This is a genomic window from Burkholderia sp. LS-044 (genome assembly GCF_004803625.1).
Taxonomy (GTDB): Bacteria; Pseudomonadota; Gammaproteobacteria; order Burkholderiales; family Burkholderiaceae; genus Burkholderia; species Burkholderia cepacia.
Map to the genome: position 1 here is coordinate 567,021 of NZ_SSWO01000003.1, position 46,779 is coordinate 613,799.

At 66.6% G+C, this 46,779-nt stretch carries 42 protein-coding genes (1 of these 42 cut by a window edge); 30 read left to right on the plus strand and 12 right to left on the minus strand.

The window, feature by feature from the left end:
• Together E9536_RS11075 and E9536_RS11080 are read right to left on the minus strand one after the other, a co-directional pair.
• On the minus strand, window positions 1-2,015 hold the 5' portion of the coding sequence (locus E9536_RS11075) for an efflux RND transporter permease subunit (RefSeq protein WP_136469854.1). 1,165 nt of this gene lie to the left of the window's left edge; only the first 2,015 of its 3,180 coding nucleotides appear in the window; the start codon lies at window positions 2,013-2,015; its stop codon lies off the left edge, out of view.
• Window positions 2,012-3,121 (minus strand): efflux RND transporter periplasmic adaptor subunit, encoded by a 1,110-nt coding sequence (locus E9536_RS11080; protein ID WP_027787312.1) that lies wholly within the window; start codon window positions 3,119-3,121, stop codon window positions 2,012-2,014. The genes E9536_RS11075 and E9536_RS11080 overlap by 4 nt, the downstream gene beginning before the upstream one ends.
• A 185-nt stretch (window positions 3,122-3,306) precedes the next feature.
• Here E9536_RS11080 and E9536_RS11085 point away from each other — a divergent pair, with 185 nt between their 5' ends.
• The gene (locus E9536_RS11085) at window positions 3,307-3,927 is read left to right on the plus strand and encodes a TetR family transcriptional regulator (protein ID WP_027787313.1); all 621 of its coding nucleotides are present in this window, start codon (window positions 3,307-3,309) and stop codon (window positions 3,925-3,927) included.
• Window positions 3,928-4,023: 96 nt separating this feature from the next.
• On the opposite strand, the gene E9536_RS11090 is transcribed toward E9536_RS11085, so the two are convergent.
• Entirely contained in the window at window positions 4,024-5,757 is a 1,734-nt protein-coding gene (locus E9536_RS11090) for a ClcB-like voltage-gated chloride channel protein (RefSeq protein WP_196486452.1), read from the minus strand.
• Between the two features lie 103 nt (window positions 5,758-5,860).
• Window positions 5,861-6,928, minus strand: coding sequence for a YeiH family protein (locus E9536_RS11100; RefSeq protein WP_060314074.1), 1,068 nt, complete (start codon window positions 6,926-6,928; stop codon window positions 5,861-5,863).
• A 112-nt stretch (window positions 6,929-7,040) separates the two neighbouring features.
• Between E9536_RS11100 and E9536_RS11105 the strand changes: the two genes are divergently transcribed.
• The 8 genes from E9536_RS11105 to E9536_RS11140 all read left to right on the plus strand — a co-directional run bounded on the left by E9536_RS11105 (window position 7,041) and on the right by E9536_RS11140 (window position 15,130).
• Window positions 7,041-7,934, plus strand: coding sequence for a LysR family transcriptional regulator (locus tag E9536_RS11105; RefSeq protein WP_027787316.1), 894 nt, complete (start codon window positions 7,041-7,043; stop codon window positions 7,932-7,934).
• A gap of 172 nt (window positions 7,935-8,106) precedes the next feature.
• A complete protein-coding gene (locus E9536_RS11110) occupies window positions 8,107-8,871 on the plus strand; it encodes a xylose isomerase (RefSeq protein ID WP_027787317.1) in 765 nt (254 codons plus the stop codon).
• Window positions 8,872-8,899: 28 nt separating this feature from the next.
• Window positions 8,900-9,892 (plus strand): sugar kinase, encoded by a 993-nt coding sequence (locus E9536_RS11115; RefSeq protein ID WP_027787318.1) that lies wholly within the window; start codon window positions 8,900-8,902, stop codon window positions 9,890-9,892.
• Between the two features lie 298 nt (window positions 9,893-10,190).
• Window positions 10,191-11,471: an MFS transporter gene (locus E9536_RS11120; protein ID WP_021160915.1), complete on the plus strand. Its 1,281-nt coding sequence runs from the start codon at window positions 10,191-10,193 to the stop codon at window positions 11,469-11,471.
• 5 nt (window positions 11,472-11,476) lie between these two features.
• Window positions 11,477-12,442: an NAD(P)-dependent oxidoreductase gene (locus tag E9536_RS11125; protein ID WP_136469855.1), complete on the plus strand. Its 966-nt coding sequence runs from the start codon at window positions 11,477-11,479 to the stop codon at window positions 12,440-12,442.
• Window positions 12,443-12,867: 425 nt separating this feature from the next.
• Window positions 12,868-13,911, plus strand: a complete 1,044-nt coding sequence (locus E9536_RS11130; protein WP_027787319.1) for a LacI family DNA-binding transcriptional regulator — start codon at window positions 12,868-12,870, stop codon at window positions 13,909-13,911.
• A 54-nt stretch (window positions 13,912-13,965) separates the two neighbouring features.
• The gene (locus E9536_RS11135; protein WP_060196308.1) at window positions 13,966-14,754 is read left to right on the plus strand and encodes a YhfC family glutamic-type intramembrane protease; all 789 of its coding nucleotides are present in this window, start codon (window positions 13,966-13,968) and stop codon (window positions 14,752-14,754) included.
• Between the two features lie 13 nt (window positions 14,755-14,767).
• On the plus strand, window positions 14,768-15,130 hold the full coding sequence (locus E9536_RS11140) for a DUF3022 domain-containing protein (protein WP_050015466.1): 363 nt from the start codon (window positions 14,768-14,770) through the stop codon (window positions 15,128-15,130).
• Window positions 15,131-15,163: 33 nt separating this feature from the next.
• Here the strand turns inward: E9536_RS11140 and E9536_RS11145 are convergent, their stop codons facing one another.
• The gene (locus E9536_RS11145; protein ID WP_136469856.1) at window positions 15,164-15,595 is read right to left on the minus strand and encodes a PGDYG domain-containing protein; all 432 of its coding nucleotides are present in this window, start codon (window positions 15,593-15,595) and stop codon (window positions 15,164-15,166) included.
• Window positions 15,596-15,728: 133 nt separating this feature from the next.
• On the minus strand, window positions 15,729-16,280 hold the full coding sequence (locus E9536_RS11150) for a Spy/CpxP family protein refolding chaperone (protein WP_059696675.1): 552 nt from the start codon (window positions 16,278-16,280) through the stop codon (window positions 15,729-15,731).
• A gap of 255 nt (window positions 16,281-16,535) precedes the next feature.
• Between E9536_RS11150 and E9536_RS11155 the strand changes: the two genes are divergently transcribed.
• Entirely contained in the window at window positions 16,536-17,000 is a 465-nt protein-coding gene (locus tag E9536_RS11155; protein WP_006481526.1) for an Lrp/AsnC family transcriptional regulator, read from the plus strand.
• On the opposite strand, the gene E9536_RS11160 is transcribed toward E9536_RS11155, so the two are convergent.
• Window positions 16,957-17,484 carry a hypothetical protein gene (locus E9536_RS11160; protein WP_247873433.1) on the minus strand — a complete coding sequence of 176 codons (528 nt, stop codon included), beginning with the start codon at window positions 17,482-17,484 and terminating at the stop codon, window positions 16,957-16,959. The genes E9536_RS11155 and E9536_RS11160 overlap by 44 nt on opposite strands.
• 249 nt (window positions 17,485-17,733) lie before the next feature.
• Between E9536_RS11160 and E9536_RS11165 the strand changes: the two genes are divergently transcribed.
• Window positions 17,734-18,834, plus strand: a complete 1,101-nt coding sequence (locus E9536_RS11165) for a saccharopine dehydrogenase C-terminal domain-containing protein (protein WP_011352168.1) — start codon at window positions 17,734-17,736, stop codon at window positions 18,832-18,834.
• 94 nt (window positions 18,835-18,928) lie between these two features.
• Here the strand turns inward: E9536_RS11165 and E9536_RS11170 are convergent, their stop codons facing one another.
• Both E9536_RS11170 and cydX read right to left on the minus strand, forming a co-directional pair.
• Window positions 18,929-19,546, minus strand: a complete 618-nt coding sequence (locus E9536_RS11170; RefSeq protein ID WP_027787323.1) for an ATP-binding protein — start codon at window positions 19,544-19,546, stop codon at window positions 18,929-18,931.
• Window positions 19,543-19,689 carry a cytochrome bd-I oxidase subunit CydX gene (gene cydX / locus E9536_RS11175; protein ID WP_027787324.1) on the minus strand — a complete coding sequence of 49 codons (147 nt, stop codon included), beginning with the start codon at window positions 19,687-19,689 and terminating at the stop codon, window positions 19,543-19,545. The genes E9536_RS11170 and cydX overlap by 4 nt, the downstream gene beginning before the upstream one ends.
• 155 nt (window positions 19,690-19,844) lie before the next feature.
• On the opposite strand from cydX, the gene corA reads away from it, so the two are divergent.
• Window positions 19,845-20,822 carry a magnesium/cobalt transporter CorA gene (gene corA / locus E9536_RS11180; protein ID WP_027787325.1) on the plus strand — a complete coding sequence of 326 codons (978 nt, stop codon included), beginning with the start codon at window positions 19,845-19,847 and terminating at the stop codon, window positions 20,820-20,822.
• A 13-nt stretch (window positions 20,823-20,835) separates the two neighbouring features.
• Here corA and E9536_RS11185 read toward each other — a convergent pair whose 3' ends face one another.
• Window positions 20,836-21,123, minus strand: coding sequence for a YciI-like protein (locus E9536_RS11185; RefSeq protein WP_021160928.1), 288 nt, complete (start codon window positions 21,121-21,123; stop codon window positions 20,836-20,838).
• 321 nt (window positions 21,124-21,444) lie between these two features.
• Window positions 21,445-21,933: an adenosine-specific kinase gene (locus tag E9536_RS11190; protein ID WP_091923283.1), complete on the minus strand. Its 489-nt coding sequence runs from the start codon at window positions 21,931-21,933 to the stop codon at window positions 21,445-21,447.
• Between the two features lie 138 nt (window positions 21,934-22,071).
• On the opposite strand from E9536_RS11190, the gene E9536_RS11195 reads away from it, so the two are divergent.
• Window positions 22,072-23,070 (plus strand): cysteine synthase A, encoded by a 999-nt coding sequence (locus E9536_RS11195; RefSeq protein WP_136469857.1) that lies wholly within the window; start codon window positions 22,072-22,074, stop codon window positions 23,068-23,070.
• A 100-nt stretch (window positions 23,071-23,170) separates the two neighbouring features.
• Window positions 23,171-23,656 carry a YbaK/EbsC family protein gene (locus E9536_RS11200; RefSeq protein WP_136469858.1) on the plus strand — a complete coding sequence of 162 codons (486 nt, stop codon included), beginning with the start codon at window positions 23,171-23,173 and terminating at the stop codon, window positions 23,654-23,656.
• A gap of 472 nt (window positions 23,657-24,128) precedes the next feature.
• Here E9536_RS11200 and E9536_RS11205 read toward each other — a convergent pair whose 3' ends face one another.
• Window positions 24,129-24,368: a hypothetical protein gene (locus tag E9536_RS11205; protein ID WP_124536505.1), complete on the minus strand. Its 240-nt coding sequence runs from the start codon at window positions 24,366-24,368 to the stop codon at window positions 24,129-24,131.
• A gap of 122 nt (window positions 24,369-24,490) precedes the next feature.
• On the opposite strand from E9536_RS11205, the gene E9536_RS11210 reads away from it, so the two are divergent.
• The 16 genes from E9536_RS11210 to E9536_RS11285 all read left to right on the plus strand — a co-directional run bounded on the left by E9536_RS11210 (window position 24,491) and on the right by E9536_RS11285 (window position 46,370).
• Window positions 24,491-25,189, plus strand: a complete 699-nt coding sequence (locus E9536_RS11210) for an energy transducer TonB (protein WP_136469871.1) — start codon at window positions 24,491-24,493, stop codon at window positions 25,187-25,189.
• An 86-nt stretch (window positions 25,190-25,275) separates the two neighbouring features.
• A complete protein-coding gene (locus tag E9536_RS11215; protein ID WP_136469859.1) occupies window positions 25,276-26,193 on the plus strand; it encodes a MotA/TolQ/ExbB proton channel family protein in 918 nt (305 codons plus the stop codon).
• A gap of 20 nt (window positions 26,194-26,213) precedes the next feature.
• Window positions 26,214-26,636: a biopolymer transporter ExbD gene (locus E9536_RS11220; protein ID WP_136469860.1), complete on the plus strand. Its 423-nt coding sequence runs from the start codon at window positions 26,214-26,216 to the stop codon at window positions 26,634-26,636.
• Between the two features lie 323 nt (window positions 26,637-26,959).
• On the plus strand, window positions 26,960-27,391 hold the full coding sequence (locus E9536_RS11225; protein ID WP_048022780.1) for a biopolymer transporter ExbD: 432 nt from the start codon (window positions 26,960-26,962) through the stop codon (window positions 27,389-27,391).
• A gap of 16 nt (window positions 27,392-27,407) precedes the next feature.
• A complete protein-coding gene (locus tag E9536_RS11230) occupies window positions 27,408-28,598 on the plus strand; it encodes a tetratricopeptide repeat protein (protein ID WP_136469861.1) in 1,191 nt (396 codons plus the stop codon).
• A 316-nt stretch (window positions 28,599-28,914) separates the two neighbouring features.
• A complete protein-coding gene (locus E9536_RS11235) occupies window positions 28,915-29,490 on the plus strand; it encodes a cupin domain-containing protein (RefSeq protein ID WP_027787334.1) in 576 nt (191 codons plus the stop codon).
• Window positions 29,491-29,806: 316 nt separating this feature from the next.
• Window positions 29,807-32,605: a TonB-dependent receptor gene (locus tag E9536_RS11240; RefSeq protein ID WP_060084925.1), complete on the plus strand. Its 2,799-nt coding sequence runs from the start codon at window positions 29,807-29,809 to the stop codon at window positions 32,603-32,605.
• A 317-nt stretch (window positions 32,606-32,922) separates the two neighbouring features.
• On the plus strand, window positions 32,923-34,776 hold the full coding sequence (locus E9536_RS11245; protein ID WP_136469872.1) for an extracellular solute-binding protein: 1,854 nt from the start codon (window positions 32,923-32,925) through the stop codon (window positions 34,774-34,776).
• A gap of 13 nt (window positions 34,777-34,789) precedes the next feature.
• Window positions 34,790-35,842, plus strand: a complete 1,053-nt coding sequence (locus tag E9536_RS11250; RefSeq protein WP_136469862.1) for an ABC transporter permease subunit — start codon at window positions 34,790-34,792, stop codon at window positions 35,840-35,842.
• A complete protein-coding gene (locus E9536_RS11255; protein ID WP_027787338.1) occupies window positions 35,796-36,908 on the plus strand; it encodes an ABC transporter permease in 1,113 nt (370 codons plus the stop codon). Before E9536_RS11250 ends, E9536_RS11255 begins: the two co-directional genes overlap by 47 nt.
• Window positions 36,908-38,551: a dipeptide ABC transporter ATP-binding protein gene (locus tag E9536_RS11260; protein ID WP_059682489.1), complete on the plus strand. Its 1,644-nt coding sequence runs from the start codon at window positions 36,908-36,910 to the stop codon at window positions 38,549-38,551. Before E9536_RS11255 ends, E9536_RS11260 begins: the two co-directional genes overlap by 1 nt.
• Window positions 38,544-39,995 carry a TldD/PmbA family protein gene (locus E9536_RS11265; protein WP_124544936.1) on the plus strand — a complete coding sequence of 484 codons (1,452 nt, stop codon included), beginning with the start codon at window positions 38,544-38,546 and terminating at the stop codon, window positions 39,993-39,995. The genes E9536_RS11260 and E9536_RS11265 overlap by 8 nt, the downstream gene beginning before the upstream one ends.
• A complete protein-coding gene (locus tag E9536_RS11270; protein ID WP_060357928.1) occupies window positions 39,995-41,356 on the plus strand; it encodes a metallopeptidase TldD-related protein in 1,362 nt (453 codons plus the stop codon). Before E9536_RS11265 ends, E9536_RS11270 begins: the two co-directional genes overlap by 1 nt.
• A gap of 21 nt (window positions 41,357-41,377) precedes the next feature.
• On the plus strand, window positions 41,378-44,503 hold the full coding sequence (locus tag E9536_RS11275) for a multidrug efflux RND transporter permease subunit (RefSeq protein WP_136469863.1): 3,126 nt from the start codon (window positions 41,378-41,380) through the stop codon (window positions 44,501-44,503).
• Between the two features lie 174 nt (window positions 44,504-44,677).
• Window positions 44,678-46,039 carry a virulence factor gene (locus E9536_RS11280; RefSeq protein ID WP_136469864.1) on the plus strand — a complete coding sequence of 454 codons (1,362 nt, stop codon included), beginning with the start codon at window positions 44,678-44,680 and terminating at the stop codon, window positions 46,037-46,039.
• A 124-nt stretch (window positions 46,040-46,163) separates the two neighbouring features.
• Window positions 46,164-46,370, plus strand: coding sequence for a hypothetical protein (locus E9536_RS11285; protein ID WP_136469865.1), 207 nt, complete (start codon window positions 46,164-46,166; stop codon window positions 46,368-46,370).
• Window positions 46,371-46,779 lie beyond the last annotated feature (409 nt).

A 46,779-nucleotide genomic window follows, 5' to 3' on the forward strand; every position in this document is an offset into this window, starting at 1 on the left:
ACGGCCGGGAACTGCTCGCGCAGCGTGGTTTCGAGCCAGGTCGCGAGCTTCTCGCGATCCTTCACCGATTTCGCGGTGATCACGAACTGCGCGAAGTTCGGCAACTGAAGCTGCTGGTCGAGCGGCAGGTAGAAGCGCGGTGCGCCGCTGCCGACGAAGCTCACCGAATGATCGATCTCGGGGCGCTTGTCGATCACTTTCTCGAGGCGCTCGGTCTCGCGCAGCGTCGCCGCGAACGACGCACCTTCGGGCAGCCGCAGGTCGACGAGCAGCTCGGGGCGATCGGAACTCGGGAAGAACTGCTGCGGCACGAGCGAAAAGCCCATCATTGCCACGACGAACAGGGCGCCCGTGATCAGCAGCACGACGAAGCGCCGCTCGATGCACCAGTCGATCCAGCCGCGCAGGCGGCGGTAGAAGCGCGTGTCGTAGATGTCGTGCTCGTGATCGTCGGGCAGGTGCGCCTCGTGCGCGTGCCGCTTGCGCTCGGGCAGCATGTGGTAGCCGAGCAGCGGAATCAGCACGACGGCCGCGAACCACGACGCGATCAGCGCGATGGCCGACACCTCGAAGATCGAGCGCGTGTATTCGCCGGTGCTCGATTTCGCGAGCGCGATCGGCAGGAAGCCCGACACGGTGACGAGCGTGCCGGTCAGCATCGGGAACGCGGTGCTCGTATAGGCGAACGCGGCGGCGCGTGCGCGGGTGTAGCCCTGTTCGAGCTTCACGGCCATCATCTCGACCGCGATGATCGCGTCGTCGACGAGCAGCCCGAGCGCGAGCACGAGCGTGCCGAGCGACACCTTGTGCAGCCCGATGTCGAACAGGTACATGAAGAGGGCGGTGACCGCGAGCACGACCGGAATCGAGATCACGACCACCATCCCGGTGCGCAGGCCGAGCGACACGAGGCTCACGACCAGCACGATCGCGACGGCTTCGGCGACGGCTTCGAGGAAATCGTCGACCGAATGCGCGACCGCGTGCGGCATGCTCGACACCTCGACCAGCTTGAGGCCGGCCGGCAGTTGCGCCTGCAGGTCCTTCGATTCGGCGTCGAGCGCCTTGCCGAGCCGGATCACGTCGCCGCCCGGCTGCATCGTCACGCCGATGCCGAGCACGGCCTTGCCGGCCGCGCCTGAGCCGGCCGCACCTGAGCCGCCCACTCGCATCTGCGTGACGACCGGGTCGTCGTAGCCGCGCTTCACGGTCGCGAGATCGCCGAGCCGGAACGTGCGGCCGTTGATGCGGATCAGCGTATCGGCGATCGCATCGACGTTGTTGAACTGGCCGCTCGGGCGCACGAACACGCGATCGTCGGCGGTCGTCAGCACGCCGGCCGACGAGATGTCGTTCTGCGCGTTGATGGCCTGGCCGAGCTGCTGCGGCGAGATGCCGAGGCGCGTGAGCTGCGCGTTGTTCACCTCGATGAAGATCCGCTGGTCGGGGTCGCCGAAATAGTCGACCTTGCCGACGCCCGGCACGCGCAGCAGCACGGTGCGCAACTGATCGGCGTAGTCGTGCAGTTGCGCGGGCGTGAAGCCGTCGCCCTCGAGCGTCCAGATGTTGGTGTAGACGTCGCCGAATTCGTCGTTGAAGAACGGGCCCTGCACGCCGGGCGGCAGCGTATAGCCGATGTCGCCGACCTTCTTGCGGATCTGGTACCAGGTCTCGGGCACGTCCTTCACGGGCGCCGAATCCTTCATCGTGAAGAAGATCAGCGATTCGCCGGGGCGCGAATAGCTGCGCAGGAAGTCGATGGCCGGCGTTTCCTGCAGCTTGCGGCCGATCCGGTCGGTCACCTGTTCCTGCACCTGCCGCGCGGTCGCGCCGGGCCAGAACGTGCGGATCACCATCACGCGGAACGTGAACGGCGGGTCTTCGGACTGCGCGAGCCGCGTGTACGCGAGGATGCCCGCGAGCGTCGCGAGCGCGATCAGGTAGACGACCAGCGCCTGGTGGCGCAGCGCCCACGCGGAGAGATTGAAGCGGCCTTCTTCGTACGAAACGCTCACGATGCGAAGTCCTCCGGATGCAGCGGCGCGATCGCGCGTACCTTCTCGCCCGCGCTGACCGTGTGCACGCCCTGCAACACGACGCGCTCGCCGGGCTGCAGCCCGTGCGACACCGTCACCGTGCGCTCGTTGAAGCGCGCGACGTCGACGCGGCGCAGTTCGAGCGTGTCGTCCTTCGTGCGCACGACCCACACGGCCGGCTGTGCGCCGTCGTGGAACAACGCGGTCGCGGGCAGCGTGATCGACGGCGCGTCGCCGGCGGCCGGTGCGCCGTCGAACGCGACGCTGGCCGTCATCCCGAGCCGGATCGCCGGATCGGGCGCGGCGAGCGTGAGCTTCACGCGATACGTGCGGCTTTGCGGATCGGCGGCCGGCGCGATTTCGCGCACCTTCGCCGCGAACTGGCGACCGGGCAGCGACGGCAGCGTGACGCTGGCCGCGTGGCCGGGCGTGAGCGATGCAAGCGCGGCTTCGGGCACGTCGCTGACGACGTCGACGTCGCCGGACCACGCGAGCTGGTAGACGGGCTGGCCGGCCGACACGTTCTGGCCGGTGTCGGCCTGTTCGGCGGTGATGTAGCCCGCGTGATCGGCGACGAGCGTCGCGTAGCGAAGCTGGTTCCGGGCGAGCGCGAGCTGCTGCTGCGCCTGGTCGCGCTGCGCGAGCGCCGACGTGTAGCTGTTCTCGGTCTGTTCGAGCTGGGCGGTCGCGATCAGGTTTTCGCGCGCCTGTGCGCGGTCGCGGTCGAGCTGCTGCTTCGCGAACGCGAGGCTGTGCGTCGCGGCGTCGAGTTGCGCCTGTGCGCTCGCGGCGTTCTTCTCGACGTCGGACGGATCGAGCAGCGCGACGACCTGGCCGACCTTGACCGTATCGCCGAGGCGCACCTTGCGCTCGATGATCTTGCCGGCGATGCGGAACGACAGAGGGGTGGCATAACGCGGCTGGATCTCGCCGGGGAGCGTGCGGGCGACCGCGGCGTCGTCGGCATGGGCGGGCAGTGCGACGACGGGGCGCGGGGCGGGCGGCGCGGATTCTTTTGGATGACAGGCGGCGAGGACGAGCGCGGTGCCGATCAGCAGCACGGCGCGGGAACCGGAGCGATTCACGAAACCCCCAAGTGAGGTGAGAGCGAGAGCGGAACGAAGCCGGCAAGCGCGGCGCGCGCTTGCCCCGAGCGGCGCCGACAGAGGCGCGCGGACAGCATTTTCAGAAACTGTGGCGAATTCTAATACACACCTGTATCTGAGTGCAAAGATGAATTTGAAAGGGAATCGATGCTAGACTGCGCGCCATGAAACCACAGCGCTTAACCCGCGAGCAGAGCAGGGATCAGACGCGCGAACGTCTGCTGAATGCCGCGCATCGCATTTTTCTGAAGAAAGGTTTTGTGGCCGCGAGCGTCGAGGACATCGCGGCCGCGGCCGGCTATACGCGCGGCGCGTTCTACTCGAATTTCCGCAGCAAGTCGGAACTCCTGCTGGAGTTGCTGGAGCGCAACCATGCGCAGGTGCAGGCCGATTTCCAGGCGATCTTCGACGAGGGCGGGTCGCGCGAACAGATGGAATCGATGACGCTCGCGCATTACCGCACGCTGTTCGCCGACGACGAATTCTCGTTGCTGTGGGGCGAGGCGAAGCTGCAGGCCGCGCGCGACGCGAAGTTCCGCGTGCGCTTCAACCAGTTCCTGCACGCCAAGCGCGTGCAGATGGCCGAATTCATCCGGCGCTTCTCCGAGCGCTCCGGCACGCCGCTGCTGTTGCCGGCGGAGACGCTCGCGTTCGGGCTGATGTGCCTGTGCGACGGCGTGCAGTCGTATTACGCGGCCGATCCGCAGCACGTGCCGGCCGAGGTGGCCGAGTCGGTGCTCGCGGGATTCTTCGCGCGTGTCGTGCTCGGGCGTGCGCCGGACTGACGCGGCAGCGGATTCGTCGTGCCGCGTGCGATGCGCGGCAAAGGCGGGGTGCGATGAAGCATGCGGCATGCGCCGCGCCTCATCGCGTCGTGCGAATCAGCGCTCGCCGGTCATCCGCCGGTACGCATCGAGCAGCGACGTCTTGTAGACGACGCCCGCGAGCGTCGGCTCGGCTTCGCTTTCGATCACCGGCAGGCGTTCGCCCTGGAACGCCATGAAGCGTTCGAGCGCGGTGGCGAGCGGCATGTCGGGCGTCAGGAGCGGAAACGGCGTGTGCGCGTAATGCGCGGCCGTCTTGTCGGTCGTGTCGCGCTTGTCGAGCAGGTCCGACGTGATGTCCTTCAGCGCGACCGCGCCGCGAAAGCGCCCGGCATCATCGGTGACGTACAGGTACTTCACCGGATATTCGAGAAACACGCGCGTCATGTCGGCGACGCTCGCCGTGAGCGGCACGACCGTCTGCGCGGGCTGGATCAGCTCGCGCATCTGCGTGGTGCGCAGGCGCAGCTTCTCCTGCGCGTCCTGGTAATGGTGCTGCGTGATTTCGTACATCGACGTCGTGCCGGTCGCGCGCGCGACGAAATACGCGAATACGCACGACACCAGCAGCGGCAACACGACCTGATAGCTCAGCGTCATCTCGAAGATCATCAGGATCGCCATCAGCGGCGCCTGCGTGGCGCCCGCCATGAACGCGCCCATCCCGACGATCGCGTACGCGAAGTACGCCGACGTATGGCCGGGCCACAGCGCTTCCATCGCGAGCCCGAACAGCGAACCGAACACCGCGCCGACGAACAGCGTCGGCGTGAACACGCCGCCGATCGCACCCGAGCCGACCGTGGCGGAGGTTGCGATGACCTTGAACACGAGCACCGCGACCAGCGCCTGCCAGGTCCACGGCGAATGCAGGATCTGGTTGACGACGCTATAGCCGTTGCCCCATACGTCCGGCGTCCAAACCGAGATCACGCCGACGACGAGGCCGCCGAGCGCGAGCCGCACCGGCAGCGGCACCGGCAGCCGTTTGAAATGGTGCTTCGACGCGTCGAGCAGGTGCAGGAACTGCGGCGCGAGCACGCCGCACAGCGCGCCGAGCACGACGAACAGCAGCACCTCGGGGCCGGTGACGGCCGGAAACACCGGCATCTCGTACGGCGGCCGGTAGCCGGCGAATTCGCGCATCACGATGTTCGCGACGACCGACGCGACGACCATCGGGCCGAAGCTCTCCATCGCGATCGTGCCGAGCACGATTTCCGACACGAAGAATGCGCCGGCGATCGGCGCGTTGTAGGCGGACGTGATGCCGGCGGCCGCCCCGCAGGCGACCAGCAGGCGCAGGCGCGGCGGGTCGAAGTGCACGAAGCGGCCGACGAGCGACGCGGCGAGCGCCGCGAGCTGCACCATCGGGCCTTCGCGGCCGATCGAGCCGCCGCTGCCGATCGTCAGCAGCGACGACACGCTGCGCCACAGGCTCTGGCGTACCGGCACGACCCCGTTGCCGAGCGCGACCGATTCCATGTAGTCGGTATTGCCCGCCTTCTTGTCGCCGCGCGTCGCGAGCAGCAGCACGCAGCCGGCGAGGAAGCCGCCAGCGGCCGGCATCCAGAATCGCACGTACCACGGCAGGCGCTTCGCCATCTGCACGAAGCTGCCGCTTTGTCCGGAGATCAGGTGCTGCATCAGGTCGATGCCTTCGCGGAACGCCATCGTCGCAAAGGCGCCGCCGACGCCGACGATGGCCGACCAGATCAGCATCGTATGGGCGTCCGACAGGCGGAACAGCGTTTGGGCGCGAGTGCGCAGCTTCAGCAGGAACGAGAGCACGGCTGAAAGAGGGCGATGGAAAACGACGCGAAGCATAGCACTGCGCCGCGCCCGCGGGACCTTCCCGGCGGGCGCGGCGCGCGACGTGTCACGGGCGGGCAACTCAGCCAAGCCAGTGCTGCACGGCCCAGGTGATCCCGTAGCCGCCGGCGATCAGCCACACGTACAGGATCAGGCCGGTCATCAGCGCGCGCGGGCCGGCCGCGCGGATCTGCGCCACGCGGGTTTCGATGCCGAGCGCGGTCATGGCCATCGTCAGCGCGAAGGTGTCGAGCACGTTCAGCGTGTGCGTGACGTCCGTCGGCAGCACGTTCAGCGAGTTGACGATCACGAAGCCGAGGAACCCGAGCGCGAACCAGGGCACGGCCACCTTGCGCTTGCCTTGCGCGCCGCCGGCGGTGGCGCGGGCCGAGCGGGCGAGCCACCAGCCGAGCACCAGCAGCACCGGCACCAGCAGCATCACGCGCGTCATCTTGACGATCGTCGCGATGTGCGCGACCTGCGGGCTGATGTCGCTCGCCGCGCCGACCACCTGCGCGACCTCGTGGATCGTGCCGCCGAAGAACAGGCCCAGGCCGGCCGGGTCGAGGTTCAGCAGACCGGCGTGATAGGCGATCGGGTACAGGAACATCGACAGCGTGCCGAACAGCACGACGCTGCCCACGGCCATCGCGCTCTGGTGCGGCTTCGACTGCAGCGTCGACTCGAACGCGAGCACGGCGGCCGCGCCGCAGATCGCGCTGCCGGCGGCGGTCAGCAGCGCGGAATCACGGTCGAGCTTCATCAGCTTCATGCCGGCCCAGGTGCCGATCGCGAGCGTGCTGACGACGACGAGGACCGACACCGTGAGGCCCGGCAGCCCGACCTGCGCGATTTCCTGGAGGCTCACGCGCAACCCGAAGAACGCGACCGCGATGCGCAGCAGCTTGCGCGCGGAGAAATTGACGCCGGCCGCCCAGCTCGCCGGCATGCCGTCGCGCAGCGCGTTGCCGTACAGCGCACCGGCGACGATGCCGACGATCAGCGGCGACAGGCCGAGCCCCGCGATCGCGGGAAGCTGGGACAGGCTCGTGACGGCGGCGGCGAACAGCGCGACGAACAGCACGCCGTTCAACTGGCCGCGCATCGACGGCGCGGCGGGGCTGAGATGGGGAGTCGGGGCAGTGGACATGGAAGCACCGTGATGGAGCGTGTTGCGATGCTGTAATCCTAATTTCGTTATATCGATATGAAAAATTGTGATTTGTGACGTAAACTATCCGGAAAGCCGATAATTTATCCCCATGACCCCGGATCAACTGATAACGTTCGCCGCCGTCGCCGAACACCTGAACATCAGCCACGCCGCCGTGGCGCTGCATCTGTCGCAGCCGGCCGTGTCGGGCCAGTTGCGGCTGCTGCAGGACGAATTCGGCGAGCCGCTGTACCAGCGCGAAGGCCGCGGCATCCGCCTGACCCCGATCGGCGAACAGCTCGCGCAGTACGCGAAAGCGCAGCGCGACACGTTCGCGCAGGCGCGCGCGTTTCGCGACGCGGTACGCGGCCTGGAAGCCGGCACGCTGCGCATCGGCGCGAGCACGACACCCGCGAGCTACCTGTTGCCTTACCTGATCGCGGCGTTCCAGCCGCGCGCCCCGCGCGTGGCGATCCACACGATGAGCGGCAACACGGCCGACGTGGTCGCGGCGCTGCCGTCGCTCGACATCGCGATGATCGAAGGGCCGCCCGGCGAGGCGCTGCCGCCGGGCACTGCGGTGCACGCGTGGCGCGAGGACGAGATCGTGGCGATCGTGCCGACCGGGCATCCGCTGGCCGCGCCCGAATACGCGCCGGGCGTCACGCTCGACGCGCTGGCGGCCCATCCGCTCGTCCTGCGGGAGGCGGGCTCCGCCGTGCGGCAACTCGTCGAGCGCGCGTTTGCGCAAGGCGCGGCGCCGATGCGGGTCGCATTCGAGATCGCGGGTGTCGAGGCCGTGAAGGAAGCCGTGCGTGCCGGGATGGGCGTCGGGTTCGTGTCCGCGATGTCGCTGCGTCACGACGATGCCGCGCTCGTCCTGCGCTCGCTCGCGCCCGCGCCGCTCACGCGTCATTTCTCCATCCTCGTGCCGCACGGCGGCGCGCCGTCGCGGGTCGCCGCACAATTCCTCGAAATGAGCCTCGCGCACGATATCGCCTGAACCTCGCCGGAACGGCCGAAGCCGGCCCGGGCATGCGTGATGCGTGCCGTCGGGCGCGCGTTCGCGCCATGCCCCAACTTAGGGATTTCCTCTATGGCGTGGGTTCGAGGCGAAGCGCACCATCCGTCTCAAGCAAATGGAACCGGTTCCATTCCGGAGAAAAGAGGGCAGAATGACAGACATCGTGATCGTGGCGAGCGCATTCGGGATGGACCGCGTGCGTCAGGAGGGCCACAGCGCATTCGTCGCGACCGCGGCGGCATCGGGTGCGACGGGTTTCGAGGTGCGGCGCGAACTGTTCGCCTCGGAAGCGGACGCCGCGCCCGGCGCGCTCGCCGCGCTGGGTGCGCTACTGGCCGGCCACGGGCTGTGGTCGGTCTATTCGACGCCGGCCAACCTGTACACGGAAACGGGCGCGCTCGATGCGGACGCATTGCGCGGCGCGCTTGCGGAAGCCGACGCGCTCGGCGCGCGCTTCGTGAAATTCCAGCTCGGCGGCTTCGCCGGCGACGCGCACGCGGCCGACATCGTCGCGCTGTCGCGCGGCGCGAAGGCCCGCGTGGTGGTCGAGAACGGCCAGCTTCCGGTCGGCGGCGCGCTCGCGCAGTTCCGCGGGCTGTTCGATGCGCTGGCCGCCGCGGGCATGCCCGATGCGCTCGGGATGACGTTCGACATCGGCAACTGGCAGTGGCCGGGCGAAGCGCCGCTTGATTGCGCACAAGTGCTCGCGTCCCATGTGGAATACATTCACTGCAAGGCCGTCGAGGGCGAGGGCGCGCGCCGTTTCGCCGCCGCGCCGGCGCCGAACGACCCGCTCGTGACCGGCGTGCTCGCGGCGCTGCCGCAGCAGGCGCCGCGCGGCATCGAGTTTCCGTTCGACGCGGCCGACCTGGCGGGCGATGCATGCCGGCGAGTCGCGTGGCTCGCAACCGCGTGACGGCGGAAGGATCCTGGAGAGTTCATTCATGAAAGCAGCACTCGATGTCGTGACCTACGGCGAAGCGATGGCGATGTTCGTCGCGACCGAGCCCGGTCATCTCGCGCATGCGACGCAATTCGCGAAGCGGATCGCGGGCGCCGACCTGAACGTCGCGATCGGCCTGTCGCGGCTCGGCTTCCGGGTCGGCTGGATGAGCCGCGTCGGCCGCGATTCGTTCGGCGGCTACGTGCTCGACACGCTGGCGCGCGAGGGCATCGACGCATCGTGCGTGACCGTCGATCCGCGCTACCCGACCGGCTTTCAGCTCAAGTCGCGCAACGACGACGGCAGCGACCCGACCGTCGAGTATTTCCGCAAGGGTTCGGCCGCGAGCCACCTGTCGTGTGACGACTACGTGGCCGACTACGTGCTCGGCGCGCGCCACCTGCACCTGACGGGCGTCGCGCCGGCGATCTCCGCGACGTCGTGCGAGCTCGCGTTCAAGCTGGCGCGCGAAATGCGCGCGGCCGGCAAGACGATCTCGTTCGACCCGAACCTGCGCCCGACGCTGTGGCCGTCCGCCGACGTGATGGCGAAGACGCTGAACGCGCTCGCGTCGCTCGCCGACTGGGTGCTGCCGGGCATCGCCGAAGGGCGGCAACTGACCGGGCACGACACGCCGGCCGATATCGCGGGCTTCTATCTCGCGCAAGGTGCGCGCGGGGTGGTGATCAAGCTCGGTGCCGAAGGGGCGTATTACCGGACGGCTGACGGCCGTGACGGAACGGTGGCGGGCGAGCGTGTGCGGAACGTCGTCGACACGGTCGGCGCCGGTGACGGCTTCGCGGTCGGCGTGGTCAGCGCGCTGCTGGAAGGGAAGACGATCGAGCAGGCCGTGGCGCGCGGCAACCGCATCGGCGCGCTCGCGATCCAGGTGATCGGCGACTCGGAAGGGCTGCCGACCCGTGCCGCGCTCGATCGATTCGAAAACGTCACCAATCACGCCGATCGCTTAGAGGAAACCTTCACCGCGCAATGAGAGGCCGGACACGGCACAATCCGCGGACTCATTTAGTCGTGCATGTATGGGATCGGAGTAGGTGCTGATGCGCGAACTCTGGTCGACCGCGAAGCATGGGATCGGAGTAAGCGCTGAAGCGCGAACTCCGGTCGACCGCGAAGCATGGGATCGGAGTAAGCGCTGAAGCACTAACTCTGATCGACCGCGAAGCATGGGATCAGAGTAAGTGCTAAAGCACTAACTCTGGTCGACCGCGAAGCATGGGATCGGAGTAAGCGCTAAAGCGCTAACTCCGATCGACACAGGAGACATTCTGATGGCCAATACACTCGCTGCCCGCCGCTGGTGGACGATCATGCCGATCGTCTTCATCACCTACAGCCTCGCCTACCTCGACCGCGCGAACTACGGGTTCGCCGCCGCAGCCGGCATCAACCAGGACCTCGGGATCAGCAAGGGCCTGTCGTCGCTGATCGGCGCGCTGTTCTTCCTCGGCTACTTCTTCTTCCAGATCCCCGGCGCAATCTATGCGGAACGCCGCAGCGTGAAGAAGCTCGTGTTCGTCAGCCTCATCCTGTGGGGCGCCTGCGCGGCACTCACGGGCGTGGTCAGCAACATCCCGTCGCTGATGGCGATCCGCTTCGTACTCGGCGTCGTCGAGGCGGCCGTGATGCCCGCGATGCTGATCTACATCAGCAACTGGTTCACGAAAAACGAACGCTCGCGCGCGAACACGTTCCTGATCCTCGGCAACCCGGTCACCGTGCTGTGGATGTCGATCGTCTCGGGCTATCTCGTGCACGAATTCGGCTGGCGCCACATGTTCATCGCCGAAGGCGTGCCGGCCGTCCTCTGGGCCGTGTGCTGGTGGTTCCTCGTGCAGGACAAGCCGGCCGATTCGCCGTGGCTCAACGCACAGGAAAAACGCGACCTCGACGCCGCGCTCGCGGCCGAGCAGGCGGCGATCAAGCCCGTGCGCAACTATGGCGAGGCATTCCGCTCGCCGGCCGTGATCAAGCTGTGCGCACAGTATTTCTGCTGGAGCATCGGCGTGTACGGCTTCGTGCTGTGGCTGCCGTCGATCGTCAAGAACGGCTCCGACCTCGGGATGGTCGCGACCGGCTGGCTGTCCGCGCTGCCGTATCTCGCCGCGACGATCGCGATGCTCGCCGCGTCGTGGGCGTCCGACAAGGTCGGTTCGCGCCGTGGCTTCGTGTGGCCGTTCCTGCTGATCGGCGCGGCCGCGTTCGCCGCATCGTACGCACTCGGCTCGTCGCATTTCTGGATCTCGTATGCGCTGCTGGTCGTGGCCGGTGCCGCCATGTACGCGCCGTACGGCCCGTTCTTCGCGATCGTCCCGGAACTGCTGCCGAAGAACGTCGCCGGCGGCGCGATGGCGCTGATCAACAGCATGGGCGCGCTCGGCTCGTTCGTCGGCTCGTACTTCGTCGGCTACCTGAACGGTGCGACCGGCTCGCCCGTCGCGTCGTACGCGTTCATGAGCGCCGCGCTCGTCGCCGCGGTGATCCTCACGCTGTCCGTCAAACCCCAGGCGCCCGATACGCATCCGCTCGCGGCGCCGCTGCAAGGAAAATGAATCAGATGAAGCCCCGTATCGTCGCGTACAAGCCGCTGCCCGATGACGTCCTCGCATACCTGCGCGAGCATGCGGACGTCGTGCAGGCCGACGGCGCCGCAGCCCTCGCCGATGCGCTCGGCGACGCGGACGGCGCGATCGGCGCGAGCCTGAAGGTCACGCCGGACATGCTCGACCGCGCACCGCGGCTGAAGGCGTGGTCGACGATTTCGGTCGGCTACGACAACTTCGACGTCGCGGATCTCACGCGGCGCGGGATCGTGCTCGCGCATACGCCGGACGTGCTGACCGAATCGACCGCCGATACGGTGTTCTCGCTGATCCTCGCGTCCGCGCGACGCGTGGTCGAGCTGGCCGAGTGGGTGAAGGCAGGCCACTGGCATCGCAGCATCGGCCCCGACCTGTACGGCACCGACGTGCAGGGCAAGACGCTCGGCATCGTCGGGCTCGGGCGGATCGGCGGCGCGGTCGCGCGCCGCGCGGCGCTCGGCTTCCGGATGCAGGTGCTGTACGCGAACCGGTCCGCGCATGCGGAAGCCGAAACGCAGTACGGCGCACGGCGCGTGACGCTCAACGAACTGCTCGCGCAAGCGGATTTCGTGTGCCTGCAAGTGCCGCTGTCGCCCGAAACGCACCACCTGATCGGCGCGGCCGAATTCGCGAAGATGAAACGCGGCGCGATCCTGATCAATGCATCGCGCGGGCCGGTGGTCGACGAAGCCGCGCTGATCGATGCGCTGCGCGCGGGTACGATCCGCGGCGCGGGGCTCGACGTGTTCGAGAAGGAACCGCTGGCCGCGGATTCGCCGCTGCTGCAGATGAAGAATGTCGTCGCGCTGCCGCATATCGGCTCGGCGACGCACGAGACGCGCCACGCGATGGCGCGCTGCGCCGCGGAAAACCTGGTCGGCGCGCTGGCCGGCACGCTGCGCACGAATCTCGTCAATCCGGATGCGCTCGCACGCGCCTGAGCCGCGGCGGGTAACGGGCCGACCGCGAGCAGGTGCCCGCCCGGCGGCCGGGCGGCTTCGTTAGAGTCGATGGTCTTGGTGCCGGAGGGCTGGCTGCGTTATGATCCCCGCGCGTCGTATCGACGGCACGGCAGCGCTGCCGGCGGCGTCTCGCGACGGGTATCCGCGCCAGGTCCGGTGCGGCCGACTGCTTGTGCACGTGACCGGGGCGGGTGCCGACGCGCCGGCGCCGATCGACTGCGAAGCATGGGATCCGCGCAAGCGGTGAAGGGCGGACGCTGATCGACCGCGAAGCATGGGATCCGCGTAAGCGCTGAAGCGCTAACGCGGATCGACAGGAGATTCCACCGGGTGGCTTACGTTTCCAACAACAAAGATCCGTCTGCTCACGACGCGGCGCGGATCGAACGTCGCGAGGCACGACAGTGACCGATTCGCAACCAACCACAACGCGTCCGGCGACGATCAGCGATGTCGCGCGCGAAGCCGGCACCGGCAAAACCAGCGTGTCGCGCTACCTGAACGGCGAGACGCACGTGCTGTCCACCGATCTGCGCCAGCGGATCGAAGCGGCAATCGCGCGGCTCAACTACCGGCCGAACCAGATGGCGCGCGGGCTCAAGCGCGGCCGCAACCGGCTGCTCGGCATGCTCGCTGCCGACCTGACCAATCCCTATACCGTCGAAGTGCTGCAGGGCGTCGAGGCTGCCTGCCAGGCGCTCGGCTACATGCCGCTGATCTGTCACGCGGCGAACGAAGTCGAGATGGAGCGCCGCTTCCTGCAGCTGCTCACGACCTACCGCGTCGAAGGGCTGATCGTCAACGCGCTCGGCGCCGATGAGGACGTGCTGCGCCCGCTGCGCGGGGCCGGCATCCCGGCCGTGCTCGTCGACCGGACCGTCGAGGGCTTCGAGGCCGACCTGATCGGCCTCGACAACGCCGACGCGATCGAGACGGCACTCGCGCACCTGATCGAACACGGTTTCGACGCAATCCATTTCGTCGTGCAGCCGTTCGAGCGCGTCAGCTCGCGGCGCCTGCGCGAGGCCGCATTCCGCGCGGCACTCGGCGCGCGCGGGCTGACGGTGCCGTCGACGGTCGTGCTCGACCTGAACGAGCCCGATGCGACCGCGGCGGCGTTCGCCGACATCGATGCCCGCATCGACGACGCGGCACGGCGCGGCGTGCGCGCGGCGCTGTTCGCCGCGAACGCGCCGGTCGCGCTCGCGATCGCGCGCCACCTGCGCGCGCGTTTCGGCGCCGCATGGCAGCAGAAGGCGGCGCTGCTGTCGATCGACGATCCGGAATGGGCCGAGCTGATCGGTATCACGACGATCCGGCAGCCGACCTACGAAATCGGCTACAAGGCCGTCGAATTCGTGCACGAGCGGATCGACGGCGCAGCGGGCGACGTACGCGTCTCGCTGTTGCCCGGCGAGCTGGTTGTGCGCGCGTCGACCGCAAGCTGAGTATCATTCGGGGCACGCAGCGCGTCAGGTGCGCTGCCCCGAACAAGGAAATACATGACTGTCGCCCCCGTCACGCTGGCGGTGCTGATCGCCGCCACGCTGATCATCGCGCTCCTGCCGCTCGTCCTCTTCCGTATCCTGCGCAAGCCGCTTGCGCTGAACCGCCGCGACACGATCGTCGGCGTGGCCGTCTTCACGCTGTTCGCGATGATCCTCGAACGCGCATTCCACGGGCTCGTGCTGAGCCAGACGCCGCCCGACGGCTGGCTCACGCAGCCGCTCGCGTTCGTCGCGTACAGCGCGCTTGCGACCGCCGTGTTCGAGGAAGTCGGTCGTTATCTCGGGATGCGTTTCCTGAACCGCCGCTACGGCGCGTCGGCCGGCGACAGCCGTGGAATCGGCTACGGGATCGGCCACGGCGGCGCCGAAGCGTGGTTCGTCGGCGTACTCGTGTGGGGCCAGTGGTCGTATCTCGCGTGGCTCGCGAGCCGCGGCCAGCTCGAGACCCAGCTCGCCGACCTGCCGGGCGATACCGTCGTGCGGCTGCACGTGATGCTCGCGACGCTGTCGGCACAGTCGATCCTGCTGTTGCTGCTCGAGCGCTGCGCGGCGTTCGTGCTGCAGCTTGCGCTGTCGGTGCTGGTCTGGCGCGGCGTGCGCGCCGGCCGCGCGGGCGTGTTGCCGCTCGCGATCGTGCTGCATGCGCTGGCAGCCGCGCCGGCGCTGCTGTACCAGGTGCGTGTGCTGCCGGCCGGCTGGGTCGAGGCCGCGTATTTCGTGCTGGCCGCGCTTCTGGTCGTCGTGCTGGTGAAGGCGTGCCGGCCGCCGCAATCGGCAGCCTGACGGGAGAGACGGGATGGACGACTATCTGATCGAATGCCAGAGCGCGGAATTCGACGCGCTCGCACGCGTGATCTGCGATCTCTTTCCGGAGCAGACGCGGTTCGCCGAAAGCAGCGACGCGCGCGGGCGGTTCCTGTCCGTGCACTGGCTCGCGATGCGTTTCGGCGCGACGCCGAAGCGGATGACGCTCGATATCCGCATCGTGCCGGCGGCACTCGCGCGCTATCTGGCGCTCAAGCCGATGCAGCGCGCGCGCAGCCATGCGGTGCTGCATGCGTATACGGAAGCGATGCTCGGGTCGCTCGAGGAGCGCCACGCGGCCGGCGAGGCCGTCGAGCGCGACGCCGAACTCGAACTCGACGAAGACTTTGCGTGATCGTTCGCGCCGGCGCGATGCCGGCACGCCGCGTCACGCGTCGCGGTAGACCTGCGCGAAGCGCTGCGCCTGCACGACACCGTAGTCGCCGGGCGCGTATTGCATCACCCAGTCGCCGGCGACGCCGCGCAGCGTGTCGCCGTTTTCCGAGCGGGCGATCGTGAACGGCTCGTCCATCCGGCGGGCGAGCAGGACGGCCGGCCGGTTCCGGTAGGCGCCCGGTGCGCCGTGTGCGAGTGCCGGATCGGCGGGCAGGTATTTGGCGTCGAAGCGCGCGCGCGACACGACCCAGCGGTCGCCGGTCGAGCCCGTGATCAGCGCGTCGCCCGCCACATAGCGGTTCGGGCCTTCGAGGCTCATCAGTTCGCCGTCGGCGTCCGCGAAGGAAACGGCGACGGTTTCGTCCTTGACGACGCGACGGGCCTGCGGATCGGTACGCAGGTCGATGTGCTTGAGTTCGAGCATGGCGGGGAAGTGCGGGAAAAGCCGGGAGCTTATCCCGAATCCGGCGCGCCGTGTGACGCGCCGGTCGCCTGTAGCGGTGCCGTTCGGCCCGGACGGGCCGTGTGCGGTGCCGGCGGAGCCGGCAGGGCGGGCGTCAGGGCTGCGCGGGTGCGCTGGCAGCCGGCGCGGCTGCCGCCTTGCCTTCCTTGCCCTTTGTCTTGCCCTTGCCACGATGCTCGCCGCCGTGGTGCAGCCAGCTGCGGAACGTCGTGTCGGCCAGTGCCTTCTGGTCGGCCGGGAAACTCTCGTAGAGCGGTGCGAAGGCGTCGGCGAGCTTCTTCGCGCCGTCCGCGTTCGCCTGCGACAGTTCCGCATACTGCTTCATGTCGTCGAGTGCGGAGACGTCGTGCCTGGCCATCCGTTCACGATAGAGGCGGCCCATCGTGTCGCCGTTGCCGCGCATCGTGTCGGCGAACGTCTTCCACTGCGGCTCCTGCGCCGACGTGATCTTCAGCTGGTCGTGCAGGTACTTGATGCGCTGCTCGACGCGGGCTTCATGGCGCGCCTCGCGCTGCTCGGCGGTCGGGGCCGAAGCCGCGGCTGCAGTTGTCGTGGCCTGAGCGGGCGCTTGCGGCTGCGCCGGGGTTTGCGCGAACGCGCTGGCTGCAACGGCGAGCGTAGCGAGGGTGAGCGAGATTTTCTTCATGGTTGGCTCTCCGGGGTGGTGTCTGGCGAGCGGGCGCGGCGGCAATTGCCGCAAGCGCGCATCTCGCATCGCCAGCTATTAGTAGCACGTTGAGTGCGGCGCAGCAGTGAATGCGACACTTGCTTACATCCGATACGAATCGAAATTGAAAGGTTCGAATCGGTTCCGGGCGATGCGGTTTGGGCAGGCCGGCGTTCGGCGCTATCATCGCGTCACCTTCCACTTTGCCGGCACGTCGTGCCCCGGCCCAGCCTCATGCGTCCACCCCGCCTCGACCAACTCGACGATCTCGACCGGCAACTCGTCGCGCTGCTGCAGGCCGATGCGCGGGCCAGCGTCGCGGATCTCGCGCGCCAGCTCGACGTCGCGCGCACGACGGTCGTCGCACGCATCGCGCGGCTCGAACGTACCAACGTGATCGCCGGCTACAGCGTCCGGCTCGGGCAGGACGTGCTCGACGCGAGCATTTACGCGTATGTCGGCATCATCCTCACGCCGAAGTTCGGCAAGGACGTGTTGCGCAAACTCGACCGGATGCCCGAAGTGCAGCTGCTGTGCGCGGTGAGCGGCGAGTACGACTACGTCGCATGGCTGCGCGCCGATTCGCCCGAACGGCTCAACGACCTGCTCGACCAGATCGGCACGCTCGAAGGCGTCGAGCGCACGACGACGTCGATCATCCTGTCGCGCAAGATCGATCGCGGGACGATCGGCGGCTGACGTTCAGGCGCGGTGTTCGTTGCACCGCGCTTGTTGCGCTGCCGTATCGGCCCGACATAGAGCCGCTCGCATCGCGGCGTGACGATTGTGTCGATCGACAGCGTGGGTTCAATGCGATGTCGCACGATGAAGATCGCCGCGAGCGCGCCGCGTTGATCGTCGCGCTCGCGTGGAGGCTGACGTTCACTTCGACGATGAGCAGGTCGGCGATCCGCGTACCGACGACGTTGACCAGCACCACCGTTGGCTGGCAGATCCGCGGCACCTCGCAGTGCGTACGCAACTGCATCCACAACGCCATCGCGAGCCGCGACGCCATCGCGATGCGCGTGACGATCCGGCCGGGCCCCACGTTGACCGCGAGATAGTCCGCGCCGGTTTCGCCGACCGTGGTCGACATGATCTTGACGATCCGGAGCGACAGCGCGACGTCGGGCACCTTGGTCAGCCAGTGCGGCGTGCGTTCGGCGGGCAGGGATTGCATGCGATGCCACCTCGGCAATCGTGTAGTCGGCATGCAGTCCGGCTCGCGAGACTTTGGCCAGTCACGGCAGGCCAGTAACGGGTGAAAAAACCTCGTTTCGACGTTTCGACGAAATGTGTCGTCGTAACGTCGAAATTATCGGTCGTTTCGCATCATTCTTCGTCTTGGAACTGATTTTGCGCGTCCCTAAACTGTGTTCATGGCTCGACGCCGTCCACTACATCACACCCATCATCAGGAGATAAGCGCATGAAAATCGCCATCGTCGGCGCAGGTCTGATCGGCCACACCATTGCTCACATGCTGCGTGAAACGGGCGACTACGAAGTCGTCGCGTTCGACCGCGATGCGGATGCGCTCGCGAAGCTGTCGCGCGAAGGCATCGCGACGCAACGGGTCGATTCGGCCGACGCAAACGCGATTCGCGAAGCAGTGAAGGGTTTCGATGCGCTCGTCAATGCGCTGCCTTATTACCTCGCGGTCAACGTTGCCGCCGCCGCGAAGGCAGCCGGCGTCCACTACTTCGACCTGACCGAAGACGTGCGCGCGACCCACGCGATCCGCGAGCTGGCCGAAGGCTCCGACCGTGCGTTCATGCCGCAGTGCGGCCTCGCCCCGGGCTTCATCGGTCTCGCCGCGCATGAACTGGTGAACGGCTTCAGCGAAGTGCGCGACGTGAAGATGCGCGTCGGCGCGTTGCCCGAGTATCCGACCAACGCGCTGAAGTACAACCTGACGTGGAGCGTCGACGGCCTGATCAACGAATACTGCCAGCCGTGCGAAGCGATCCGCGACGGCCGCAAGCAGTGGGTGCAGCCGCTCGAAGGCCTCGAGCACTTCTCGCTCGACGGTACCGAATACGAAGCGTTCAACACGTCGGGCGGCCTCGGCACGCTGTGCGAGACGCTGTCGGGCAAGGTCGAGACGCTCGACTACAAGTCGGTGCGCTACCCGGGCCACCGCGATCTCGTGCAGTTCCTGCTCGAGGACCTGCGCCTGTCGACCGATCGCGACACGCTGAAGTCGATCATGCGCCGCGCGGTGCCGTCGACGAAGCAGGACGTCGTGCTCGTGTTCATCACCGTGACGGGCGTGAAGGACGGCCAGCTGGTGCAGGACGTGTTCACGCGCAAGATCTTCGCGAAGGACGTGTGCGGGATGCACATGAGCGCGATCCAGATCACGACGGCCGGCGCGATGTGCGCGGTGCTGGATCTGTTCCGCGAGAAGAAGCTGCCGCAAAGCGGTTTCATCCCGCAGGAAAAGGTGTCGCTGAAGGCGTTCCTGTCGAACCGCTTCGGCAAGCTGTACGAAGGCGGCACGATGGAGCGCGTGCACGCGGTGGCCTGACCGTCCGCCAGCCTCCGGCACGAGGGCCGTACGACGCCGGGAGCGCAGCAGCGCTTCCGGCGTTGTTTTTTGCGGGAACGAACAGGAGGGGCGATCAGGCCGGCAGCGGCGGGACGATCGTCGCCGCAGGTGGAGGCGGCGCGATGCGGTACAGCAGCGTATCGATGTCGGCGTCGGATGGCGCGGTGTTGTCGAACATCACGATGCCGTCGCATTCGTGGCCGGTCGGCACGAAGCGGCGCTGCCGGTATTCGTCCCAGTGCGCGAGCTTGTAGGCATCGTTCGGGTTGCCGCGTGCGACGATCCGCTGGTGCGCGACGTCTTCCGACGTGTAGACCCAGACGACCGTCAGCGTGACGTCGGGGGAGATGCCGAGCCATGCGCGGTCGAGAATGCGGCGATCGCGCACTTCGCGCGACAGCGGGCCGACGACGAGCGCGCCGATGCCCAGCGCGAGGTTTTCACGGGCCGTGTCGAGCAGGCCCTGGTATTCGGGATCGCGCAGGTGCTTCAGGTAGAGCGGGCTGTCGCGGTCGTTCGGATCCTCGGTGAGCGCACCCATTGCGGCCGAGCTGTAACGGCCGTACAGCGTGTCCTTGTCGAGCAGGCAGAAGGCCTCGCCGGTCGCGCGCATCAGCGGCCCGATGAGCCGCTTCGCGAGCGTGGTCTTGCCGGTGCCGGCGTGACCGCAGAAGAACACCAGGTGCGTCACGAAGCCTTGCCTCCCGGCTGCGGGCTCGGTGCACCGTTGCGCTTGTCGCCGCGCGAGAACACTTCCGCTTCCAGCCACATCGCGTTGATGATGCCGAAGCCGAGCGCCACGCCGATGCCGAGAATCCACGAGAAATACCACATGGGTCTGTCTCCTTGACGGTTGGGCCGCAGTGTCCTGGTGCGCGTGCTGCGGCGCACGCAGCCCGATCATGACCAATATCGTCGTGCCGCGCAAGCCGGGCCGCCCGCGCAGCAAACCGGTAAACTGATGCGCAAACCGCAACATCAGAGACACCATGCTGATCAACTGTGCTGCATACCAGGACGGCCGCAAGCTGGCCGACATCGATATCGACGCCATCAGCGACTACGTGTCGAAGCCCGAATGCTTCGTGTGGGTCGCGCTGAAGGATCCGACACCCGAGGAAATCGACCTGATGGGCGAGGAGTTCGGGCTGCACGAGCTCGCACTCGAGGATGCCCGCAAGGGGCACCAGCGGCCGAAGATCGAGGAGTACGGCGATTCGCTGTTCGCGGTGCTGCATACGGTCGAGCTCGATGACGACGGCGAATTCAAGGTGGGCGAGCTGAACGTGTTCGTCGGCCCGAACTACGTGCTGTCGATCCGCAATCACACCGAGCAGGATTTCCGCGACGTGCGCAAGCGCTGCGAGCACGAGCCGCATCTGCTGCGGGAAGGCTCGGCGTTCGTGTTCTACGCGCTGATGGACCAGGTCGTCGACCGCTATTTCCCGATCCTCGAAACGCTCGGCACCGAACTCGAGGAACTCGAGGATCGGATCTTCGCGAAGGCCACGCCCGCGTCGTCGCGCGCGATCATCGAGGATCTCTATTCGCTGAAGCGCCGGCTCGTGACGCTGTACCAGCACACGGCGCCGCTGATCGAACCGCTCGCGAAACTCACCGGCGGACGCGTGCCGCAGGTCTGCAGCGGGATGGCGGCTTATTTCCGCGACGTGTACGACCATTTGCAGAGGATCGTGAAGACGATCGAAGGGCGCCGCGAGATGGTCGTCACGGCGATCCAGGTCAACCTCGGGATGATTTCGCTGGCCGAGAACGAAGTGACGAAGCGGCTCGGTTCGTTCGCCGCGCTGTTCGCGATACCGACGATGATCGCCGGCATCTACGGGATGAACTTCGCGAACATGCCCGAGTTGCACCTGAAATACGGTTTCTACGGCTGTATCGCGGTGATGGTCGTCGCCGACTTCGCGCTGTGGTGGCGCTTCAAGCGGGCAGGGTGGCTGTAGTCCTGCGTCGCGGCTAGCGCGGCGCGTGCTTGCCGATCACGACGCGCCACGGACGCACACGCCACGATTTCACGAGGCCGTTCTGCACATACGGATCGGCGCGCGCGAACGACTCGGCCGCCTCCGGCGAATCGCCTTCGAACACGAGCACGGCCTGGTCGGCCGGGTCCGACAGCGCGCCGGCGAGCACGAGTTCGCCGCGCTCGGTCGCGGCCTGTGCCAGCGCGAGATGTTCGGCGCGGAACGGTTCGCGCCGCGACAGGTAATCGTCGACGAGTTCGTAGATCAGCTGGTAATGCATGCGTGGCTCCGGGAAGGGGGCGGCGGCGCGGTCGTCGTGTCGGCTCGGCTGCCGGTCGGTCTGTTGCGGCCAGTATAGGACAGCCGGGTGGCCGGCGCGTCGCCACCGGGAGCGTAATCCTGTTCTCGAGATTGCAACTAACGGTCAGCCAACTCAGCGACCTGAAATCCTGACCGCGGTCGCGCCTTTGATCCCACCGCTTTTTCTTCTTGTTTCGCAGGGCCGGGAGACGCGGTTCGCATCGACGATGCGGTCACGTCTGCAGGGCAGGCCCTGGCGGAAGCTCGATGTATGCGCCGCGGCCGCACCGGCGGCCCGCGCCTACGCCTTGTATCCGATCGTGCGCAGCAGATCCTTGCGCCAGCGCACGTCGTCGTCGTTTTCGACGCCGAGCGGCGGAAAGCCGTCGACGACACCTGCGATCCCGCGCCCCTGCGCGCTTTCCGCGACGATCACGTCGGTCGGGTTCGCGGTCGCGCAGTAGATCCGGCAGACCTCCGGCACCGCCTTGATCGCATTGAGCACGTTGACCGGATAGAAACCGTCGCCGAGGAACACGATGAACGCGTGACCGGCGCCGATCGCAAGGGCGTTGCGGCACGCGAGCTCGACGAGTTCCGCATCGGTGCCGGAGCGGCGCACGAGACGCTTGCCCGATGCCTCGCAGAACGCGAGCCCGAAACGGATGCCCGGCACGGTGCCGACCAGCGTCTCGTGGATGTCCTCGACGGACTTGATGAAATGCGACTGGCCGAGGATGAAGTTCACGGCCTCGGGTTTGTCGATGGTGACGGTTTCGAATTGCAGCATGGCGGACCTCGTCTGGCGATGCGGCGCGCGCGCCGCAATGGGCTCTCCAAGCTTAGTACGCGGCGGCTGGCGTTGAAAGCGACGCGTCCTATCCTTGGTTGTGTAGGACGCGCGAGCGCGAATGCAACGGAGGGCAACATGGACGTGCGACACGGCTTCGTCGACTGCGTGGGACGCACGCCGTTGATCCGGCTGGCGAAGCTCAGCGCGGAAACGGGCTGCGAAATCCTGGGCAAGGCGGAATTCATGAATCCGGGCGGTTCGGTGAAGGATCGCGCGGCGCTCTACATCATCCGCGACGCCGAGCAGCGCGGCGCGCTGAAGCCGGGCGGCACCGTCGTCGAGGGCACGGCGGGCAACACGGGCATCGGTCTTGCGCATATCTGCGCGGCGCGCGGTTATCGCTGCGTGATCGTGATTCCCGACACGCAATCGCCGGACAAGATGGCGATCCTGCGCACGCTCGGCGCCGACGTGCGCCCGGTGCCGGCGGCGCCGTATCGCGACCCGAACAACTATCAGAAGATTGCCGGGCGGCTCGCGGACGAACTCGACAACGCGGTATGGGCCAACCAGTTCGACAACGTCGTCAACCTGCAGGCGCACTACGAGACGACCGGACCGGAAATCTGGCGCGATACGGCGGGCACGGTCGATGCGTTCGTCTGCGCAACCGGCACGGGCGGCACGCTGGCGGGCGTGAGCCGCTACCTGAAGGAGCAGAATCCTGAGGTCCGGATCGTGCTGGCCGATCCGCACGGAAGCGGGCTCTACGGTTACGTGAAAACGGGCGACCTCGGTGCCGAAGGCAGCTCGATCACCGAAGGCATCGGCTCGACGCGCGTCACCGCGAATCTGGCCGGCGCACCGATCGACGACGCCGTGAGGATCGACGATTCGCAGTGCGTGACGATGGTCTACCGGCTGCTGCGCGAAGAAGGGCTGTACGTCGGCGGATCGAGCGGAATCAACGTCGCGGCGGCGGTCTGGCTGGCCCGCAGGATGGGCCCGGGGCATACGATCGTGACTTTGCTGTGCGATCGCGGCGACATCTATCGTGCGCGGCTCTTCAACCGCGAATGGCTGCGCGAAAAGGGGCTGGAATCGGGGTTGGAACCAGAACGGGCACCCGAATGAGGAAGGGGTGAGGCGGCGTTTCCATTGGCTCGAATGCGACCTATGCTGAACAAATCCGGAGCGAACGCCGTTCGCCCGATTCGCCCAGACGAGGTGTGCCATGCCAGTATCAGCCACCCTGCAGGATTGCCTGCGCCAGAAGTCATCGCGGTACGAAGTGGTGTACCACCCCTATAGCCATACGAGCATGGAGACGGCCGCCGCCGCGCATATCCCCGGCGATCGCCTCGCGAAAACCGTGCTCCTCGAAGACGACGAAGGCTACGTCGCAGCCGTATTGCCGACCACGCACGCCGTGCGCCTGTCGGATCTCTGGGTGAAGACGGGACGCCATCTCGTGCTCGCCCGGGAGGTCGAACTGCGCGAGCTGTTCAAGGATTGCGACATGGGTGCACTGCCGCCGGTCTGCATGGCGTACGGCATGAAGACGTTTCTCGAGGAACGTCTCGCACAGCAGCCGGAAGTCTATTTCGAGGCCGGCGACCACGAAGCGCTGATCCACATGATGCAGGATGAATTCCTGACGCTGATGGAGGCGGCCGAGCGTGCGCATTTCTCGCACAAGATGCAGGGCATGCAGTCCTGACGCTTGCGGTGCACGGGCATTTGTCGGTGCGAGTGTGACAGGGTTGCAGGTCTTGTCAGCGGGATGGCCGTCGGATAGTTAATTCGCCATCCGAATTTTTTGGCGGCGTATTTACGGCGGCCGACCAATCATGAATTTAAGTCGCATTCCAGATTAACTGTTCTGATACCTCTGGTTCGGCATCTCCGGTGCGCCATCCTTGAGGAAACGATCCCGGCCAGTTCGAGGCGGTCGGCCGGCATGTCCGTCGACATGCGGGCGATGACGAGGCGGGGGATGCATCCTCGAGGTTACTTTCCGAACGCCCTTTTTTGGTGCGGTGCAGGAGATATGCCGATATTTATGTTGAAGCGGATCAATATCCGTTTTCGCATATACCCATACAATTAAATTACCAAATTAATAATAAAAGTTGTATTTGTGCTTACCGGAATATTATTTGAATACCCCCTCCAAACTTTGTATTCGGGTATCAAATAAAGTTTGACGGCAAAATTTTTTCCTTGCTATCTTCTGCACCCAAGTGAACGGCGCCAATGACATCACCGCGTAACGAACGGTGAATCGTCATACGAAACGCGCGGCGCCGCCCGCTCAGCTGACAATTGCCTGAACGTGCAGGCGCGTGGTTTTCCGGTGCAACACCGGGCCGCGCCGGCCGGAACGATTCCTTGAAAAAGAGTGTATTGGAATTCGAATGCAATTCTTTCAATTCGGATTGCAAATTGAATTTGAAATGAAATGTTCGGGTAGATGCGATGGCGATGCCGACCTGGCTTCGCCGCCGGCAGCAATCCGAAACTGGGCGAATCGCTTGGGGGATGGATGGTGGGCATGAAAGTCGAAGAAAGTCTGGTTACGTCGAACAGCGGACTGGCTACGCTGGGCCGTCCGCGAGAGTTCGGCAAGAAGCAACAGAATCCGGTACGCCGGTTCGGCGGCGTCGGAATCGTCCTGGTGCTGCATGCAGTGCTGATCTACGCGTTGCTCAACGGCCTGGCGACGAAAGTCGTGCAGGTGATCCAGCACCCGATCGAAACCCGCATCATCGAGCCGGTCAAGCCGCCGCCGCCACCGCCGATGCCCGTGGTCAAACTCCCGCCGCCGAAGTTCGCGCCGCCGCCGCCCCCGTTCGTCCCGCCGCCGGAAGTGCCGGTGCAGTCGCCGCCGCAGGCGACGATCACGCACCAGTCGGCCCCGGTACCCTCCGCGCCGGCCGTGCAGGCACCGGTCGTGGCGCCCCCGGCGCCGGCCAAGCCCGTCAGCCATGACGTGGGTGTCGTCTGCCCGAATTCGGACGCGCTTCGCGCGTCGATCCAGTATCCGAAGGAAGCGCAGGAAAACAACATCACGGGTGACGTAACGATCGAATTCGTCGTGGATGCGGAAGGGAACATCACGAACGAGCGCGTGGCGCAGTCGGCAGATCCGGTCCTCGATCGCGCTGCCTACAACACCGTAAAACGATTCAAGTGCGTCGCGCAGGGCCAGTCGGTGCGGGTCCAGGTACCGTTCTCGTTCAATCTGAATTGATGCAGTGGGCGGCCCGGCGCGAACCGGGTCGGGAAAAACCATCACGAACTGCCGTATTAAGTTCACCGAAATAACTGGAGTGGGGTATGACGAAGCGTTCACTGGCCGCGTTGGCGGCAAGCATCCTGATGTCCGTCGTCGCAGTCGACGGGTTCGTTGCGCCGCAGCTCGCCCATGCGCAGGCAAGCGGCGCGGCCGGCACGGCGGCACAGGCCGCGGCGCCGTCTGCCGTACCGGCCACGGCTCCGGCCGCCGCCGAACCGGCTCCGCCGCCCGCGCCGGCCACGACGGAAGCGGTCGAGAACCCGTACGGGCTCGGCGCGCTATGGAAGAACGGCGACTTCGTCGCCCGTTTCGTGCTGATCCTGCTGGTGATCATGTCGATGGGGAGCTGGTACATCATGATCACGAAGTTCCTGGAACAGTTGCGCGCCAACCGCCGCGCGAAACTGGCAGATGCGCAGCTCTGGTCCGCACCGTCGCTAGCCGAGGGCGCCAGGCTCCTCGACGAGGCGTCACCGTTCCGGTTCATCGCCGAAACGGCGATCGAGGCCGGCGAGCATCATGAAGATGCGCTGCTTGAAGCCGTGGACCGCAACACGTGGATCGACGTATCGGTCGAGCGCTCGATCACGAACGTGTCGAACCGGATGCAGGACGGGCTCGCATTCCTGGCCACGGTGGGCTCCACGGCGCCGTTCGTCGGGCTGTTCGGCACGGTCTGGGGGATTTATCACGCGCTGACCGCCATCGGCATCGCCGGCCAGGCGTCGATCGACAAGGTCGCGGGCCCGGTGGGCGAGGCGCTCATCATGACCGCGATCGGCCTCGCCGTCGCGGTGCCCGCGGTGCTCGGCTACAACTTCCTGGTCCGGCGCAACAAGTCGGTGATGGAGCGGGTTCGCAACTTCGGCGCGCAACTGCACACGGTGCTGCTGGCCGGCAATCGGCGCCCGGTACGCGCGGCGTCCTCGTCGCCGGCCGCGGCGTCGCTCGCGAACTGACCGGCCGACGGAGACGCGCGATGGCCATGAACGTCGGGCAGGACGATAGCGACGAGGTGATCGCCAACATCAACACGACGCCGCTCGTCGACGTGATGCTGGTGTTGCTGATCATCTTCCTGATCACGATCCCGGTCGTGACGCACACGATCCAGCTTCAGTTGCCGAAGGAGACGGTGCAACCGCTGCAGACGACGCCGAAGAGCATCGAGATCGCGGTGAACCGCGATGGCGACTTCTTCTGGGGCGAACAGCTGGTGGATGCGCAGACACTGCTCGCGAAGCTGAAGGACGTGTCGCAGCAACGGCCGCAGCCGAGCGTCCACGTGCGCGGCGACCAGAACACGCGTTACGAGTTCATCGGCCGGGTGGTCACGATGTGCGAGCGCGCGGGGATTGCGAAACTGTCGTTCATTACGGAGCCGCCCGCGCGCGGCGGCTAGTCGTGGACGGGAATCTTGGTGAGAGGGCGGGCTGGCGGCTGGGGTTGATGCACTGACGCTGGTCGGCCTTGGGGCATGGGGTCGGCGTAGGTGCTGAAGCATTAATGCTGATCGACTGCAAAGCATGGGACCAGCGTAAGTGCTAAAGCACCAACGCTGATCGACCGCGAAGCATGGGATCAGCGTAAGCGCTGAAGCACCAACGCTGATCGACTGCGAAGCATGGGACCAGCGTAAGTGCTAAAGCACGAACGCTGATCGACCGCGAAGCATGGGATCAGCGTAAGTGCTAAAGCACTAACGCTGATCGACAGGAGTCGACGATGGGAATGAATGTGCCTTCGGGCGGAAGCAATGCCGAACCGGAAGTGATGGTCGATATCAACACCACGCCGCTGATCGATGTGATGCTGGTGTTGCTGATCATGCTGATCATCACGATCCCGATTCAGATGCATTCGGTGAAGATGGACCTGCCGGTGGGTAACCCGCCGCCGCCGGCCACGCCGCCGGAAATCGTGCAGATCGACATCGACTTCGACGGCACGACGACGTGGAACGGCGCACCGGTGCCGGACCGCACGGCGCTCGAGGCGAAACTGACCCAGGTGGCGGCGGAACCCGTGCAGGCGGAAATCCACCTGCGCCCCAACAAGCTGGTGCCGTACAAGGACGTGGCCGCCGTGCTCGCGTCCGCGCAACGCGTGGGCGCGACCAAGATCGGCCTGATCGGTAACGAACAGTTCATGCAATGACGACACGGACGAGCCGATGAACCAGCGACGATGGAAACGGATGATGGCGGTGGCGGCGCTCGGCGCGGCAGGCTTGCTCGGACGCCCGGCATTACCGGCGGACGCGCTGCGGCCGGACGTGGCAAAGCCATTGGCGGCCGCACAGGACCTGTACCGGGCGCACAAGTATCGCGATGCACTGGGCAAGATCGCCCAGGCGGCGGCCGTGCCGAACCGGACGCCGTACGAAACCTACATGGTGGAGGAGATGCGCGGCGCGGCCGCGATGGCGGCAGGCGATTCCGGCACGGCCGCGCAGGCCTACGAGGCCGTGCTGAACTCGGGGCGGCTGTCGGGCGAGGACGAGCAGCGGACCACGGCGGCACTGGCCGGCATCTACTTCCAGCAGAAGAACTACCCGCTGGCGATCCGGATTGCACAGCGTTACCTGAAGGCAGGCGGATCCGATCCGGAAATGCGCACGCTGCTCACGCAGTCGTACTACCTGTCGAACGATTGCACACCGCTCGTGAGCCAGTTGAAAGCGAGCACCGACGCGCAGGCGAACGGCGGACACGCGCCGGATGAAGGGCAGTTGCAGATGCTTGCGACCTGCGCGCAGAAAGTGAAGGACGGCAACGCGTATCGCGGTGCGCTCGGGCTGCTGGTGGCTTACCACCCGAGCCCCGCGTACTGGGACGAAATGGTCACGGCGATTCGCGGCAACCCGGGGTATCTGCCGTCACTCGATCTCGACATCTACCGGTTGCGCCGGGCGACGGGCTCGCTCGCGACAGCCGACGCGTACATGGAAATGACGCAACTCGCGCTGGTGGCAGGGTCGCCCGCTGAAGGCAAGCAGGTGATCGACCAGGGGTTCGCGTCCGGCGTACTCGGCAAGGACGCACAGGCGGATCGCGAGAAGCGGCTGCAGGCGCTCGCGGCTAAGCGCGCGCAGTCGGGCGGGGAAGCCGCGACGCCGGCTTCGCCGATCGACGCGGGTATGAACCTCGTCTTCGCAGGCAAGGCGCAGCAGGGCCTGCCGATGATGGAGCAGGCGATCGCGAAGGGCGGACTCGAGCATCCGGACGCGGCGCGACTGCGGCTCGGCGAGGCGTATTACGTGGCCGGTCAGAAGGCGCGGGCGGTCCAGGTGCTGCGCACGGTCAAGGGCACCGACGGTTCCGCCGACCTCGCACGGCTCTGGACAGTGGTGGCATCCCGCTAACGCAACGCACGGGCACGACGGCTCGCGGCGCGGGAGCGGGCGTGGTCGGTGAGCGGAAATCGATGCTCCGATCAGACGGCACCGATGCATGAAGGGCAGGTCAGCCGAGGGAAAAGGGGCAGCCTTGTTGATTAGTAAACCGAATGAAATGTGCGGGATCGGCGAGGCCGCTCGATGCGGGTGCCGCGCCGCACCACGCGTGGCGTGCACGCCGCGACAGCGTGCAGCCGGGTATCGCGCCGGGCCGGTCGCGTCATGGCATCGGTCGAGGCTTGACGACATCAAACCGATTTCGACTGCGAGGGTCCGTCTTTCCATGGTTTTGCCCCCTGATGAGTCGGTGCTCGTCGCCGTGTCGCTAGGCAACAAGATCCGGGCGCTGCGCCAGCGCCTGAAACTTACGCTCGACGAAACGTCGACGATCGCCGGCATTTCGAAGCCGTTCCTGTCGCAGGTCGAGCGTGGGCGGGCGACGCCGTCGATCACGTCGCTGGTCCGGATCGCAAAGGCGTTGGGCGTGACGATGCAGTACTTCATCGACACGCCGACGGAGGCGCGCTCGGTATGCCGCGGCAATGCGCTGCAGTATTTCCAGTTCACCAACTCGGCCAGCCGGTTCGCCCGGCTGACGAATCTGGTGGACGGCCGCAAGCTCGACGCGATCCTCGTCAGGATGCCGGCGGGGCAGTTGTCGTCCGAGATGACGACGCACGCGGGCGAGGAGTTCGTCTATGTGTTGCGCGGGCAAGTGGCGCTGACGCTCGAGGATTGCACGTTCACGCTGAACGAGGGCGATACCGCGCATTACGAGTCGACGATGCCGCATGCATGGCGCAACACGGCCGACGAAGAGGCGGTGATCGTCTGGGTCGGCACGCCCAGGCTGTTCTAGCAAGGGCGGCCGGCGCGGCGGGCCGTCAGGAAGGAGAGGTACCCGATCGGTAGCGGATGCCGGTCGAATCGGCAGGAAGCAGGTAATGCGCTCAATGTAGGTGTTTAGTATGGCGAATCAAAATAGAAAATGACGGTGATGCTGAATGGTGCTGGTGCCCCGAAGCCGAGCCGTTCGAGTCGTGGCGGTAGAAGACGTGGCAATCGAAGGCGTGGCAATCGCGGGTTCCGTTACACGGTCACCCAGGACGCGCAAGGAATTCACAAGGTTCCGGCGCGCAGCAGGTGGGGTCTTACTACGAGCGAGAGGGAACAAGATGAAGCAGAGAGTTTTGGCGTTGGCCATCAAGAGGATAGTCTGGGCGGAGCTGGCGCTGACGGCGGCATTGGTGCCGCCGGCGTTTGCCCAGAGCCAGCCGGCGCCGGGCGCCGTCGCGATCGCGGATGCGGTCGCGAACGGCGCGCCCGTGACCGTTGCACAGGCGGGCGGCACGCCGGATGCCGCCGCTGCCACGGGCGCCGCGGCGCCCGACGCGGCAGCGGGCGCCGCAACAGAGGCCACGCCCGCCGCACCCGGCGCGAACGGGCAGGGCAAGGTCGCGCAGATCAAGCGCTTCGAAGTGACGGGTTCGCTGATCCGGCAGGCCGACAAGACCGGTTTCCAGCAGGTGCAGACGATCACGCCCAAGGAAATCCAGGCCAGCGGCGCGGTGACCGTCACCGACTTCCTGCGCGATGCGGCGGCCAACTCGGCGAACAGCTGGGGTGAAGGGCAATCGGGCAACTTCGCGGCCGGCGCGGCCGGTATCGCGCTGCGCGGCCTGTCCGAGAAGTACACGCTCGTGATGGTCGACGGCCAGCGCGTCGCACCTTACGCATTCTTCTCGAACAGCGTCGACTCGTTCTTCGACCTCAACACGATCCCGCTCAACGATATCGAGCGGATCGAAATCGTGAAGACGGGCGCCGTGTCGCAGTATGGTTCGGACGCGATCGGCGGGGTCGTCAACATCATCACGAAACACAATTTCCGCGGCCTGCAGCTCGACGGCAGCCTCGGCAGCGCGATCAATGCCGGCAACGGCGACGGCACGACGAAGTTCGGCGTGCTCGGCGGCTTCGGCGACCTGAACGCCGACCGCTTCAACGTGACGGCCGCGCTCAGCTACTACAAGTCGAACGGCTTCACGCTGGCCGATCGCGATTCGACGCGCAACCAGGACTTCACGGGCAAGCCGGGCGGCTTCTCGCTGCTCGCGCCGTCGTACTGGAACATGCCCGGTGGTGTCGCGCAGGCGCTGAGCGGGGGCTGTCCGTTCGGCGGCTCGGTCCATCAGGCCGCGTCGAATTCGCTGTCGTCCGGATCGCCGGGCACGATCTGCGCGTACAACACGGCTGAAAGCACGTCGATCCTGCCGATGACCGAGCGCCTGAACGCAAAGCTCCACGGGGACTTCAAGATCGACGACAAGACGACCGCGTTCGCGGATTTCCTCGAGAGCTACAACACGACCACGACCAACGACGGCCTGTGGAACAACGTGATCGGCAACCCGCAGAACCCGGCGCTCGTCTGGAATCCGCAGACGAAGCTGCTGTCGCCGTTCAACTACACGGTACCGGTCAGCAACCCGTACAACACGACGGGCGCGGCCACGCCGCTCACCTACGCGTTTCCGAACACGGTCGCGCAGAAGACCTGGGCGAACTACTGGCGTGCGGCCGCCGGCATCAAGGGGTCGTTCACGCTGCCGTACGGCGACTGGGACTGGGCGACGTCGGTCAGCCACTCGCAGAGCACGGTGTCGAACGTGTTCACGAACCAGCTGAACGTCAACGCGCTGAACAACATCTACCAGAACGGCACGCTGAACTTCGCGAACCCGGCGGCGACGCCGAACGCGTTCAACGGGCTGTTCCAGGAAGCGAACAACCTCGGCATCTCGAAGCTCGACACGATCGATGCGACGCTGTCGACGCCGAACCTGTTCCATCTGCCGGCCGGCGACGTCGGGATCGGTTTCGGCGCGCAGTTCACGCACCAGAGCGAAGTGCTGACGCCGGGCTCCGAATACCTGAGCGGGGCGGTCGTTACCCCGGACCTCGAGACGGTGAACGGCCAGCGCAACGTCGCGGCCGTCTATTACCAGATCAACGTGCCGATCCTCGAGAACCTGACGTTCAGCCAGGCCGGCCGCTATGACCACTACACGGACGTGGGTGGTGCCTTCTCGCCGCGCTTCGCGTTGCGCTACCAGCCGATCAAGGCCCTCACGCTGTATACGTCGTACAACCGCGGCTTCCGCGCGCCGACCTTCGTCGAGGACAGCAAGTCGCAGACGCTCGGCATCCAGGTCGATCCGGCCACCGGCCAGAACTACACGTCGATCACCGTCGGCAACCCGAACCTCGCGCCGGAACGCACGCGCAACTTCAACATCGGCTTCCAGGTATCGCCGAGCCGCTACACGGATCTCGGCTTCGACTGGTACAAGATCCGCATCGACAACGTGATCGGCCAGGGCGCGCCGTCGCAGGTCGTGACCGATCCGACGACGGGCCAGCTGCTGTACAAGATGATTCCGTACCAGAACCTCGGTTACCTCGACACGAACGGCTTCGAAGGCACGTTCCGCCAGGGCTTGCCGCTCAAGGGCTGGGGCACGGTCACGCTGTCGGGCGACTGGGCGTACATCAACAGCTACAAGATCGGCTTCCCGGGCGGCACGCCGGTCAACGGCGCGGGCAACAACTTCACGATCACGCAGCCGTTCGGCGGCAGCTTCCCGCGCTGGCGCGGCAACACGACGCTGGACTGGAACTACCGGAAGTTCGATGCGGCGCTGACGTGGCAGTTCACGGGCCCGTACGCGCAGAACCTGCTGCCGGCGCCCGCGCCGTCGAAGGTCGGCTCGTACAGCCAGTTCAACCTGATGATGACGTACACGGGCTTCAAGAACTGGACGATCTACGGCGGCATCAACAACCTCTTCAACCGCACGCCGCCGTACGACCCGATCTTCGCGAACGGCACGCTGGACCAGAGCGGGTACGACACGTCGGTGTATTCATACATCGGCCGGTTCGCGCAGGTCGGCGCGACGTACAAGTTCTGACGGCGATCGTTATGCGCTGACAGGCTTTGGACAGGCCGCTCCACGTCCACTACCCCCTTTTCGGGGCGGCCTTTTTTCGCCTGGCGCCACGACGTCCCGCAACCGGGCCGCGCGGCGGCGCAGTTGATCCGATCGTGTACAGCACGAACCCCACGCGGGACGCGGCCGGCATGCGGCGTCCGGCACAGGCATCGACCGTGCGCAGGCAGCGCGCCCGCACGCTTCCGGACAGACTGACCATGAGACTGTTGAATGGGCGACGGGCACGCGTGCCGCGCCACTCGCACCTGAAGCGCCTGAAGCGCACGCATGCGCGGATGCGTGCCGCCACGCGCGCCGCGCTGCTTGCGTGCGCCGCGTGGCTCGTGTCGGGCGGCGTCATGCCGCAGGCCGCGCTCGCCGTGCCGGCGATCTCGCAATACGACCACCCGAAGTATCCGCCGGGCTTCACGCATTTCGACTACGCGAATCCGGATGCGCCGGACAGCGGCACGCTCGATTTCGAAAACTACGACGAAGCGCAAAGCTACGACTCGCTGAACCCGTTTCTCGTGCGCGGCTCGCCTGCGCCGGACATCAAGAACCTGATGTTCGACACGCTGATGCAGCGCAGCTGGGACGAGCTCGCATCCGAATACGCGCTGATCGCCGACGACGTCGAGGTCGCGCCCGACGGGCTGTCGGCGACGTTCCACCTCGATCCGGCGGCACGCTTCTCGAACGGCGACCCGGTCACCGCGGCCGACGTCAGGTATTCGTTCGATACGCTGACGAGCCCGCAGGCCTCGCCGCTGTACAACGCGCAGTTCTCGATCATCAGGCGTGCGGTGGTCGTCGACGGCCACACGGTGCGCTTCGAGTTCAAGCATGCGGAGCGCGACGCCGCGCTGATCGCGGGCGACCTGCCGGTGTTCTCGCCGAAGTGGGGGCAGCGTGCGGACGGCACGCGGCCGCCGTTCGACCAGATCGCAACGGTGCCGCCGATCGCGAGCGGCCCGTACCTGATCGAGCAGCGCAAGAACGACAAGCAGATCGTCTATGTGCGCAACCCGCACTACTGGGCGGCGAACCTGCCGTCGCGACGCGGCATGTTCCGCTTCGCGCGCGTGTCGTTCAAGCTGTACCTGGATCAGTACACGGCGCTCGAGGCGTTCAAGGCCGGCGACATCGACGCGCGCATGGAATACAGCGCGACGCAGTGGGCGCGCAAGTACGTCGGCAAGAACTTCCGCAACGGCATGCTCGAGCGCGGCGAGTTTCCTGACGGCCCCGCGCAGATGCAGGGCTTCCTGATCAACATGCGCAAGCCGATGTTCCGGGACGTGCGGGTGCGGCACGCGCTCGCGCTGGCGTTCGACTTCGACTGGATGAGCCGGATGATGTTCTACGGGCAGTATCGCCGTACCAACAGCTTCTGGGAGGCGAGCCCGTTCGCGGCAACCGGCATGCCGAGCGAGAAGGAGCGCGCGTTGCTCGAACCGTTCCGCTCGACGCTGCCCGCGGAGGTGTTCGGCCCGATGGTCCGGCAGCCGTCGACGCTGCCGCCCGACTCGTTGCGTGCGAACCTGAAGCAGGCGCGCGACCTGCTCGCGCAGGCCGGCTGGCGTTACCGCGACGGCGCGCTGCGCGACGCGAACGGCACGCCGATGACGATCGAGATCATCGACGACCAGCCCGGCATGGACCGCCTGATCCTGCCGTACACGCAGGCGCTCGCGATGCTCGGCATCCACGCGTACCTGCGCGAGATCGACAGCGCGGTCTACCTGAAGCGGCTCGACAACTTCGAGTACGACATGACGACGTACATCTACCTGCCCGTGACGATCCCGGGTGCGGAGCTGACGCGCCGCTTCGGCAGCGCGGCCGCGTCGGAGCCGGGATCCGAGAACTATCCGGGCGTGAAGTCGAAGGCGGTCGACGCGCTGATCCGCGCGGCGCTCGCCGCCGACACGCTCGACGATCTCGAGACGGCCACGCACGCGCTCGATCGCGTGCTGATTAACCTGTACGCGCTGATCCCGCAGTATTACCTGCCGAATGCGCGGATCGCGTACAAGGCGACGCTCGGCCACCCGGCGATCGTGCCGAATTCCTACCAGTACGAAGACTGGATCATCGACTACTGGTACGTGAAGCATCCGGCGGCGAAACCCATGCCGGCGGCCTGACGGGGGAACGACGATGCTCGCATACATACTCAGGCGGTTGCTGCTGATGGTCCCGACGCTGATCGGGGTGGTGACGATCACGTTCGCGGTCACGCAGTTCGTGCCGGGCGGCCCGGTCGAACAGGTGCTTGCGCAGTTGCGCCACGGCAGCGCGCGCGGCGGGGAGGCGGGCGGCGGAGGCGGCGGCTACCACGGCAGCCAGGGCGTCGACCCGCAGCAGATCGAACAGATCCGCAAGCAGTTCGGCTTCGACAGGCCGCCGCTCGAACGCTACGTGCTGATGCTGAAGAGTTATGCGACGCTCGACCTCGGCCAGTCCTATTTCGCGCATCGCAGCGTGTGGGCGGTCATTCGCTCGAAGCTGCCGGTGTCGATCACGCTCGGGATGTGGACGGTGATCCTCACGTACCTGGTGTCGGTTCCGCTCGGCATTGCGAAGGCGGTGCGCAACGGGTCGCGGTTCGACACCGTGACGAGCGTGCTGGTGCTGGCCGGCTACGCGGTGCCGGGCTTCGTGCTCGGCGTGCTGCTGCTGATGCTGTTCGGCGGCGGCACGTTCTGGCAGGTGTTCCCGATGCGCGGGCTCACGTCCGACAACTTCGACGACCTGACGCTGATCGGAAAGGCGCTCGACTATCTGTGGCACATCGTGATGCCGGTGACGGCGTCGGTCGTCGGCAACTTCGCGATCGTCACGATCCTGACCAAGAACACGTTCCTCGAGGAGATCGGCCGGCAATACGTGCTGACCGCCCGCGCGAAGGGCGCGCCCGAGCGCGACGTGCTGTGGAAGCACGTGCTGCGCAACGCGGCGATCCCGCTGCTCACCGGGCTGCCGGCCGCGTTCGTCGGCGCATTCCTGAACGGCAACCTGCTGATCGAGACGCTGTTCTCGCTCGACGGCATGGGGCAACTGTCGTACGACTCGGTGATCCGCCGCGACTATCCGGTCGTGCTCGGTTCGCTGTTCCTGTTCACGCTGATCGGCCTGCTGACCAAACTCATCGCGGATATCTGCTATGTCCTCGTCGACCCCCGTATCCAGTTCAACCGCCTGGACCACTGACCAGGCATGCGCGGCGTGCGCGGCCTCGCCGTCGCCGTGGCGGCGCACGTGGTTGCGCTTTCGCGCGCAGCCGCTCGGCTACTGGAGCCTCGTGATCTTCACGGTGCTGTTCGTGCTCAGCCTGGGCGCGAACCTGCTGTCGAACGACCGGCCGCTGATCGTGCGCTACGACGGGCACTATTACTTCCCGATCGTGAAGGACTATCCGGAGACCGCGTTCGGCGGCGATTTTCCCGCGATGACGAACTATCTCGACCCGTACATCCGCACGAAACTCGAGTCGCACGGCAATTTCGCGCTTTATCCGCCGAACCGCTATCGCTACGACACGATCGACTATTTCGCGTCGCGGCCGTATCCGGCGCCGCCGTCGGCCAGCAACTGGCTCGGCACCGACCAGTTCGGGCGCGACGTGCTCGCGCGGCTGCTGTACGGGTTCCGGCTGTCGGTGCTGATGGCGTTCGCGCTGACGGTATCGGGCGTGCTGGTCGGCGTGCTGACCGGCGCGCTGCAAGGTTTCTACGGCGGCCGTACCGACCTGGTCGGCCAGCGCCTGATCGAGATCTGGAGCGCGCTGCCCGACCTGTACCTGCTGATCATCTTCGCGTCGATCTTCACGCCGTCGCTGTGGCTGCTGTTCGTGCTGCTGTCGATGTTCGGCTGGCTCGTGCTGTCCGACTACGTCCGCGCCGAATTCCTGCGCAACCGCGCGCTCGACTACGTGAAAGCGGCGCGCACGATGGGGCTGACGAACGCACAGATCATCTGGCGCCACGTGCTGCCGAACAGCCTCACGCCGGTGATCACGTTCCTGCCGTTCCGGATGAGCGCGGCGATCCTGTCGCTGACGAGCCTCGACTTCCTCGGGCTCGGCGTGCCGCCGCCGACGCCGAGCCTCGGCGAGCTGCTGCAGGAGGGGAAGAACAACCTGGATGCGTGGTGGATCTCGATCGCGGCGTTCGCGGCGCTGGTGGTGACGCTGCTGCTGCTCACCTTCATGGGCGATGCGCTGCGCAACGCGCTCGACACGCGCACGCGCGGCTCGGCATTCGGCGGAGGGCGATGATGACGAGACCGTTGCTGCAGATCGACGGGTTTTCCGCGCATTTCGGCGCGAACGCGGCCGTCCAGGACCTGAGCCTGTCGATCGGCCGCGGCGAGCGCGTGGCGCTCGTCGGCGAGTCGGGGTCGGGCAAGAGCGTGACCGCGCTGTCGATCCTGCGGCTCGCGCAGCAGGCGACGCTGTCGGGACGGATGCTGTTCGACGGCGAGGACCTGCTCGCGAAGACCGAGCAGCAGATGCGTGGGATCCGCGGCGCCGATATCGCGATGGTGTTCCAGGAGCCGATGACGGCGCTCAATCCGCTGTATACGATCGGCAAGCAGATCGCCGAGAGCCTGCGGCTGCACGAGGGGCTGCGCCCGGGTGAGGCGCGCGAGCGCGGGATTGCGTTGCTTCGGCGCACCGGGATTCCCGAGCCGGAGCGGCGTATCGACAGCTTTCCGCACCAGCTGTCGGGCGGGCAGCGGCAACGCGCGATGATCGCGATGGCGCTGGCGTGCCGGCCGCGGCTGCTGCTCGCGGACGAGCCGACCACCGCGCTCGACGTGACGGTGCGCCAGCAGATCGTCGACCTGCTGATCGAGTTGCAGGAGCGGGAGGCCGCCGAGCGCGGGATGGCCGTGCTGCTGATCACGCACGACCTGAACCTCGTGCGGCGCTTCGCGCAGCGTGTGGCCGTGATGGAGAAGGGCGTGCTGGTGGAGACCGGCACGACCGCCGGGCTGTTCGCGGCGCCGCAGCATCCGTACACGCGCCGGCTGCTCGACAGCGCGCCGCAACGGGCGGTCGAACCGGTCGCCGCCGGCGCGCAGACGATCCTCGACGTGCGGCAACTCGCCGTCGACTACCGCATCGCGGCAAAGGGCTGGCGCTCGGTGCTCGGCAAGACGACGTTCCGCGCCGTGCACGACGTGCAGTTGAGCCTGAAGCGCGGCGAAACGCTCGGGATCGTCGGCGAATCGGGTTCGGGGAAATCGACGCTCGCGTCGGCGGTGCTCGGCTTGCAGCGGCCGGCATCGGGCGGGATCGAGATCGACGGCATGCCGCTCGCGTCGCTGCGCACGACGCAGGGCCGGCGCACGCTGTACGGGCGCATGCAGGTGGTGTTCCAGGATCCGTTCGGCTCGCTGTCGCCGCGCATGACGGTCGAGCAGATCGTCGGCGAAGGGCTGGGCGTGCACCGGCCGCAGGTGACCGGCGACGCGCGGCGGGCGCGGATCGCCGCGCTGCTGCAGGAGGTCGGGCTGCCTGCCGAGGCGATGCTGCGCTATCCGCACGAGTTTTCCGGCGGGCAACGGCAGCGGATCGCGATCGCGCGGGCGCTGGCGGTGGAGCCGGAACTGCTGGTGCTCGACGAGCCGACGAGCGCGCTCGACGTGTCGATCCAGAAGCAGGTGCTGAATCTGCTGACGAATCTGCAAAAGAAGTACAAACTCAGCTACCTGTTCATCACGCACGATCTGGCGGTGATGCGCGCGATGGCCCACCGGGTCATCGTGATGAAGGCGGGGCGCGTGGTCGAGGAGGGCGAGACGCTCGACGTGCTGCACGCGCCATCCCATCCGTATACGCGGGCGCTGCTCGCGTCGTCCATGCCGGCGCCGGCGCACGGCCCGCAGCAGAGGCAAGAGAGAACCGATGATTGACGAGAACCGGGCGCCGGGCGCCCGAGCCGTACAGGCAGCGCAGGCGTTGCGCAGCGACGCCGATTTCTGGTCGCTGCGCATCGTCGACGAGACGATCGACGAACATGCGGTGCGCAACGACGTCGCGCAGCCGTTCTCGCGCACGCGCGAGCGCGGCGCGATGCTGATGGCCCGGGCCGGCACGGGCGCGGGTTATGCGGCGACGCCCGACCTATCCCCGGCCGGGCTGCAGGCGGCGCTCGACATCGCGACCGCGCGGGCACGGGCAAGCGCGCCGTGGGCGCTGGTCGATCATCGCCAGGCTGCGCGCCCGCAGACGAGCGGCACGTATGCGTCGCCCGATGTCGACGCGGCACTGCCGTCGCGCGCGGAATGGATCGAGCGTCTCGCGCACGAATGCGCGGCGGCGAACCTCGGCGCGCGCATCGTCGAGCGCGCGGCGAGCGTGATGATCGTCGACACCGAACAGTGTTACCTGACGAGCGACGGCGTCCGGATCGACCAGCGGTTCCGGTTCCTGATGCCCGAACTGCACGCCGTCGCCCACGGCGACGGCGACACGCAGACGCGCTCGCTCGGTCAATCGGGCACGCTGGCGCAGGGCGGCCTCGACGTGCTGGCGCGCTACGGCTTCGACGGCGCCGGCGCGCGCGTCGCCGACGAGGCGCTGCAGTTGCTGGCCGCACCGAACTGCCCGACCGGCCGGCGCGACCTGTTGCTGATGCCCGACCAGATGATGCTGCAGATCCACGAGTCGATCGGCCATCCGCTCGAACTCGACCGGATCCTCGGCGACGAGCGCAACTTCGCCGGATCGAGCTTCGTCAGGCCGGAGATGGTCGGCCACTATCAGTACGGCTCGCCGCTGCTGAACGTCACGTTCGATCCCGAGCCGGCCGCCGAAGCCGCGTCCTACGCGTTCGACGACGACGGCACGCCGGCGCGCAAGCAATACCTGATCCGCAACGGCGTGCTCGAACGGCTGCTCGGCGGGGCGCTGTCGCAGCAGCGTGCGGGCCTGCCGGGTGTGGCCAATTCGCGCGCGTCGAGCTGGAACCGCGCGCCGATCGACCGGATGGCGAACCTGAACGTCGAACCCGGCGACCAGTCGCTCGATGCGCTGGTCGCGGGCACCGAGCACGGGATCCTGATGCGCACCAACACGTCCTGGTCGATCGACGACCACCGCAACAAATTCCAGTTCGGTTGCGAATTCGGGCAACTGATCGAGAACGGCCGGCTCACGCAGGTCGTCAAGCGCCCGAACTACCGCGGCATCTCCGCACAGTTCTGGCGCAGCCTGCGCGCGGTAGGCGACGCGGGCACGTTCGGCATCTACGGCACGCCTTATTGCGGGAAGGGCGAGCCCGCGCAGATCATCCGGGTCGGCCACGCCGCGCCGGCCTGCGTGTTCGCCGATGTCGACGTATTCGGAGGCGCGTGATGACGGGATTCGAACCGATGGCACGCCGCGCCGGAATCGACTGGCACGCGCATTTCACCCGGCTCGCCGACGAGGCGCAACGGCTGAAGGCGCCGGCCGAAACCGTCCTGCTCGGTTTCTCGAGCGAAACGTCCGACTTCGTCCGCTTCAACGGCGGCAGGATTCGCCAGACCGGGCGCGTCACGCAGGGGCGATTGTCCGTGCGGCTCGTCGACGGGGCGCGGCAGGCGCACTCGGCGCTGACCGTCTGCGGCGATCCGGCGGCCGACCTGCCCGAACTGGCCGCGGCGCTGGCCGTGCTGCGCGACGGCCTGCGCGATGCGCCGGACGATCCGCACCTGCTGTTCGATACCTCGTCGTGGCTGCAGGAAACGCACCGCACCGGGCGCCTGCCTGATGCGGACGGGCTCGCGCGCGTCGTGGCCGAATGCGCGCGCGGTCTCGATTTCGTCGGCTTCTACGCGGGCGGTACGCTGGCGCGCGGCTTCGCGTCGTCGACCGGCAGCCGCGGCTGGTACGAGGTCGAGAACTTCAACTTCAGCTGGTCGCTGTACGACCCGAGCGGACGGGCGATCAAGACCGCCTATGCGGGCGACGACTGGAGCGATGCGGCGTTCGCCGCCCGCGTCGAGGCGGCCGCCGCGCGGCTGCCCGTGCTCGGCCGCACGCCGAAGGCGCTTGCGCCCGGACGCTACCGCGCGTATTTCGCGCCGGACGCCGTTCACGAGATGACGAGCCTGCTCGGCTGGAGCGGCTTTTCGGCGCGTGCGCTGGCGAGCGCCCGCAGCCCGCTGCATCGCCTGTACGCCGGCGAGGTCGCGCTCGATCCGCGCGTGTCGATCACCGAGGATTTCTCGCTGGGCATCGCGCCGGCGTTCAACGCGGACGGCTACCGGCGCGACAGCGTGCCGCTCGTCGTCGGCGGTCGGGGGGAAGGGCAGCTCGTGAGCGCACGCACCGCGCGCGAGCACGGGCGTGTGCCCAACGGGGCGGACAACGGCGAATCGCCGCAGTCGCTGACGATCGCGGGCGGCACGCTCGCGGATGCCGACGTGCTGGCCGCGCTCGACACGGGGCTCTACGTCGGCAACCTCTGGTACCTGAACTTCTCGGACCCGATCGCCTGCCGGATGACGGGGATGACGCGCTTCGCGACGTTCTGGGTCGAAGGCGGGCGCATCGTCGCGCCGGTCGACGCGATGCGGTTCGACGACAGTTTCTACCGGCTGTTCGGATCGGAGCTCGAGCAGCTCGGCGCGGCGCCCGCGCTGCTCGCGAACGACGACACGTACGGCGAGCGCGCCACCGGAGGCGCGCAGCTGCCGGGGCTGCTCGCGCGCGCGTTCGAACTCACGCTGTAGCGCGGCTGCCGATACTCGCCGATGCCGTCATTCTTCATCGACCGTCCCGTCTTTGCGTGGATCGTCGCGCTCGCGATCGTCGTCGCGGGCGTGCTGGCCATTCCGCAGTTGCCGATCGCGCAGTATCCGCGCCTGGCGCCGCCGCGGGTCGTGGTCACCGCGTCTTATCCGGGCGCGTCGACCGAGACGGTCGATGCCGACGTCGGCAGCGTCATCGAGGAAAGCCTCGACGGCGCCGACGGGCTGCTGTACTACGAGACGAGCAGCGACGGTCACGGCAACCTCGAGATCGACGTGACGTTCTCGCCCGGCACCGATCCGGACATCGCGCTCGTCGACGTCAACAACCGGTTGAAACAGGTCGAGCCGCGGCTGCCGCAGCAGGTCGTCCAGCAGGGGATCGGCGTGTTCAAGGCGGCGAACACGTTCCTGATGCTCGTCACGCTGACGTCGACCGACGGCACGCGCGATTCCGCGCAGCTCGGCGATTACCTGAACCGCTACGTGCTGCGCGAGCTGAAGCGTGCGCCGGGTGTCGGCGCGGCCGAGCTGTGGGATGCCGACGAGGCGCTGCGGGTCTGGCTCGATCCCGTGAAGTTGCGCGAATACGATCTCGGCGCCGACGACGTGATCGCGGCGATCGGCGACGCGCCGTTCGTGCATGGCCAGCAGCTGACCGCGACGGTCGTGGTCAAGGGGCAGCTTGCGTCGCCCGAGGAGTTCGGCCGGATCGTGCTGAAGTCGAAGCAGGACGGTTCGGCCGTGCGCGTCGCCGACGTCGCGCGCGTCGAGATCGGCCGCGACGACTATTCGTTTTATTCGCGGCTGAATGGCCGGCCGGCCGCGACGGTCGGCATCCAGCTCGGCCCGCGCGGCAACGCGCTCGAAACGTCGAATGCGATCCGCGCACGGCTCGCCGAGCTGTCGCGGACGCTGCCGCCGGGCGTCGCGGTCGAGATTCCCTTCGACGGCGCGCATTTCGTCAAGATCGCGATCCACGAAGTCGTGCTGACGCTCGTCGAGGCCGTCGTGCTGGTGTTCTGCGTGATGTGGCTGTTCCTGCGCGACCTGCGCTACACGCTGGTGCCGACCGTCGTGATTCCGGTCACGCTGATGGGCGCGTTCGTCGCGATGTGGGCGTTCGGTCTGTCGATCAACGTGTTCACGATGTTCGGCCTCGTGCTGGCGATCGGCATCCTGGTCGACGATGCGATCGTCGTCGTCGAGAGCGTGCATCGCGTGATGGAGGAGGGCGTGTCGCCGCGCGACGCCACACGCCGGGCCATGAAGCGGATCGGCGGGGCGATCGTCGGCGTGACCGCGGTGCTGACCGCCGTATTCGTGCCGATGGCGTTTTTCCCGGGCAGTGTCGGCGGCATCTACCGGCAGTTCGCGGTGGCGATGATCGCGTCGATGCTGGTGTCGTCGTTCATGGCGCTGTCGCTCACGCCCGCGCTGTGCGCGAACCTGCTGAAGCCGGTCGCGCGACACGGCGGCGGAACCGGCCGGGCGAGGCGACGCGGCATCGGCGCGCGTCTGGCCGACCGGTTCGGCGTGGCCTTCGCGCGCGCCGAATCCGGCTATCGCCGCGTCGCGGTGTTCGCCGTGCGCCGCACCGGGATGGTCGTGGCCGTCTATGCAGCACTCGTGATCGCGTGCGGGCTGCTGTACTGGATGATGCCGGGCGGCTTCCTGCCCACCGAGGATCAGGGGCAACTGCAGGTGATGATCCAGTTGCCGGCGGGCGCCACGCAGGCGCGTACGCTCGCGGTCGTCGAGCGTGTCGAGGCGATCCTGCGCGGGGAGCCGGCGATAGCGAACGTGACGAGCGTGATCGGCTGGAGTTTCGCGGGCAGCGGGCAGAACGTCGGGATGGCGTTCGTGGAACTGAAGGACTGGGCGCAGCGCGACGTCGGCGCGATGGCGTTGCGCGACCGGCTCAACGCGCGTTTCGGCGCGATCCTCGACGGCGACGTCGAGGCGGCGCTGCCGCCTTCGGTGCGCGGCATCGGGCATTCCGACGGATTCACGTTCCGGCTCGAGGATCGCGGCGGGGGCGGGCTCGACGCGCTGAAGGCGGCCCGCGCGCAGCTTGCCGAGCGTGCGAAGGCGGATCCGCTGCTCTCGGCCGTGCATTTCGAAGACCTGCCGGACGCGCCGCGTATCGAGCTCGATGTCGATCGCGCGAAGGCGTATGCGCTCGGCGTGCCGTTCGAGCGGATCGCCGGGCTCCTGGGCGGCACGTTCGGCTCGAACTACATCAACGACTTTCCGGCGTCGGGCCGGATGCGGCGGGTGATCATCGAGGCCGACCCGGTCGCGCGCGCGACCGACGCGCAACTGATGGCGCTGACCGTCCCGAACCGCACCGGCGACATGGTGCCGCTTTCGGCGATTGCCGCGCCGCACTGGACGATCGGCCCGGTGATGCTGAACCGGTACAACGGCTATCCATCGCTCGACATCAGCGGCCGGGCGGCGACCGGCACGAGTTCGGGCGCGGCGATGGCGGAGATGGAGCGGCTGGCCGGTGCGCTGCCGGCCGGGATCGGCTTCGACTGGGTCGATGCGGCGCGCGAGGAGCAGGTTGCCGCGCGGCAGACGCCGCTGCTCGTCGGGTTGTCGGTGCTCGCGGTCTTCATGGCGCTGGCCGCGCTGTACGAAAGCTGGACGATTCCGCTGTCCGTGCTGACGATCGTGCCGCTCGGCATGATCGGCGCGATCGCGGCGGCACTCGCGCGCGGCATGCCGAACGACGTGTACTTCAAGGTCGGGATGATTACCGTGGTCGGGCTGGCGGCGAAGAACGCGATCCTGATCGTGCAGTACGCGCGCGACCTGGTCGTTCATGGCGTGCCGCTGCGGCAGGCGGTGGTCGATGCGGCCGCTGCGCGATTCCGGCCGATCGTGATGACGTCGATGGCGTTCCTGCTCGGTGTCGTGCCGCTCGTGCTGGCGACGGGCGCCGGAGCGGAAAGCCGGCGATCGATCGGCACGGGCGCGTTCGGGGGTGTGCTGGCGGCGACGGTGTTCGGGCTCGTGTTCGCGCCGGTGGCGTTTCGTGTCGTGGCGTCGGCCGGGCGACGCGGCCGGCGTGCGGCGGTGGCGACGCGCGACGATCGTCAGGCTGAGGTGGTGGGGGAGTGACGCAGTCACGCAGTGCCGGCAGGTGGTTTTCGTGCGTTGCGTTGATTGAATGCGATCGTCGTGCGGACGTCTCGCAGACGGCGCGATGCTCAATTCGAATTCAAGGAGACGGATTCAAACCATGTCCTACGTTCTGTATTACTCGCCCGGTGCGGCAATTCGGTTGAGGAATGGATGAAACGATTGATTGTGTTGCCGCTCCTGGTTGTGGTTGCCGTGCTGGCGCTCTGGGCGGGAATTCGGAAATCCGGCGGTGAAAAGGTCGCTTTGGCCACGACTGGGGCAGCTGCCAGCGTCGCGATGGCAGCACCTGCACCCAATCAGCCGTTCCGCGCTCAAGTCGTCGGCCTGGCGTGGCTCAATCCGTTAGAACGACGTGACTATCCGACCGAATGGCAATTGCTTTGGACGATGGGCCTCGTCGGGCCCAATGAGCACGACGACATGGTGAAGGAGGATCCGAAGAGTTTCACGACTGTTCAACCGGTCGCGGGTGTTGCGTATGGAAACGATGGGCGCGAGACGTTTGACGGATTCTACGAAAAATATGTCGACAAACTTCTCAGCTTGTTTGCTGAGATTTATGTGATGAGCCCGGCGTACTTTTACAACGTGCATTCGAAGGACCGAAAAGGCTGGCGAGAACTCGCAGGTACGCATATCGAGTTTGCAATCCCCGAGAAGCGACTCGATCCGGAAGAGTCACGTAAATATCTCGTCGACCAGTTTGTCGACTATTACGAGATTGGGAATAAGTCCGCACCGAGTCTGTGGAACAGTGACACTCCGCCAGATGTCCACATCACGCCAGGTGGTCCAAATGCAGGCTTCACGTCGCTGAATCGTGCGCTTGAGTACCTGCAAGCGCACCCCGATAAAAGCGTATGGGTGATGAACTGGGACGCGCCGAGCTTCCCACCGAAGGACAACCAGATGGACGAGAACATGGTGCTGCTCGTTCTGACCGGGCCGGACTTTGCGACGGGGCGAGAGCCGCTCGCCTGGATCGGGCGAGCCGCAGTCGGCAACGTGAATGACTTCGAAAAGAAGTCCGGGACGACCCGTGCAGTCCAAGCTTGGAAATCGACCATTGAACAAGCTGCCCACAATGCTGGGGTGGCGACGGCTGATCTTCATTACGTGGTCCACGACGCGGGCAAGGGCAGCGACGCCGCATCCGCTCGCCTGGGTACGTTGTCCCAGACGTTGACCGAAGTGCTGCCGGAATATGACTACAAGAAACAGACGTTCAACACGCCGGCGCTCCTCGGTGAGATGGGCGCAGGTACCGCGTTGACGGACGTAGCACTGGCGATCGGTCGCGCAAACCATATCGGCGGCAATACGCTCGTGGCAGGCACGACAGACCTCGAACACCCGACGGCGGTCGTCGTGGTGCCGCCGGCGAAGCTGAATCCCGTCGATCCAAAGAAACCGTGGTTCCGCGCGGCCGGAGAGGGTAGTGCCTATCTGCCTTGGTGGGGGAAGCGCCACGATGTCGATTACAGTCGATCCGGGCAAGGCTACAGCTTCTGAGCACGCGAATGATGCGATAGATCGGGTGCGGCGTGCGGTCCACTGATTCGCGCGTCGTTTGCTTTCGTTGTGGGGAATTTTTATGGAATCGGGAGCGTATAGACCCTCTCGCCATCAGCAGCTCATGGGGTGGGGCGTTGGGCTGGTTGCCGCTGGGATTTGCCTTTCCGCTGCCTTATTTGTTCTTCTGATCATTGGCGCGTTCGACCAGTGGCATATTCAAAGCGATGCACAGTTGGCGTTTGTCTTCTCGGTGCCCGTTTTAATGGTGTTCGTCGGACTCGTCCTGTTCGTCGTGGGCGTGGTCAACGCATTCAGAGCGCGCAAATGAACCGATATGGCCACCGCGCGTGGATTGTCATAACGATGGAAGTGCGATGTGATTGTGCGGCGGGATCTATGACGAACGCGAACCTGGATCAGAGGCTTTCATGCGCGGTGTAATTCGGGTTGGAGACGTACACAGTCTGTGTCCGGGCGATCCTCCGTACTCCGACCTTGGACTATCGCGCCGCGCTGTAGCGTACCATCACGGTGCCGAGGCTCATCACGGCGAGGCACGTGACATAAACGTCCATAGGATTAGTCATAATTTGATTTTACATAATCATAGTTATCGGTAGTTTGTGTTGTAGTAGCTAGATGGAAATGTCCGCTTTTGGCTACATGGAAATGTCCGCTTTCGTGCCGCGTAAGCTGTCCGGCCGCCGGGTGTCCGGCGCCGGAGGCTGCGATGGCTG

Coding starts and splice junctions, on each gene's coding strand:
- E9536_RS11215 (WP_136469859.1), top strand. CDS start 25,276: ATGACGAAGCGTTCACTGGCCGCGTTGGCGGCAAGCATCCTGATGTCC.
- E9536_RS11195 (WP_136469857.1), top strand. CDS start 22,072: ATGGACGTGCGACACGGCTTCGTCGACTGCGTGGGACGCACGCCGTTG.
- E9536_RS11235 (WP_027787334.1), top strand. CDS start 28,915: ATGGTTTTGCCCCCTGATGAGTCGGTGCTCGTCGCCGTGTCGCTAGGC.
- E9536_RS11285 (WP_136469865.1), top strand. CDS start 46,164: ATGGGGTGGGGCGTTGGGCTGGTTGCCGCTGGGATTTGCCTTTCCGCT.
- E9536_RS11225 (WP_048022780.1), top strand. CDS start 26,960: ATGGGAATGAATGTGCCTTCGGGCGGAAGCAATGCCGAACCGGAAGTG.
- cydX (WP_027787324.1), bottom strand. CDS start 19,689: ATGTGGTATTTCTCGTGGATTCTCGGCATCGGCGTGGCGCTCGGCTTC.
- E9536_RS11185 (WP_021160928.1), bottom strand. CDS start 21,123: ATGCATTACCAGCTGATCTACGAACTCGTCGACGATTACCTGTCGCGG.
- corA (WP_027787325.1), top strand. CDS start 19,845: ATGCTGATCAACTGTGCTGCATACCAGGACGGCCGCAAGCTGGCCGAC.
- E9536_RS11140 (WP_050015466.1), top strand. CDS start 14,768: ATGGACGACTATCTGATCGAATGCCAGAGCGCGGAATTCGACGCGCTC.
- E9536_RS11165 (WP_011352168.1), top strand. CDS start 17,734: ATGAAAATCGCCATCGTCGGCGCAGGTCTGATCGGCCACACCATTGCT.
- E9536_RS11220 (WP_136469860.1), top strand. CDS start 26,214: ATGGCCATGAACGTCGGGCAGGACGATAGCGACGAGGTGATCGCCAAC.
- E9536_RS11280 (WP_136469864.1), top strand. CDS start 44,678: ATGAAACGATTGATTGTGTTGCCGCTCCTGGTTGTGGTTGCCGTGCTG.
- E9536_RS11255 (WP_027787338.1), top strand. CDS start 35,796: ATGTCCTCGTCGACCCCCGTATCCAGTTCAACCGCCTGGACCACTGAC.
- E9536_RS11100 (WP_060314074.1), bottom strand. CDS start 6,928: ATGTCCACTGCCCCGACTCCCCATCTCAGCCCCGCCGCGCCGTCGATG.
- E9536_RS11155 (WP_006481526.1), top strand. CDS start 16,536: ATGCGTCCACCCCGCCTCGACCAACTCGACGATCTCGACCGGCAACTC.
- E9536_RS11110 (WP_027787317.1), top strand. CDS start 8,107: ATGACAGACATCGTGATCGTGGCGAGCGCATTCGGGATGGACCGCGTG.
- E9536_RS11190 (WP_091923283.1), bottom strand. CDS start 21,933: ATGCTGCAATTCGAAACCGTCACCATCGACAAACCCGAGGCCGTGAAC.
- E9536_RS11260 (WP_059682489.1), top strand. CDS start 36,908: ATGACGAGACCGTTGCTGCAGATCGACGGGTTTTCCGCGCATTTCGGC.
- E9536_RS11270 (WP_060357928.1), top strand. CDS start 39,995: ATGACGGGATTCGAACCGATGGCACGCCGCGCCGGAATCGACTGGCAC.
- E9536_RS11105 (WP_027787316.1), top strand. CDS start 7,041: ATGACCCCGGATCAACTGATAACGTTCGCCGCCGTCGCCGAACACCTG.
- E9536_RS11085 (WP_027787313.1), top strand. CDS start 3,307: ATGAAACCACAGCGCTTAACCCGCGAGCAGAGCAGGGATCAGACGCGC.
- E9536_RS11160 (WP_247873433.1), bottom strand. CDS start 17,484: ATGCAATCCCTGCCCGCCGAACGCACGCCGCACTGGCTGACCAAGGTG.
- E9536_RS11245 (WP_136469872.1), top strand. CDS start 32,923: ATGCGTGCCGCCACGCGCGCCGCGCTGCTTGCGTGCGCCGCGTGGCTC.
- E9536_RS11115 (WP_027787318.1), top strand. CDS start 8,900: ATGAAAGCAGCACTCGATGTCGTGACCTACGGCGAAGCGATGGCGATG.
- E9536_RS11275 (WP_136469863.1), top strand. CDS start 41,378: ATGCCGTCATTCTTCATCGACCGTCCCGTCTTTGCGTGGATCGTCGCG.
- E9536_RS11265 (WP_124544936.1), top strand. CDS start 38,544: ATGATTGACGAGAACCGGGCGCCGGGCGCCCGAGCCGTACAGGCAGCG.
- E9536_RS11150 (WP_059696675.1), bottom strand. CDS start 16,280: ATGAAGAAAATCTCGCTCACCCTCGCTACGCTCGCCGTTGCAGCCAGC.
- E9536_RS11145 (WP_136469856.1), bottom strand. CDS start 15,595: ATGCTCGAACTCAAGCACATCGACCTGCGTACCGATCCGCAGGCCCGT.
- E9536_RS11120 (WP_021160915.1), top strand. CDS start 10,191: ATGGCCAATACACTCGCTGCCCGCCGCTGGTGGACGATCATGCCGATC.
- E9536_RS11230 (WP_136469861.1), top strand. CDS start 27,408: ATGAACCAGCGACGATGGAAACGGATGATGGCGGTGGCGGCGCTCGGC.
- E9536_RS11125 (WP_136469855.1), top strand. CDS start 11,477: ATGAAGCCCCGTATCGTCGCGTACAAGCCGCTGCCCGATGACGTCCTC.
- E9536_RS11210 (WP_136469871.1), top strand. CDS start 24,491: ATGAAAGTCGAAGAAAGTCTGGTTACGTCGAACAGCGGACTGGCTACG.
- E9536_RS11250 (WP_136469862.1), top strand. CDS start 34,790: ATGCTCGCATACATACTCAGGCGGTTGCTGCTGATGGTCCCGACGCTG.
- E9536_RS11240 (WP_060084925.1), top strand. CDS start 29,807: ATGAAGCAGAGAGTTTTGGCGTTGGCCATCAAGAGGATAGTCTGGGCG.
- E9536_RS11200 (WP_136469858.1), top strand. CDS start 23,171: ATGCCAGTATCAGCCACCCTGCAGGATTGCCTGCGCCAGAAGTCATCG.
- E9536_RS11135 (WP_060196308.1), top strand. CDS start 13,966: ATGACTGTCGCCCCCGTCACGCTGGCGGTGCTGATCGCCGCCACGCTG.